We start from the raw sequence: 57,671 nt of genomic DNA, 5'->3' as shown, positions 1-57,671 counted from the left end.
CGAGCACGACGGCGGCGGCGATGACGACGAGCGCGGTTCGCGTGCGGTGGCGACGGGTCACGGTCGAAAGGCTACCCGCGAGCACGCTTGACGGTGGCGCTAGAGTTGGCACTCGGATCCTGAGAGTGCCAATGGCGGCCATCGACCCGTGCCGACCGGATGGTGCGCTCGGTGGACCGACGGCGGGTGGCGTCGAGGACGTCGGCCCGGCCGGGACGGGCGACACCGACCCCTGGCGGCTGCGGCACCCTCAGCGAGCTTCGAGGACTGCCGGGGACGCCCGGCGACGACGATCGGGAGTCACCTTGCCCACCTACGCCTACCGCTGCACCGCCTGCGAGCACTCGTTCGAGGTCCAGCAGTCGTTCACCGACGACGCCCTGTCCGTCTGCCCCGAGTGCGAGGGGCGCCTGCGCAAGGTCTTCTCGACCGTGGGCGTGGTGTTCAAGGGCTCGGGCTTCTACCGGAACGACGCCCGCACGGGCAGCTCGACGTCCGGGTCCGGGGGCAAGTCGGGCGCGTCGACGTCGTCGAGCACGTCGACGTCGTCGGACACGTCGGTGTCCACGTCGTCGGGCTCCACCACGTCGTCCAGCACGTCCGGCACCTCGTCCGCGGGGTCCACGGGCTCGTCGAGCCCCGCGACGACGTCACCGGCCGCCGCGTCCGCCTGACCGGACAGCTCGCCCGGCCCGTTACCTGACGAGCCGGGCCGCGCGCCCGGCCCGTCGCCTGACGATCAGGGCTGGGCCGCGCGCCCGACACGTCACCGGAATGCGCCGGGCCGGGGCCGAGGGTCGGGTCCGAGCCGACCACAGGCCCCGCCCCGTCGGCCTCCGTCCCCTGTGCGGGCCACCGCCGCCCTGGCCCGGTCGGCGGGCTCCTAACGTCGCGGCATGGTCGTCCTGACGCCGGCGAGCCCACCCCTGCGACGGGAGGGCGTCCGCGAGCCCCTGCCCCCGCCCCTGCCCGGCACCCGCGGCCCCGCGCGCGTGCGGGCACGGGCGGCGCTGTGGCGCTTCCGGTTCGCGCTCGCGGCGGTGTGCCTCGGCGCCGCGGCAGCCGTCACGCTCCAGACGCTGCGCCCGCCGCCTGCCCCGACCGTCCCGGTCGTCGTGCTGGCGCATGACGTGTCGGCGGGCACCGCCCTGGCGGCCGGCGACGTGGTCGTGGCCGACGTCCCCGCCGCGGCGGCACCCGCCGACGCGCTGCGGACGCCCTCCGACGCGCACGGTCACGTCGCGGCCGTCGACCTTCCCGCACGCCTGCCTGTGACGCCCACGCTGCTCACCGGCGCCGTCATGGCGGGCCCGGCGGGCACCGTCGTCGTGGCCGTCCGCCTCGACGACCCGGCCGTCGCGGGTCTCCTGAAGCCCGGCCTGCACCTCGACCTCGTCGCGGCGCGCCTCGAGGGCGGCCCCGGCGAGACCGTCGCACGGCGCGCACTCGTGAGGCCGGCACCCGACGGGGAGGCGGCCCCCGGCGGGCTGCTCGGGACCACGTCGCCCGACGACGGACCCCCCGTGCTCGTGGCCGTCACGCCCGACGAGGCGCTGCTCATCGCGCAGGCGTCCGTGTCGTCACGCCTGGTGGCGGTCGTCGTGCCATGATCGGTTGAGGACGCCCGACATCGACGCATGCCCAGGAGGTCCCATGTCCGGCAGCGGTCGCGAAGGTGCGCGTGGCGCGAGCCAGCGGATCAGGTCCGTGGGCGAGAACCCGCGGGTCAAGGGCCTCGCCAAGGTGGGCCAGGGCTTCAAGGACTTCATCTCACGCGGGAGCGCGATCGAGCTCGCCGTCGGCGTCATCGTCGGGGCCGCGTTCGCGCAGGTCGTCGAGGCCCTGCAGAACGCCTTCATCAGCCCGCTGATCGGTTGGGTCTTCGGCAAGCCGAACCTCGACAACCTCTGGAACATCGGGCCCTACACGTGGAACGAGGAGATCGCGGAGACGGCCCAGCCCATCGCCGTCGGCGTCATCCTCAACTCCCTGCTCCAGTTCCTCATCACCGCGGCCGCGATCTACTTCCTCATCGTGCTGCCCCTCAACGCCCTGGCCGCACGCCGCAAGAAGGGTCAGGAGGACGAGCCCGCGGCCCCGGCCGAGGACATCCTGCTGCTGCAGGAGATCCGCGACCTGCTCTCGCAGCGGCTCACCCCGGCGATCGTCAACGACACGACCGACTCCCCCGGAGGCCCCGGGACGACCCCACCACCGCCGGCCGCGCCGGCAGGGCCCCCCAGCATCCCGCCGGGTTCCTGAGCACCACGCTCCACGCACCCGCGGACAACGCACCCACGCTCCACGCACCCACGCTCCACGCACCCACGCTCCACGCACCCGCGGCCTGAGCGCGACGAGGCGAGCACGCCGCCTCAGCACCCCGGGATCCTCACCAGTGCGGGGGCTTCTCCCGCCGCAGCCGCTCGTCGTTCGACGACGACTCCTCACGCCCCCAGCCGCGGTCGGAGTCGTCGGCCGACCGCGTCGCACGCCAGAGGTCATCGACGTCGCCTAGTCTCCCCGATGCCGTCGAGACGTCGGGCACGCCTCCGGGACCCGGCCTCTCGGTGGCAGCACCGGGGACGGCACCCTCGGTGACAGCACCGAGGCCAGGACCGTCGGCGGCCTCACCGGAGACGGGACGCACGGTGGCGTCGCGGGCACCCGGGCCGACAACCGCTCCCCCGGCCGGGGCGGGCGGGAACGCCGGCAGCGTCGCGAGCAGCACCGAGTCGTCGGTGCCGACGGTCCCGGACTGCCGCACCGCCCGACGAGGGCGGCGAGATGCACTGCTCATGGTTCCGATCCTCGCACTCCCCGACCGGCCCCCCACGGGGCCGACGACCCGCGACCCGTCCCACGGGGTGGGACGACGACCGCGCGAGACCGGGCCGGGAGAGGTCCAGGCCGCTCGGACCGCCCCTCAGGCCGGTCTCGCGGCGTGCGCGTCCCGTCACGTGGGATGCGGCTGACGGAACCCAGCTGACGAGTCGCGGCTGACGAGTCGCGGCTGACGGAACGCGCCCGACGGGATGCCGTTGGCGGGGTGGCTGCGCACCCCGGTGGTGCCGGTGTCAGCTGAACGCGCGGAAGACCGCTGACCGGACGGCGGAGTCCACGCGGTGACTGCGACGCGTGACGCCGAGCTCCGCGCGCAGGGCGTCGGCCAGCTGGTCGCGCGTGCGCTGCGCCCCGTCGGACCTCAGCCAGCGCACGAGGTCGTCGAGCTGGTCGTCGCTGTACGCGTTGATCGGCAGACCCGCCCGCACGTCGGGACGCGGCATCGTCGGCACCGGCAGCGCGAGCTGCTCACCTGTCGACGGGGTGTCCATGAACGCCTCGGTCTGTGGCGCCTCGACGGGGGACGGTGCCTCGTGCGCACCGTCCGACGGCGTCCCGTCCGGCGCGACGGCGGCCGGCCCGCGCGACGCGGGCCCGGTGGACGCCGACCCGCTCGTCCCGCTCACCGCTGCCGCTGCGGCTGCCGCTGCGGCGGACGCGACGACCGGCATGACACCGGTGGGAGTCCGCACGACGGGCATCGCGCCCGTCCGGGTCCCCACCACCGGCGTCGCGCCGGTCGCCGGCGCCACCACCGGCGTCGCACCGGTCGCCGGCGCCACCACGGGCGTCGCACCGCTCGCCGGAGCCACCACCGGCAGCGCACCGGTCGCGGGGTGCGTCACGTACGGGCGGACGGGCCTGCTGTCCTGGTCGTCGATGGTGTGGGGCACCTGCGGGACGGGTGTCGACACTGGTGCGGCGGGCTCCGGGCGACGCTCGACGAGGGCCGCGTGCACGGCGCGCCGGATCCGGTCGGTCTCCGCCTGGGGGTCGAGGAAGGCGGCGGCCGACCACACGCGCACGACCGACCAGCCGAGGCGCGCGAGCCGGTCCCCGACGAGCCGGTCACGCACGCGGACGCTCGGTTCGCCGACGTACGTGTCGTCGTCGGTGAGGACGGCGACGAGCATCTCGTCGGGCAGGTCGGGGTGCCCCACGACGAGCGGGATGCGCGCGCCACCGGGGACCCCGTGGTCGACGTCGACCAGCAGGCCGTGCTGCCAGAGCCGCTCGGCCAGGTCGAGGACGAGCCGGTCCGGGTCCGGACCACCCGTCGGGCGGTCCTTCGTCCCGTGGCCGGCACCCTGGGCGCTGCGCTCGGCGGCGAACCGCAGGACGTCCGCCAGCAGGCGGGGACCCGGGCCACGGAGCCGGTCGGCGTCGAGGTCGTCGCCGCCGAAGCACGTGACGACGGTCAGGCGGTGCCGCGTCGAGCCGAGGGCGTCGAGCAGGAGCGCGTCCCCGCCGGCCCGGCTGACGGGTCCGAACGTGTGCAGGACCCGGCGGTGCGGGGTGCGCCCCAGGCCGAGGGAGAGGATGACGGCGTCGCGGCGCAGACCACCGACGTTGGTGACGTCGACGACGACGAACGGGTCGGCGCGCCCCGCGTCGAAGAACGTGGCCAGCGCCGGGTTGTCCCGCACCTCGGCCAGGACGGTGTCGCGCACGGCGTCCGCGTGCCGGTGGGTGAGGGTCACGACGGCCAGGGACTCGTCGGGGTGCTGCAGCACGTGCTCGACCACCAGCTCGAGGACGCGCTCGACCTCCGCGGACGTCGAGTCGACCATGCTGGTCGCGGGGTCCGGCATCCCCGTGCCGTCGACCGTCTCGAAGCACACCAGGGGCCGGGAGTCCGGCAGGGGCGTCGGCACCAGGACGCCCTCGTACCCGTGCTCCGCGAGGAACCGGGTGAGGTACGGGTCCCGGCGCGAGGTGTCCGCCTGCAGCGCGACCGACGGCAGGACCGCCGCGAGCTCGCGCACCGCGCTGCCCGACGCGCAGCGCGCGTCACCCACCACGACGACCTGCCGACCGCGGGCGATGGCCGGCAGCGCCGCCTCGACGGGCAGGTGCGCGGCGGCGTCGACCACCACGAGGTCGACGGTGCGGGTCGCGGGCAGGACCTGCGAGACGAGCATCGGGCCGGCGACGAGCACGGGGCGCAGCCGACGGGCCAGGTCCGGGTACCGCGCGACGGTGTCCCGCAACGAGGTGATCCGGTCCTCGACCAGCTCCGCGAAGAGCCCCTCGGCCTGGTCACGGTGCGCCCGCACGGCGTCCGCGATGCGACCGATCGCGGCGGCGAGCACGGGCGCCGTGCGGCTGACGACGTGCCGCCGGTCGAGCGTGGCGTACCGCGCCGACAGGTCACCGAGCGCCGCGCCGTCGTACCCGGCGAGCGCGGGGTCCGCCGCGAGGACGTGCTCGAAGACGGTGCTCCACCAGGCGAGGTCGAGCTCGGCGGGCGCCTGCGCGGGGTCCGCGCGCCGTGCCGCGAGGTCGTCGACCAGGTCCCCCAGACCCGCAGCCCGCAGCCCGTGCAAGAGCTGGGTGCGCTCGGGCAGGGTCTCGAGCGCCGCGGCGGCGGAGCGCAGCCTCACGAGCCGCTCGCGCAGCTCCTCGAAGGGCGTCGCGGACAGCTGCCCGCCCAGCGGCGTCGTCGCGAGGACCTCGGCCACGCCCTCGACGTCCTGGCGCACCGCGGCCTGCTCGTCCTCGATGACCTCGAGGCTCTCGGGGAGGCGCGGCCAGCCGCCCGCGGGGCAGTGCGCCTGCCACACGTCACGACGCTGCTGCACCTCGATGAGCGCACCGTGCAGGTCCGCGACGGGGCGTCCCGGACGGAGCATGTCCTTGGCCTGCTTGCGCAGGCGGCGGCGCACCCAGAAGCCCATGGGGATCCCGTGCTCCTCGCGCCACTCCTTGGTGGCGGTCGCGGCGACGAGGTCCGCGGCGGTGCGCTCGAAGACCATCGGCAGGAACACGTCGAGTGACGACCGCACGCCGTCGAGCATGTGCAGCTGCTCGGTCCACTGGTCGAGCGTGGTGGCCCGCGTGAGTCCCGTCTCGTCGGCGACCTGCGCGACGCGCTGCACGAGCAGCGGGAGCGTCACGTCGAGGAGCCGGTCGAGGCGGCGGCGCACGACCTGGGCGTCGGCGGACGTGCGCACGTCTGCGCCGTACCAGGGGGTGTCCTGCGGGCGCAGCGAGAACGCACCGAGCTCGCCGGCGCGCACCAGGTCCTGCGTGAGCCGCGCGCGGCGCTCCGGGTCCAGTGCGCGTGCGACGTCCGGGCTCAGCCGGACGGTGGTCGAGGGAGAGGGGCGGGTGGCGGTGAGACGCGCCAGCTCCTGGAGCGCGTCGTACGCGGACGCACCCCACGGCTCGCGCGGCTCGTGCAACGCGTCGACGTAGCCCCGCAGCCGCTCGCGGTGCTCGACGAGGGGCGTCCGCACGGCCTGCACGGCGTCCGTGTCGACGACGGGCGGCTCGAGGGTCATCGCGCCCAGGAGGCGGCGCGCGGCGGCGCTGCGCCAGCCGGCGTGCGGCTCGACGTCCAGCACGATCTCCCCGAGCCCGAGGCGTCGCAGCCGGTCGGCGAGCGACACGGCGGCGCGCCGGTGGCCCGGCACGTACAGGACGGTGCGGCCCTCGGCGGCGGCGTCGGCGACGATCGCCGCCAGCGTGCCGGTCACGTCCGAGCCGGTCGGGGCGTCGACGAAGACGTCGGTGCCCGTGGCCACGACGTCGAGGACGTGCTGCTGCGCGGGGTCGAGGTCACCGACGCCGCGCTCCAGCGCCGGGTCCCGGTCACCGACCACGGGCGTCGGCAGGGGGACCCGCAGTGCTTCCCGGGCGTCGTCGAGTCCCGCGAGCGCGCGCACGACGTCGTGCCGCTCGAGCGTCCCCGACATCTGGTCGAGGTCGTCGACGATGACCTGCCCGGGGTGGACGAACGTCCCGACGACGACGCGCTCGACGAGCGAGAAGTCCTCGAGCACGGCCTCGCCGAGGGAAGCCAGGCGCTGGAGCGCGCCGCGTGGGTCGAAACCCGCACCGGTGAACGTGCCCCGGGCGACCGCCGCCGGGTCGAGCAGGGCGCCGTGCCCGCGCAGGGCGCGCGCGAGGACGGGGTTCACCTCGATGGACGGCTCGAGCTCCAGCTCGTAGTCACCTTCGCCGGAGCCGCGGGCGCGCAGCCCCACGGGTCGCAGCAGGACCGGGGCGCGGACGGTCCGCACGGCGGCGTCCTGCCCGTCGGCACCGGGTGCGCGGCCGGCGGGCGTGCGCGGGTGGCGCGTGACGTGCGCGAGGGCGCCCACGTCGTCGGACGCGAGGTCGGCGCTCGACCGGTCGGTCCAGGTGGCGACACCGATCGCCAAGGACGTCGACGCGATGCCGTAGCGCTGGGTGTAGCCGGCGGCGCGGAGGCTGACGGCGCGCGCCCGACGGCGGGCGCTCGACAGTGCGCCGGGCTCCCGCACGAGGTTGGACAGGCGGGTCGACCGGCCGGCGAAGAGCTGCGCCATCCCGGACGGGTGCGCCGCCGACAGGTCGAGCGCCGCGTCACCGAGCTGGTCGACGTCGGCGAGGGTCGAGGCGCCTGCGGCCTCCACGAGCGCGGCGCGCCACGTCGCGATGGCGCCCTCGAGGACCTCGGCGGGCGAGGGCGGCTCGACGAGCGCCACGGGCGGGCCCTCGACGGCGTCGGTCCGCTCGGACGTGGCAGCGTCGCCGTCGGCAGGTGGCGTGGCGCCGGCCGGGTCGGTCCCCGTGAGGGGGGTGCGCGCAGGAGCGGTCATCTTGGCACGGTAACCGCGCAACAGGGCGATCCCCGGGTGGCCACGCCGTGCCCGTCCGGGTTGTGCCCGGACGGGTGGCGGCACGGGCCGGATCCGGCCCGTCGCGTCCGGTGGACGCGCTCGGAAACGACCGACGGGACGGGCCGCTGGGGCCCGTCCCGTCGGATCGGAAGCAGAGACGGTGCGCACCGCGCAGGGGGCAGGCGATACGCACCGTCGGGTTCAACTATGCGCCATCTCCGGCTGTTGGTCAACTGTCCAGGGCACCCGAGAAGGTGAAACTTCACGGACCCTTCGGACGCGTCGGCGCATCTCGGGCGCATCGCTCCCCGCAGCCCGGGACGCGCCGTCGAGCGCCTACGCTGTGCGAGGTCCAGGGACGGAGGAACGGGATGCGGGGGCGCAGTGCGGCCGCCATCTGGGGCGTCGCGGCCGTCACCTACCTCGTCGCCGTCGTGCATCGCACGGCGCTGGGCGTCGCGGGCGTCGAGGCGATCGACCGGTTCGCGCTCGGCGCGACGGGACTGGCGGCGTTCTCGGTCCTGCAGCTCGCCGTCTACGCGGCCCTGCAGATCCCCGCCGGGCAGCTCCTCGACAGGTTCGGCCCGCGGGCGCTCATCGTGACGGGCTCCGCCGTGATGGCTATCGGCCAGGGCCTGCTCGCCGTCGCCGACGACGTCCCGACCGCGCTGGCGGCCCGCGCCCTCATCGGGGGCGGCGACGCCGCCATCTTCATCAGCGCGTGCCGACTCATCGCGCAGTGGTTCCCGGCCCGGCGGGCCCCGGTGATGGTCCAGGTCACCGGGCTGGTGGGCCAGTCCGGTCAGATCGTGTCCGCGCTCGCCGTCGCGTGGGTGCTGCACCTGCGCGGCTGGGGCGTGACGTTCGGGCTGCTGGCCGTGGCCGGCGCCGTCGTGACCGTCGCCGCGGCGGTCGGCCTCGAGCGCCACCCCCCGAGCAACGTGGACGGCTCGGCGCGCGAGCGGTTCGTGCCCTCCGTGCGCGCGGCCGCATCACCCGCGGGCACACGCCTGGGCTTCTGGTCGCACTTCCTCACCCCGTTCTCGTTCAACGTGCTCGCGATGCTCTGGGGCGTGCCCTTCTTCGTCACCGCGCAGGACAGGACGCCCGCGGAGGCGAGCGTCCTGCTCACCGCGCTGACCCTGTCGGCCATGACGGCCGGCCCGCTGATCGGCCGGTGGACGTCGCGTCACCCGCTGCGGCGCTCCTGGGTCGTGCTCACCTCGGCCGTGGCCACCCTCGCGGCCTGGGTGTGGCTGCTGGCGCCGGCCACACCGCGGCCGTTCGCGCAGCTCGTGGTCTTCTGCGTCGTCATCGGCGCCGGCGGACCGGTGTCGCTCGTCGGCCTCGACTTCGCGCGCACCTTCTCGCCCCTCGACCGGCTCGGCACCGCCACGGGCTTCGTCAACACCGGGGGCTTCACGTCGACCATCGCCGGTGTGCTGGCCGTCGGGGTCGTGCTGGAGGCCGTCTCGCCCCCGGGCGCGACGATCTACTCGCTGGACGCGTACCGGATCGCGTTCGCGGTGCTGCTGGTGCCGTGGGTCGTCGGCGTCCTCGGGGTGCTGCACAGCCGGCGCAGGACGCGCGTCGCGCTGAGCGAGGCCGGCACCCCCGTGCCGCCCCTGCGCGAGGCGCTGCGCCGCCGACGGTCTCCCTGACGTCGTCCCGGCCCTTTCGCCACCGGTACGGGCGACGCGAGGCACGTGGCCGGCCGGATAGGTTCAGGCGATGGACCCGGTGGATCCCGCGCTCGCCGGTGTGCGCGCCTACCTCAGCCACCTCGACGGGTGCGAGGTCGCCGTGCGGACCCTGTCGGGCGGCGAGTACGTCGGACTGCTGTCGTGCCTGCTCTCGGGCAACGTGGTCTTCGTCGGGCCCTCCGGCGCGGCGCCGTGCATCCGGATCGACGCGGTCGAGTCCGTACTGCTCGTCCGCGGCGAGCCGGGCCGCTCGGGCTGAGGCCGTCGCGGCGACGCAAGCGGTCAGGCGTCGTGAGAACGCTCCCCCGTCACATCGCCTTGCAGCAGGGCGAGGCGACCACGACGGGCGCGGCCGACGCGGCGGACGCCCCGATCAGGCCGGAGAGGGCGACGACGACGGCGACGGCGGCAACGGTGAGCTTGTTCATGATGGGAACCCCTTCGAGACAGCGGTGCCGGGCTGTCCGGCACTCCCGGCATGGTCCCCACGGGAATGTCGTGATCGCAATGACTCGGCCCAAGTACGGGGTAGACACGCCCAGGTCCGGTGTCACCCGGGCGTGTCGCGCGGGGGTCCCGCTGCCTGCTCGCCTCCTAGGGCCGTGCGGTCCCCACGCCTGCGGCGTCGAGCGCCCGCCGGTACGCCTCGGCGACGGTGGCACGGTCGCCTCCCGCGGCGCGCAGCCGGTCCCCGAGGCGGCGCCACGCGACCGCGGCGGGGCGACCCGCCGGGACGAGGTCCAGGCCGTCCGCGACCTGCAGGTACGCCTTCACGGCGGCCGACCGCTCCCCGGACGCGAGCAGCGCGTCCCCCAGCGCCTCGTGCGCGGCGGCGGCGTCCCGCCGGTCGCCGACCGTGAGCATCTCCGCCGCGCGGGCGGCGTGCGTCAGCGCCGCACGGTTCTGCCCGAGCAGCAGCAGGGCGCGCGAGCGGATGGTGGCCGCCCGCGCCAGCTCGACCTGCGACTCGCCGACCTCGAGCGCGGTGGCTGCCGCGTCGAGCTCGGTCAGCGCCTCGCGCGGGCGCGCGGGGGTCGCCGCGAGCAGGAGGTGCGCGAGGTCGAGCCGCAGGCGCGGCACGTCGCGCTCGGCCTCGTCGCCGCCGGCGATGGCCAGCGCCGCCCGCAGGTGCCCGAGCGCGTCGTCCGCGTCCCCGAGCGCGTCGTCGACGAACGCGAGGTTCCAGTGCACGGACCACACCGCGCGCGCCGACCCGTGGACCAGGGCGCGGGCGAGCAGGTCGGTGCCGCGCACCCGGGCGTACGTCACGTCACCGCGGGCCACGTACGCCCAGACGAGGGTCGCCTCGAGACGGAACACCTCGTCGGTGCCCGCCGCGCCGGCGCCGAGCGCTGACAGGGAGAGCTCTCCTGCGCGGACGGCCCCGTGCAGGTCGCCCAGCTCCGTCAGCGTCATGACCAGGCGCGTCGCCGCGTACGCGGCCTGCCGGGGGCGGTGCCCGGCGGTGAGGCGCCGCGTGGTGTCGGCGAGGACCTCCGCCGACGCCTCCAGGTCACCCGCCACGTCGAGGGCCTCCGCATGGGCGAGGAGCACGCGGGCGCTCTGGTCCACGTCGAGCGACTCGTGCTCCACGGTCGCGAGCTCGGCGACGGCGTCGGTCGCGCGCCCCGCGCGCAGCAGCTGGCGCGCGCGCACCACCGATGCCTCGGACGCCAGGTACGCGGGCGAACGCTCACCCTGCTCCAGGTACGTCGTCGTGACCCCCAGGGCGCGCGCGAGCCGCTCGAGGGCGCTGTCGCCCGGGCCTCGCACACCTCGCTCCAGGTGGGAGACGTAGCTGGGGTGCATGGACGCCGCGCGGGCGAGCTCGGCCTGCGACAGGCCGGAGCGCTCACGGGCGTCGCGGATGCGTTCACTGACGGGATGCACGGACTCACGATAAGGACCTGCCCTGCGGCACGGAAGAGGGGTCACCTGAACTCCCGTCACGGCGACGGCGACACCCACCCCGTGACGTCGCGGGGCCGCTGAGGGCCGGGGAGGTGAGCCGGGGCACCTCCCGGCGTCACGGGCGCGTCCGGGACCGACGGCGGTGCGGGCGGGGTCACCACCCGCAGGTTGGCCACGCCCGTGCGTCGGACCAGCACCTCGACCAGGCCGACGTACACCAGCGTCGCCAGCGTCGACTCCGCGAGGACGTCCAGGGGGATGTCGACCAGGTCGAGGTCCGCAAGGTTCACCGCGCCCAGCCCGAAGACGAGGACGTTGTTCACCACGTGCGCCGCCGCGGCCGCCTCGAGACCACCCGTACGCCACACCAGCCAGCCCATCGCGAGCGCCCAGACCGCGGTGTCCACCATCGCGAGGTTGACGTACGTGTGGCCGAGCACGAACAGCGGTACGGGCAGCACGATCGCGAAGGCCGGGTGCCGCAGCCAGGTGCCGACCGTCTGGACGAGGTAGCCGCGGAACACGACCTCCTCGGCGATGCACTGCGCGGGCACGAGCAGCACGACGAGCACGAGGAGCGGCCACGTCGCCTCGTCGACGCGGGGCCGCCAGGGGGTGCCCTCCACCACGGCCCGCACGTACTCGATCACCTGGACGACGACGGTGAGGGCCACGGAGAGCGCCAGGCACCGCGCCGCCCAGCCCCAGCGGACGCGACCGACGACGGAGGCCAGCAGACCGACGGGCCGCGCACCCAGCAGCCACGTCGCCACGACCGACGCCGGGAGCAGGGCGATGATCGACAGCATCCCGAGCGTGAACGCGAGCGGGTCGCGCAGGTCCAGCACGTCGACGGTCGCCAGGGTCTGCAGGCCCTCGGGTCCCGACGCCACGGCCGCGACCATGGCCAGGACACCGCCGACCGCCACCAGGACGACGTAGAGCGCCAGCGCGACGACGCCGACGAGCAGGGGCCGCCACCACCGCGACCCCGGGCGCGTGCGTCCCAGCCGGTGGTAGGCGTAGGCGCCGGGCGCCTCGCGTGGGTCGACGACGACGTGCGTGCTGCTCACGGGCCCATCGTGACCGCAGCGCGTGCGACGCGCATCGGTCGCGCGACCGAGCGTGCCGAGAATGCGCTGCCCCGGCCGGGGCACGCGCCCCTACGATCGCCGGATGCTGGACGAGACGTGGGTGGAGCACCGTCGCAGCGGTGACCGTGAGGTGCTGGGCTGGGTGCGTCCGTCCGGCGACGGGTTCGTCGCCGTGGACCGGCTCGGCCGCGACGTCACCGGGCCCGTCGACTGGACCGACGCCGAGGACGCCCTGGACGAGCGGGGCCTGCACTGGCTGGCCGACCTGTGGCAGCTCACGCGCGAGGACGGCACCGTGCTGCGGGTCCGGATCGCCGAGGTGAGCCCGGAGCGGGTGGTCGTGTGCGTCGACGACAAGGGCGAAGCGGCCATCAGTGCCGTGGCACGGCACGAGCTGCCCTTCCCGGCGCCCGCGTCGCTCGTGCCGTTCGCCGGCGACCCGTTCACGATCGACCCGGACCCGGCCGGCTGACGCGCCGCCGTCCGGGAGCCGGGCGCGGCGTGACGGGTCGTCCGTACGACCGATCCGGCGAGCCCACCGGTCGCCCTAGCATCGCGTCGTGACCATGACACCCACCGCCGCCGAGCCGGCGCCGAGCCGGGCGCAGCGCGTGTGGACGCACACGTGGCGGCTGCTGGTCGCGGTCGGTGCCGGTGGCTCGTCGGGGCTCCTGGTCTACGGCCTGGGGCTGCAGGCGACGCCCGAGGCGGTCATCCGCCCCACGGCGGCGACCTGGTTCTTCGTCGACCTCCTGTGCCTGCTGGTGTGCGCACCGCTGTACGTGGTCCGTCGGCGTGCGCCCCTGGTGATCACGGGTGTCATCGTGGTGCTGGGCTCGTTCTCCCTGTTCTCCCAGGGTCTGGTGGTCGTCGCCGTCGTGTCGCTCGCGACGCGGCGCCGGTGGCCGGAGATCGGCGCGGTCTGCGTGCTGTGGTGCGGGGCCACCCTGGTCAGCGAACGCGCGTTCGCCCAGTGGGTCCTGCCGTCGGAGGCCATCCCCCCGCGGAGCGGGTGGACGGTCGCCGCCCAGCTCGTCTTCAGCGCGCTCGTGGTGGTGACGGGGATGTTCATCGGCGGCCGGCGCGCGCTCGTGGCCTCGCTGCGCGAGCAGGCCGCCATCGCCCGGCGCGAGGCCGACGCCCGCGACGACGGCGCCCGCGCAGCCGAACGCAACCGCATCGCCCGCGAGATGCACGACGTGCTGGCCCACCGCCTGTCCCTGGTCGCCCTGCACTCCGGCGCCCTGGAGTACCGCGCCGGACTGGACCCCGAGCAGGTCCGCGAGACCGCCGCCGTCGTGCGCGAGAACGCCCACGAGGCCCTCGGAGAGCTCCGCGAGGTCCTCGGCCTGCTGCGCGACACCACCGCCACCGACGAGCAGTCGCGCCCCCAACCCACCTTCGCGCAGGTCGACGAGCTCCTCGACGGCACCCGCGCCGCCGGGTCCCCCGTCACGTTCGTGCTCGACCGCGTCGGCGAGGACGACCTGGCCCGCCTGCCCGCCTCGACCAGCCGGCACCTGTACCGCGTCGTGCAGGAGACCCTGACCAACGCCCGCAAGCACGCCCCCGGCGCACCCGTGCACGTCCGCCTGCACGGCGCCCCCGGCGAACGCATCGCCCTCGAGGTCACCAACCCCGTCCCCACCACAGCACCCACCACCGCCCTGCCCACCTCCGGCTGGGGCCTGACGGGCCTGGCCGAACGGCTGCGGCTGACGGGCGGGGAGCTCGACACCGCGCGGCGTGCCGACGGGACGTTCATCGTGCAGGCATGGCTGCCCTGGGCGGCGGCCACGACGGAAGGACAGGCGTGACGACGACGGCGGAGCAGGTGGCGGACCAGGTGGTGCGGCCGACGGTGCGGGTGGTCCTGGTCGACGACGAGACCCTCGTGCGGGTCGGCCTGCGGCTCATCCTCGGGGCGGACCCGGCCATCGAGGTGGTCGGTGAGGCCGCCGACGGGTTGGAGGCGCTCGAGGTGGTCCGGTCGACGGCTCCCGACGTCGTCCTCATGGACATCCGCATGCCGCGGCTGGACGGCCTGGCCGCGACCGAGCGGCTGCTGGCTGGGCAGCCCGACGCGCGCGTGGTCATCCTGACGACGTTCGACACCGACGAGATGGTGCTGGGCGCGCTGCGCCTGGGGGCCGCGGGCTTCCTGCTGAAGGACACCCCGCCGGCGGAGATCGTCCGGCACGTCCTCGACGCGGGCGCCGGCCGCACGACCCTGTCGCCGTCGGTGACCGACCGCCTCATCGCGTCGGTCACGCAGCGGCCGCGCAACGAGCGCCGGACGGCCGCACGCGCGCGTCTCGACGACCTCACCGAGCGTGAGCGGGACGTGGCGCGGGCGATCGGCCGCGGCCTGTCGAACAGCGAGATCGCCTCGGAGCTGTTCATCACCGTGGCAACGGTGAAGACGCACATCAGCCGCATCCTGGAGAAGATGCCGGCCGACAACCGCACGCACATCGCGATCTGCGTCCATGAGGCGGGTGACGTGTGACGTCGTCCGCCCGAACGCTCCACGTGACCCGCGTCGCCGCCGGTCGGGCGGCGTGACCGGCCCCGCCGTCCTCCCCCGCCCGAGCCGGGGCCGGCGGGTGTGGGCGCACACGTGGCGGCTGGCCGTGGCCGTGCTCGTCGGCGTGGTGGTCGGCGTGGCCACGTACGGGGTCACGCTGGAGGAGCAGCCGGGCAGGGCGGACAGCCCGGGCCTGATGCTCTGGTTCCTTCTCGACCTCGTGTGCATGGTCGTGTGCGCGGTCCTGTACGTCGCGCGGCGTCAGGCTCCGCTCGCGGTGACGGGCGCCGTCATCACGGTCGGCACCTTCTCGACGTTCTCCGCCGGGATCACGACCCTCGCGGTCCTGTCCCTCGCGACCCGGCGACGCTGGGCGGAGATCGTGCCCGTGGGGCTGCTGTGGTGCGGCGCCACCCTCGTCGGCGAGCGCGCGATCAGCAACCACCTGACCGACCCGGGCCGGGAGATGGCCCACATGGACCTGACGGTGCTGGTGGTGCAGGCGGTGTACCTCGCGCTCGTGGTGGTGACGGGGATGTTCATCGGGGGCCGGCGCGCGCTCGTGGCCTCGCTGCGCGAGCAGGCCGCCATCGCCCGGCGCGAGGCCGACGCCCGCGACGACGGCGCCCGCGCAGCTGAACGCAACCGCATCGCCCGCGAGATGCACGACGTGCTGGCCCACCGCCTGTCCCTGGTCGCCCTGCACTCCGGCGCCCTGGAGTACCGCGCCGGACTGGACCCCGAGCAGGTCCGCGAGACCGCCGCCGTCGTGCGCGAGAACGCCCACGAGGCCCTCGGAGAGCTCCGCGAGGTCCTCGGCCTGCTGCGCGACACCACCGCCACCGACGAGCAGTCGCGCCCCCAACCCACCTTCGCGCAGGTCGACGAGCTCCTCGACGGCACCCGCGCCGCCGGGTCCCCCGTCACGTTCGTGCTCGACCGCGTCGGCGAGGACGACCTGGCCCGCCTGCCCGCCTCGACCAGCCGGCACCTGTACCGCGTCGTGCAGGAGACCCTGACCAACGCCCGCAAGCACGCCCCCGGCGCACCCGTGCACGTCCGCCTGCACGGCGCCCCCGGCGAACGCATCGCCCTCGAGGTCACCAACCCCGTCCCCACCACAGCACCCACCACCGCCCTGCCCACCTCCGGCTGGGGCCTGACCGGCCTGGCCGAACGGCTGGACCTCACCGGTGGGCGTCTCGAGGCGGGACGGCAGCCGGACGGGACGTTCGTCGTGCGGGCGTCGCTGCCCTGGGTGGTGCCCGCCGAGGAGCCGGTCACGGAGTCGTCGGGCGTGTGACGCAGCCGCGCCCGTCGAGGACGACGACGAGGAGGACGGGCGCGGCTGCGGTTCAGGACGCCGGACGCGGTCCCGTCTGGACGATCCCGACGACCGCCCACGGCGGCAGGTCGAGGTCGATCTCCAGGACGCCGTCGTCCGACGCGGTCAGGGTGCGACGCAGCAGGTCGTCGGCTGCGGCCCGCAGCTCGGCGGTCTGCGGGAGCGTCAGGTTGATCGGCTCGCCCATCGCGTGCCAGGCCTCGGCCACGTTGCCGTGCTCCCAGTCGAGCTGGGCGACGTCGAACGTCGCCCCTGCGGGGAGCCCGGCGACCGTGTGGCGGACACGACGGTTCGGGCCGATCCCGGCCAGACCGCGCGCTGCGGCGTAGGTGTGCTGCGACCGGACGGACCGGCCGCCCATCTCGTCGGGGTAGTGGTGCAGGACGCCTGCGACGCGACCCGTAGCGCTGTCGCGCGTGAGGACGCCGTGCGGCAGGTCCGCGAGCACCTCGTCCCCGAGCTGCCCGAGCATCGCGAACGCGTGGAACGTCGGCTTGTGCAGACCCTGCTCGTTGACGAGCCCGAAACCGCCGTGGAACGGGCCCAGGCCCGCGCCGCCCTCCTCGAAGACGTCCGTGAACGTCCAGTACGAGATGGAGTCGGCGAGCTCGGCGCAGCGCAGGTAGGCCCGCGTAATGTACGTCGCGGCGAACAGCGTGTCGTGGGAGCGGTCACGGCTCGACGGCGACGTCGACCACTCGGTGATGTGGACCTCGGCGTCGGGGTACGGGCTGCTCGCGATGATGCTGCGCAGGAGGGTGAGGTCGTCGTACGTCGCGTCGACGTAGCGGCTGATCTCCTTGGCGCCGCCGCTGGGCGTGGCGGCGTAGTCGGTCGGGTACAGGTGCGCCGTGACGAAGTCGACGGGCAGGTCGCGCTCGGCGCACCACGCGATGAACTCCTCGATCCACACCGGGCGCCAGTCCAGGGCGTCGGGATCGGCGGCCTCGCCGGTGGCGATCGACGCGGTGCGGTCCTCGGTCTCGCCGGCGTAGCGGGCGTCGGGGACGAACACGCTGGTGGAGGGGCCGCCGACGAGCAGGCGCTCGTCGATCGCCTTGATCGCCCGGACGCTGGCCTCGTACAGCTCGAAGTACTGGGTGCGGGTGCCGGTCCAGAACATCGGGACGAGGTTCGGCTCGTTCCACACCTCGAACCGCCACTGGAGCACCTCGTCGATGCCGTACCGCTCGATCCAGTGCCGCACGGTCGCGGAGACGAGGTCGGCCCAGCGGCTCATGTCGTTCGGCGGGCTGCAGTGCGCCTTCCACCAGAACAGCGTCTCGGTCTGCGTGGCCAGGGCGCGCGGCATGAAGCCGAGCTCGACGAAGGGCCGCGCCCCGGTCGAGAGGATGAAGTCGAAGACCTTGTCGACGTAGCTGAACGTGTGGACCGGATCGACCAGGGGCGTCGGCGGCCCGAAGCCGCCGCCACCGCCGTCGTCGCCGCGGTACACGAACATGTCGTCGTGGTAGAGCCCGTGGAAGCGCACGTAGCGGGCGCCGAGCAGGTCGACGGCCTCCTGGAAGTGCGCCTGCCAGTCCGCGCGCAGCGCCTCGTTGGCACGGCCCGCGCCGACGCACTCGTTCCACACGTGGTGGAGCGTGCGGCCGACGGACGGCGACCCGTCGACCGTCAGCGGGCCGGTGCTGCCGCGGGGCGCGGCGTCCATGACGTCTCCTCGTCGAGCGTCGAAACTGTTTCGCAACGATTGCGTTGCGGGCGAGACTGTACGGGTGCCGTTCGGAGCGGTCAAGCCGACATCTCACGGCGTTGCAGGGACCCTCGCCCTTCCTCTAGGCTCGAAACAGTTTCGAGCAGGAGGTGCCACCGGTGGCCGGTCGTCCGTCGTCCCGACACGTCACGCTGGAGGACGTCGCGCGCCGCGCAGGGGTGTCCCGTGCAGCCGTCTCCAAGGCGCTCAACGGCCGGGACGACGTCGCCGCGGACACGCGCGCCCGGATCCTGGCGGCGGTGCGCGAGCTGGGCTACCGCCCCACCACCGAGCGCCGCGGCACCCCCCGCGGGCCGACGCTCGTCGCGGCCCTCGACGTGCTCGAGTCGCCCTACATGACGCACGTGCTCGGCGGCATCCTCACCGCCGCGACCGCCGCGGGCACCGACCTCGTCATCCGGCTCGCGCCCGACCGTGACGTGCGCGTCACGCGCGCCGCCGCTCGCGACTGGGTCGACGAGCAGCGCGCGGCCGGCGCGGTCGGCGTCGTCGGCCTCACCCTCGCGCAGCCCGACGCCCTGCTGCTCGCGGCGCACGAGGTCGGCCTGCCGTTCGTCATGGTCGACCCCGTCGACACCCAGGAGGCCCGCGTCGTGAGCATCGGCGCGACCAACTGGGCCGGCGGCCGCACCGCCACCGAGCACCTGCTGGACCTGGGGCACCGCCGCATCGCCTGGATCGGCGGACCCGACGGCTCGGTCGCCGCGCGCGAGCGCCTGCACGGCTACCGGGCCGCGCTGAACTCCGCCGGACTGGAGCCCGACCCCGCGCTCGTCCGCAGCGACGAGTTCGCCGTCGAGACCGGGATCCTGCACGCCCGCGACCTGCTGCAGCTGCCCGACCCTCCGACCGCGGTCGTCGCCGGGGACGACGAGATCGCCGTCGGGGTACTCGCCGCTGCCCAGGAGCTGGGCGTCGCCGTCCCCGGCCGGCTCAGCGTCGTGGGCTTCGACGACACCCCGCAGGCGAGCTGGACCAGCCCACGCCTGACGTCGGTGCACCAGCCGCTGGACGGCATGGGCCGCATGGCGGTGGAGACCGTGCTGAGCATGGCGGCAGGTCACGAGCCCGCGTCCTGGCACGTCCAGCTCGCCACCACGCTCGTGGTCCGGGAGTCGACCGCGCCCGCACCCTGAGGCCGTGCGAGCGCGCGCCCGGGCAGGCATGCTGCTGACGTGCCCGCGCGCACGCCGAACGGGGGTCGGTGACCGCGTGCCTGGGGCTCGTCGCGGCCGCGGCCCACGCGTACGCGCACGCCGTCCTCGCCCGGCGCGGCACGTGGGCCACCAACGACAAGCGGCTGCTGGCCGCGGCCGGCCTCGACGGGCTCGACCACGTCGTCGCCGGCGCCGGGCACGACGCCGCTTCCCTGGTGGCGACCGTCGACGAGGTGCGCCGCCGCGCCCGGGCGGCGCTCGACGCCTGACTCCGGGGGACCTTCGCGACCGGCACCCGCGTCCGCTTGCGCGTCACGGACCGCGACGTAGCGTGAACGTCAGGTCACGGAACGGCCGCTCGGCCCGCCCGACGTCACCGGCGAGCCAGCCCGGGACGTGACCGCCGCGACGCGGCGGGCGGCCGACCCACGACTGCGCTCAGGGGGCGACATGGACGACACCCGCACCACCGGGGCAGGCGACGGCGCCGCGCCCGTCGGCCCCGGCGGCGACGACGAGGCGGGCGCCGCCGCGCGCAAGGCGGACGCGCCCGCACCCGACGACCCCCGCAAGCCGAGCTCCCCCACCGAGCTGCGCAAGCCCTCGTGGGGGTACGTGCTGCGCACCACCGTCCGGGAGTTCATGGACGACCAGTGCACCGACCTCGCCGCCGCCCTGACGTACTACGCGGTCCTCGCGCTCGCCCCCGCCCTGCTGGCCGTGGTCTCGCTGCTGGGGCTCGTGTCCGACCCGGACGAGGCCGTCACCCGGATCACCGACCTCGCGACCGACGCCGGGGCCGGCTCCGCGGTCGAGACGCTCGAGCCGATCCTGCAGAACCTCGCCGACGCCCCGTCCGCCGGGCTCGCGCTCGTCGTGGGCCTCGTGGTCGCGCTGTGGTCGGCCTCCGGGTACGTGACCGCCTTCGGGCGGGGCATGAACCGCATCTACGAGGTCGACGAGGGCCGGCCGATCTGGAAGCTGCGGCCCGTGCTGCTCGTGCTCACCACGGTGCTCGTGCTCATCGCGGTGCTGGTCGTGGCGTTCCTCGTGCTGTCGGGCCCGGTCGCCGAGAGCGTCGGCCGCGCCGTCGGGCTCAGCGACACCGTCGTCAGCGTGTGGCAGGTCGCGAAGTGGCCGCTCGTGCTCGTGCTCGTCGTGACGGCCGTGGCGCTGCTCTACCACGGCACGCCGAACGTGCGGCAGCCGCGGTTCCGGTGGGTGAGCGTCGGCGCGCTGATCGCGATCGTCGTGTGGCTGCTCGCCTCGGCCGCCCTCGGGCTGTACGTGTCGCAGTTCGCGGACTACGGCGCGACGTACGGGTCGCTCGCCGGGGTGATCGTGCTGCTGCTGTGGCTGTGGATCTCGAACCTCGCGCTGCTGTTCGGCGCCGAGCTCGACGCCGAGCTCGAGCGCGGCCGCGAGCTGCAGGCCGGCATGGCGGCCGAGCGCACCATCCAGCTGCCGCCGCGCGACACCCGCGCGAGCGACAAGCGCCGCGCCCGGCTCGAGAAGGACGTCGAGCGCGGCCGGGAGCTGCGGGAGCGGGCCGCGGCGCGCAGCGAGTGAGCGGCCGGGCGGTCAGGTCAGGCGCGGCAGCACCTGGTCGCCGTCCAGCACGCCCCGGAACAGGTCGCCGTGCTCGGCCACCCGGTCCAGCACGGTGCGGACCGTGAACGCGTCGGGCCGCAGCCAGTCCGCGTCGAGCTCGTCCCACGAGATGGGTGCCGAGACCGGCGCGCCGGCGGACGCGCGCGGGCTGTACGGCGCGACGAGGGTCTTGTTGACCGCGTTCTGCGTGTAGTCCAGGCGCGCCTGGCCGCCGCGCTCGCTGACCTCCCAGCGCCAGCTGACGAGGTCGGGCACCACCTTGCCGACGGTCCGCGACAGCCGCTCGACCCACGCGCGCGTCTCGTCGAAGGTCAAGCCGACCGCGACCGGTACCCAGATCTGGATGCCGCGACGCCCCGTGAGCTTGGGGAACGCGCGGACACCCAGGTGCTCGAAGGCGTCGCGGTGCAGGCGGGCCAGCAGCACGACGTCCTCCCACGCCGTCGCCGTGCCCGGGTCGAGGTCGATGAGCGCGTACGTCGGGAGGTCGGGCGCGGAGGTGCGGGACGTCCACGCGTGCCACTCCAGGGCCCCGAAGTTGGCGGCCCACACCAGGGCGGCGGGCTCGTCGACGACGAGGTAGGTGGTCGACTCGCCGGGGTCGGCGTCAGGGCGGTCCCAGCGCGGCACCCAGTCCGGCGCGTGGTCCGGCAGCTGCTTGTGCCAGAAGCCGCGCGTGGCGGCACCCTGCGGGAAACGGTGCATGTTGAGCGCCCGCCCTGCCAGGTACGGCAGCGCCACGGGCGCGACGCACGCGGTGTAGCGCAACAGGTCACGCTTGGTGACCGGCGCCTCCCCGTCGCGCGCGGGGAACAGCACCTTGTCGAGGTTGGTGACCCGCAGGCGCCGCCCGTGCACGTCCCACGTCCCGCTCGCGCCCAGGTCGTCGAGCGCCGCGAGCTCGTCGTCCGTGGGCGGGGGCACGTCGGGCACCGGTGGGTGCAGGTCCACCTCCGCCTGCGCCGCGGGGACGCCCGAGCGCCAGATGTGGTCCGGGTGGGCCGCGACCTCGTCGTTCGTCCGCCCGGACACCACGGACGTGGGGTGGTCCTCGGCGTCCCAGCCCTCGACCGCGTGCTCGTCACGCTTGTGGAACATCAGCCACTGGTCCTTGCCGTCACCGCTGTCGCGGCGCACCAGCAGGAACTTGCCGCGCAGCCGCTCGCCGTGCAGCTCGGCGTGCAGCTGCCCGCCCGCGACCTCGGCCGCCGGGTCGTCGGACTTGTACGGGTGCCACGTGCCGCGGTCCCACACGATGACGTCGCCCCCGCCGTACTGCCCGTGCGGGATCACACCCTCGAACGCCTCGTACTCCAGCGGGTGGTCCTCGACGTGCACGGCCATGCGTCGCGCCGTCGGGTCCAGCGTCGGGCCCTTCGGCACGGCCCAGCTGACCAGGACGCCGTCGATCTCGAAGCGCACGTCGTAGTGCAGGCGACGCGCGCGGTGCCGCTGCACCACGAAGCGCCGCTCGGGGCCGCCGGTCGGTTCCGGGACCGCACCGGCCGGCTCGGCCGTGCGCGTGAAGTCGCGCATCGAGCGGTACGTGCCGAGGGCGTCCCGCCCGGACTGCTCGTCGGGCGGGACGTCCTCGGTCGTGGCGTCACTCCGCGGTGGCGTCAGGGTCCTCCTCCGGCTCGAAGCTGCTCGGCTCGCCGGTGTCCGTGCCGCCGACGCCGTCGTCGGACAGCTCGTCCGCGTCGGTGCTGCTGCCGGTGCGGCCGTCGTCGGTCTCGCTCACGGGGTGCCTCCTGGTGCGTCGGTGTCCCGCCAGCGTGCGACGGGCGACGACGGGCCGCAACCGCTCATCCTCCGGGGACACGCCGTGCGGCACCACATCCGGGCGCGCGGTCCGTCCCCGGTCAGGTCGCGACCGTCGGGTCACCCCAGGCGACGTCGACGGGCGGCGCTCGCCAGCGCACCACCGATCGTCAGCAGCCCGAGCGCCGCGGCCCCCAGGCCCAGGTTCGTGGCACCGGTGGTGGCCAGCGCCCACCCCCCGGACGCACCCGCACCGGTCGGCGTCGTCGTGGGGCTCGGCGTCACGCCGGGAAGGGTCGGGGTCGGGTGCGTGGTCGTCCGGCAGATCTCGGCGGGGTCCACCTCCGCCAGGGTCGTGACGAGCCCGGCGTCGCTGACGGAATCCTCGGTGATGCAGGGATCGGCGCCCGGCGCGGTGACGACGTTGGTCAGCACGTCCCCGTCGACGTCGTCGTCCACCCGCACGCTATAGCTCAGCGTCTGCTCGCTGACGAGCGTGCCGACGCGCCAGATCAGCTCGTCCCCGACCAGATCGGGATCGCCTGTGCTGGCCTGGATGCTGCCCGGGACGAGGGTCGCGGAGTTGAGCACCTCGGACAGGTCGTCGGTGACGACCACTCCTTCCACGGAGGCGTTCCCCACCGCTGTCGCGACGACCGTGTAGGTGATCGTGTCCCCGGGGCCGACTTCCTCGCCGGACGGCGGGTCGCTGATCTTGAAGGCGGTCCAGCGGGCGCCCGCCTGGCGGTCGGTGTTGGTGACGGTGCACGTCGTGGCGTCGCCCGCTGCCAGGTCCACGACGTCGCCGTCGAGCGCGACCGGGCCGTCCGCGTCCTCGCACTCCCAACCCTCCGAGGTGTACCCCTCGGGGCCGTCCAGCTCGGACAGGGTGTACCGGCCGGGCTCCACGGGGACGTCCGTCACGGTCGCGCCGCGCGTGGCACCCGAGACCGTCTCGGGTCCGGCTGCGCGCAGCGTCCAGTCCTCGGGGACGGCGGTGCCGCCCTGCTCGTTGAGGACGACCTTGACCAGCGTCAGCCGCGGGGCGTCGAAGGTGTTGACGATCGTGCAGGTCACGTCCTCCCCGTTGGTCACGGTGACCGTGCTGCCGGACAGCGAGCCGCCCTCGCAGCTCCACGCGCCGGCGGTGTAGTCCGCCGGGCCGTCGGCCTCCGACAGCGCGTACGCGCCCGCGTTCACCTCGGCACCGGTGACGGCATCGCTGCCGCTGGTCCCCGTGACCGTGGTCGGTCCGGCTGCCGTCAGCGTCCAGTCGGCGGGCTCGGCGGTCCCGCCGTGGTCGTTCCCGACGTCCTTCGTCAGCGTGAGCGTCGCGGGCTGGTCCTCGTTGAGGACGGAGCACGCCACGTCCTGCCCGGTGCCGACGGACACCGTGCTGTTCTCGTCGACCGGGACCTCGCCCTGCTCGGTGGAGCAGGTCCAGTCACCGGCCGTGTACCCGGGCAGGTCGCCCTCCGACAGGACGTAGTCGCCGACCGTGACGGGCACCGTGGTGATCTCGTCGTCGCCCGTGAGGCCCGTGTGGGTCTCGGCGGGCCCCGTCGCGGTGAGCACCACGTCGCGCGGCTGTGCCGTGCCGCCGTCGTCGTTGTTGACGAGCTTGGCGAGCGTCAGCGTGGCCGGGAGGGCCGTGTTCGTGATCGAGCACGTCACGTCCGCGCCGTTGGCGAGGGTGACCGACCCCTGGTCGACGGTCACGGGGTCACCGTTGGCCGCCTCACAGGTCCAGGTCCCCGCGTCGAACCCGTCGACGAACGACTCCGACAGGGCGTACGTCCCGGCGAAGACCTCCACGGCCGTCACGCCGTCGGCGCCGTTGCCCTCGACGATCTGCTGACCCTCGATGCCCTCCGGCGCGGCCCGCACGGTCCAGTCGGCGGGTGTCTGCGTCGCACCGGTGGTCCCGGCGTCGACGACCTTGCGCAACGTCAGCAGCGCCGGCTGGTCCGTGTTGACGATCGTGCAGGTCACGTTCTGGCCGAGCTCGATCGTCACGGCACCGTCGGCCACCGGCACGGCAGCCTCGTCGGTCGCGCACGCCCAGTCACCGGCCGCGTAGCCGGCCGGTCCGGACTCCGACAGCGTGTAGCTGCCGATCGCCACGGTCGCGTCGGTGACCGCCGCGTCCCCGGTCACGCCGCTGAGCCCGGCAGTCGGGCCGGTCGCCGTCAGCGTCCAGTCGGCGACCGTCGCCGTGCCGCCCGCATCGTTCACGACCTGCTTGACCAGCGTCAACGTCGACGGCTGGGCGGTGTTCGTGATGGTGCAGGTGACGTCCGCACCGTTGTCGAGCGTCACCACGCCGTCGGCGACGCCGACCGCCGTGCCGTCGGCCGTCGCGCACACCCACGCGCCCGCACCGAACCCGGCGACGGTCGACTCCGACAGCGCGTACCCACCGGCGAAGACCGCCTCGGCCGTCACGCCGTCCTCGCCGTCCCCGGACACCGGGTTCTGCCCGGTGATCCCCTGCGGGGCGGCCGTCAGCGTCCAGTCGGCGGGCGTCTGCGTCGCCCCGGTCGTGCCGGCCTCGACGACCTTGCGCAGCGTCAGCAGCGCCGGCTGGTCCGTGTTGACGATCGTGCACGTCACGTTCTGGCCGACTCCGATCGTCACCGCACCGTCGGCCACCGGCACGGCAGCCTCGTCGGTCGCGCACGCCCAGTCACCGGCCGCGTACCCGGCCGGTCCGGACTCCGACAGCGTGTAGCTGCCGATCGCCACGGTCGCGTCGGTGACCGCCGCGTCCCCTGTCACGCCGCTGAGCCCGGCAGTCGGGCCGGTCGCCGTCAGCGTCCAGTCGGCGACCGTCGCCGTGCCGCCCGCGTCGTTCACGACCTGCTTGACCAGCGTCAACGTCGACGGCTGGGCGGTGTTCGCGATGGTGCACGTGACGTCCGCACCGTTGTCGAGCGTCACCACGCCGTCGGCGACGCCAACCGCCGTGCCGTCGGCGGTCGCGCACACCCACGCGCCCGCACCGAACCCGGCGACGGTCGACTCCGACAGCGCGTACCCACCGGCGAAGACGGCCACGGCCGTCACGCCGTCCTCGCCGTCCCCGGACACCGGGTCCTGCCCGGTGATCCCCTGCGGGGTGGCCGTCAGCGTCCAGTCAGCCGGGGTCTGCGTCGCCCCGGTCGTGCCGGCCTCGACGACCTTGCGCAACGTCAGGAGCGCCGGCTGGTCCGTGTTGACGATCGTGCACGTCACGTTCTGGCCGACTCCGATCGTCACCGCACCGTCGGTCACCGGCACGGCAGCCTCGTCGGTCGCGCACGCCCAGTCACCGGCCGCGTACCCGGCCGGTCCGGACTCCGACAGCGTGTAGCTGCCGATCGCCACGGTCGCGTCGGTGACCGCCGCGTCCCCTGTCACGCCGCTGAGCCCGGCGGTGGGGCCGGTCGCCGTCAGCGTCCAGTCGGCGACCGTCGCCGTGCCGCCCGCGTCGTTCACGACCTGCTTGACCAGCGTCAACGTCGACGGCTGGGCGGTGTTCGTGATGGTGCACGTGACGTCCGCACCGCCGACCAGGTCCACGACGTCATCGGTCACGGTGACGGCGGTCCCGTCGGCCGTCGCACAGGCCCACGTCCCCGCGGCGAAGCCCGCGACCGTGGACTCCGAGAGCTGGTACCCGCCCGGGAGCACCTGCACGGCGGTGACGCCGTCCGCACCGTTCCCGGAGACAGGGCCCTGCCCCGCGACGCCCTGCGGCGTCGCCGTCAGGGTCCAGTCGGCCGGGGTCTGCGTGGCCCCGGTGGCACCGGCCTCGACCACCTTGCGCAGCGTGAGGGTCGCCGGCTCGTCGTCGTTGACGAAGACGCAGACGGCGGTCTCCCCCGCCGGAACGGTGATCTCCGTGAGCACCTGCTCCGTGCCGCTGACGGTGCAGCGGATCTCGGTGAGCGTGTACCCGTCGGGGCCGGTCTCGCTCAGCGCGTACGGGTGCCCGGGCCGGATCTCGTTCACCTGGGCGTTCTCCGGCGTCGCCCCGGTGACCTCGACGTCCGTGAGTCCCGCGACCGCCGGCGTCGCGCTCGGCACTGCCCGCAGCGTGAAGTCCGACACCACGGCCGTGCCGCCGGAGTCGTTCACGACCTCCTTCTCCAGCACGATCTGCGCGGTGCGGTTGGTCGCCGCGCAGCTCACCCGCGTGGCCAGCGGCACGCTGACACCACCGTTGAGGCCGTCGTTGAAGCCGGGGACCGTGGTCCCGTCGGCGGCCACGCGCACGCAGTTCCACGAGCCGGTCGACAGCGGGTTCGACTCCAGGCTCGTCCGCTGGTCGTCCTGCAGGTACGTCGCGGGGCCGTTCGACTCCGCGAGCTGGTAGACGACGTCGGCGGTGACCACCTGGTCGGTCACGGGGGCGCTGCCGGCCTGACCGGTCGGGCCGGGCAGCTGCCCCGCAGGGGTGTCGGGCCCGGGCAGCGCGGACAGGGTCCACAGGCTCGCGTCGGCGGAGCCGACCACGTCCTTGGCGAGCGTCAGACGCGACTCGCAGACGATGGTGTTGCGGACCGTGTAGGAGTTGGCGCCCTCGTGCAGGGTCGCCTGGTAGCCGGCGGCAGGCACGTCCACCGGCGTCTGGGGCTGACCGTCGACCGCGACGAGCTCGGCGGCCTCGACCTGGCACAGGTCGGGGTCGACGTCCGGGGCGACGAGGATGATCTCCTCGGCGAACGTGACGGACTCGCCCTCCACGTACCCGGTGCGCGTCACGTGCCAGGACTGCGGCGTCGCGGCGGCGTCCTGCGGCCCGGTGAGCGTGAGCTGCGACGTGAGCCCCGACAGCTGGTTGCCCTCCGGGACCGGAGCCGCGCCGTTGACCACCCACTCCTTGTCGACGGTGACCGACGCGGACGCGGCCTCCTGGTTGTAGACCGTGCAGCTCACGGCTGCGGTGCTCGGCACGTCGACGCTGAACCCGGACGGCTCGGCGTTGGTGGCAGGTACCGGTTCCCCGGTGTCGAGGTTGGTGCAGACGGCGTTGACACCCTCGACGGGGAAGAGGGTCGTGCCGGCCCGCGGCTGCTCCTGGACCGCGATCGTCCCGGCCGTCACCCCACCCTCGTAGGTGACGGGGAAGCTGACCGCGCTGCTCGCGTCCGTCGTCGCGCTCGGCGTCGCCAGCGAGACGCCGGGGCTGGCGGTCGACGCGTCGAAGGTCCACCCGGCGCCGCCGGGTGTCGCACTCGCGATGTCACCGTCGGAACCGACCAGCTGCTTGACCACCGACAGGGACCCGGCGCAGTCGCCGAGCGCGAGCTGGCGCAGAGCCTGGCCCACGACCGTGTAGTCGGCGACCTGGTAGTAGTCGGCGACCGACGAGTTCGACCCGTCGTAGGCCGTGGGACCCGAGATCGCCGCGAGGTTGCGAGCCGTGGCGGCGTCACCCACGCCGGCGCCCACACCGACGGCCAGCACGCGGGTGCCCTCGTTCTTCACCTCGTTGGCCGAGAAGATCCCGTTCTCCATCTCGCGCAGGCGCGTGAAGTTGCCCGGCCCCTGCGACGGCTGCGAGTACAGCGTGGGGTCGCCGTCGGTGATGACGACCGCCAGGTCGTACGCCCCGGTGGCCTCGGCCACGGCGGCGAGCCCCCGGTCCCAGTTCGTGCCACCGCCTGCGGTCCACGAGGCGTAGCGGGACTTGAACTGATCCGCACCTGCCTGCGTCGAGACCTCGACCACGCCGGGGTAGTTCTGCGTCGCGCCCTCGGCAGGGGTCACCGTGGAGAAGGAGAACAGCGCCATCCCCGACGGTGTGCCGACGAGCGAGTCGACGAACGTGTCCGCCGCGGCCTTCAGGTCGACGAGCTGCGAGGACGTCACCGACCCCGACAGGTCGAGGACGAGCGCCACGTTGATCCCGCACTGCTGCAACGGGGCCGGGTTGACGCGGGACTGCTGCCACGTGCCGCCCGACGCGGTCCGGGTCGTGCTGCCCGTCCCCACCATGAAGTCGGACTGGGAGGTGTACGTGGTGCCGGCCCGCAGGTAGCGCCCGGTGCGGAACTGGTACGCGGTCACCTGCGACCCGCTGCCGTCGCCGTTGCCCGTGCGCAGGGCGTCGTTCGCGGTGAACCCCTCGGGCACTCCGGTCTGCACCACCCAGAACCGACGGTCGCAGTTGGCCCCGCTGGTCGCCGTGCAGCCCCGCGGGCCGGCCTGGGTGTCGGGCACGACGAAGCTGCAGTCCCCGTCGGCGTCGGAGACGCAGGTGGCCCAGTCGGCCGCGACCGGTGTGGTCGGCGCCGTGGTCCCGTCGTAGAGCTGCAGCGTGACGCCTGCGAGGCCGGTGACACCGGTCGTGCCCGCACGGTCCGCGCCGACGCGGACCGTGATGACGGCCTCGTTCCCGGTCGGGGTGGGGACCTCCAACGGCACAGCCGCCGGGCCGCTCCCCTGGGCCGTGGTCACGCCGGTGAGGCTGAGAAGCATCATCACCGACCCGAGCACGGCCCCGACTCGACGCAGGCGTCGCCAGCTGGTCCCCATTGCGTCCCCCCGGTCGCTCAGGCACGACGCCTTCGAGGGCGCGATTCCGACAGTACGCCCGGATCGGGAAAAGCGGCACCCGGAACGAACCGGGCACCCTCGGAACCCGCCCCGGATGCGTCCGGTCCGCCGGGCGCCCAGGATCGGGTGACGAGCAACCGAGGCGGAGGCGCGCGATGACGACGGTGGCGGACGGGATCGTGGAGCGCCTGCAGGAGTGGGGCGTCGAGCGGGTCTTCGGCTATGCCGGTGACGGCATCGACCCGCTCCTGGCGGCGCTGGCCAGGTCCGGCGGCGCCGTCGAGCTCGTCACCGCGCGGCACGAGGAGATGGCGGCGTTCATGGCCACGGGGCACGCCAAGTACTCCGGCGGCGTGGGCGTGTGCCTCGCGACCCAGGGCCCCGGCGCGGTGCACCTGCTCAACGGCCTGTACGACGCGAAGCTCGACCGCACGCCGGTCGTGGCGATCGTCGGCCAGGTGGCGACGACCGCGCTGGGCACCGGGTACCTGCAGGAGGTCGACCTGCCGGTGCTGCTCAAGGACGTGTGCGCGCAGTACGTGCAGACCGTCACGACGCCCGAGCAGCTGCCCGCCGTCCTCGACGCCGCGCTGCGCACCGCCCTGGCGACCTCGAGCCCCACGTGCGTGATCGTGCCGCACGACGTCCAGCAGGCCGACCAGCCCGAGCCGCAGCAGGCGCACGGCCTGGTGCACACGTCCCCCGCGGTCTCCCGCACCGTCGGCGTGCCGCCCGCCGAGGACCTCGACCACGCCGCTCGGCTGCTCGCCGCCGGCGAGCGCGTCGTCGTCCTCGCGGGACGCGGCGCACGCGGCGCCACCCGGCAGGTCCTGGAGGTCGTCGAGCGGCTGGGGGCCGGACTCGTCACGTCGCTGCTCGGCAAGCCGCTGTTCGACGAGGGCCTGCCCGTGCACGCCGGGGTCATGGGCCACCTCGGCACCACGGCGTCCGCCGACCTCCTGGCGCGCTGCGACACGCTGCTGATCGTCGGCAGCAGCGACCCGTGGACGGAGTTCTACCCGCCGCTCGGGCAGGCGACGGCCGTGCAGGTCGACGTCGCCGCGCGCAACCTCGGCGCCAAGTACCCGGTGCAGGCGCCGCTGGCCGGTGACGCCGCCGCGACGCTCGACGCACTCCTGCCCCGGCTGCCGCAGCGCTCGGGCCCGTGGCGTGCGGAGGTCACCCAGGCCGTCGCCTCGTGGCACCACATCGCGGCCGAGCGCATCGCCACCCCCGCCGAGCCGCTGAACCCCCAGCTCCTGCTGCACGAGCTGTCCGAGCACCTGCCCGCCGACGCGCAGGTCGCCGTCGACGTGGGTTCGGTGACGTACTGGTACGCGCGGTACCTACGGCTGCCGCCGGGCGTCCCGGCGCACCTGTCGAGCACCCTGGCCTCGATGGGCTCCGCGATGCCCTACGGGATCGCCGCCAAGCTGCTGCACCCCGACCGGCCCGTCGTCGCGCTGGCGGGTGACGGCGCGATGCTGATGAACGGCATCAACGAGCTCGTCACCGTCGCGCACCGCTGGCGCGACTGGGCGGACCCGCGGTTCGTCGTCCTCGTGCTCGACAACGGCGACCTCGCCGAGGTCACGTGGGAGCAGCGCGAGATGGAGGGCGACCCGCGGTTCGACGTCTCGCAGGACGTCCCGGCGTTCCCGTACGCGGACTACGCCGAGCTGCTGGGCCTGGCCGCCGTCCGCGTGTCACGCCCGCAGGACGTCACCGAGGCCTGGCGCACGGCCTGGGCCGCCCGGCGGCCGTGCGTCGTGCACGCCGTGGTGGACCGCGACACCCCCCTGCTGCCGCCACGGGCCCAGGCCTCGCAGATCGAGCAGATGCGCCGCGGCCTGGCGCAGGAGCCGCTCCCGGAGAACGCGCTGCGTCAGCTCGACGCACAGCGGGCGGGCGAGCGCGCGGACGACCCGACGGGTCTGTCCCGCGAGCACGACGCGTGAACGCGACGGACCCTCCGTCGCCGGATGAAGGAGGAACGATGAGCGAGAACCCCGGTCCCGCGTCCCCCGGGACGCCGACGCACGGCGACGGGCAGGAGCACGCGCCCACAGGCACCGGCCCCAACGAGGCCGATGTCAACCAGGACCCGGTCGACACGTCCGCCGAGGAGCCCGACGAGGAGGGACGCTCCGACGCGGGGTGACCGCGCCGCGTCGCTGACCCGCTCAGTCGTCGGCGACGACGCCCTGCCGCTCGAGCTCGGCCAGATGGTCCTGCATGTGCTGCAGGACCTCCGGGGCGTGCGGCGTCCACTCGACGACCTCGTCGACAACGCGCACGGGCTCGCGCGTGCGGTACGAGCGCGTCGGGTTGCCGGGGAACCGCTGGTCGGTGAGGTTCGGGTCGTCCTCGATCGGGCCCGTCGGCTCGACGCGGTAGATGCGCCCGGGTCCCTCGCCGGCCGCGAGCTCGGCACCCCACGTCGCGGCGTCGAGCGTCGCCGTGAGGTAGACGTGGTTCGCTGCGCGCTCGGCAAAGTTCGACCGGCGGCCGGGCACGAGCAGGTCCCCGACCGCGAGGTCCGCCTTCGTGCCGTGGAAGAACGGGCCGTCGTCGTCGACGGCTGACGGGCGGTGATCGGCCATCCGTGGGCTCCTCGGGGTGCGGGCGGGCTGGACGACGGCGTCCACGCTACTGCGGCGGGTCGGCGCGCTCCAGCACGAAGACGTACGGCTGCGGGTCGTCCCGCACGTCCATGACACCCAGGGCGGTGCGGTCGTCGACGCGGCGGAACACGTCGATCACCGGCAGCCGGTCGTAGACCATCGCGGCGCTCGTCACGCCGCGGTGCTCGACCTGGCGCAGCCGGGCCTGCGGCCGCGTCGTCGTGATGACGGGGCGGACGGCGCGGAAGGCCGCCGCCGCGAGCCCGTGCGGCACGGCGGGGGCGACCCGAAGGGCGGCCCCCATGGGCAACCACGCCGGCGTGATGCTCACGAGCCGACCCTGCGGCCCCTGGAACACCAGCGGGTGGACGTCCTCGGACGAGCGCATCACCTTGCCGTGCCAGCCGAGCCGCTCCAGCAGCCCGTCGAACGGGTGACCGGTCGGCAGCCCGCGGCCCGCCCAGCGGCCGAGCAGGTCACCGACGGTCAGCGGCGGCAGGTCGTCGAACAGCGCCAGAGCCGCCTCGGGCGTCGTCCCCCGCTCCAGGGTGCGCAGGCGGCGCACGGCGTCGGACGGCTCGATCGGCATGCTGCGGCACCTCCCCGGCGGTGCTGGCAACTTACGCCGTCCTGCGGTCCGCTGCGCGAGCAGGTAGAAGGGAAGCGTGAGCACTCCGCTCGAGGACTACGCGCTGCTGTCCAACCTGTCCACCGGGCCGTTGGTGTCGCGCGACGGCAGCGTGGACTGGCTCTGCCTGCCGCGTTACGACTCCCCCGCGGTCTTCTCGGCGTTGCTGGGCGGGCCCGACGACGGGCGCTGGCGCCTGTCGGCGGTGGACGGCGAGGTCGTCGAGTGGCGGTACCTGCCCCACACGTTCGTCCTGGAGACGACGTGGCGCACGCCGACCGGTCGAGCGCGGGTGACGGACTTCCTGCCGATCGTCACCGACCGCAGCGACCTCGTGCGCCGCGTCGAGTGCCTCGAGGGCACGGTCGAGATCGAGCACGACCTGCGCCTGCGATTCGACTACGCCCGCGCGATCCCGTGGGTGCGCGTCGTGGACCACGCGGGCGAACGGGCGCTGCTGTCCCTCGCCGGCCCGGAAGGACTGGTCCTCAACGGTCCGCTGCTGGCGTCGGCCAAGGGGCACGAAGCCGTGCGCCAGGAGGACCGCGCCCGAGGGACCGAGCGGCGCGACCCGAAGCACCGGGCGGCCCACGGCGGCGGTGCGCGCACGCCCCGGCTGACGGCCCGGTTCGGCATGACGGCGGGCCAGTCGCTGGCGTGGAGCCTGACGGCGGTCCCGTCGTACGAGGAGCCACCCGAGCCGCTGGACGCGGTCCAGTCGCTGGCCGAGACGATCGCCTTCTGGACGAGCTGGTCGTCACGCGTCACGGTGCGCACGGACTACGGCCCGCTGGTCGTGCGCTCGTTCCTGGTGCTGCGCGCGCTGACGCACAAGCGCACCGGGGGCGTCATCGCCGCCCCCACCACGTCGTTGCCCGAGGACCCGGGAGGCAGCCGCAACTGGGACTACCGGTACGTGTGGCTGCGGGACAACGCCCTGATGATCGAGGTCGTCGTGACCTACGGGCATGCGCAGCGCGCAGGCGTGTGGCGTGACTGGCTCCTGCGGGCGATCGCGGGCGACACCGACGACGTCCGGGTCCTCTACGGCCTCGCAGGCGAGCGCGAGCTCACGGAGAAGACCCTCGACCACCTGGCCGGCTACGAGGGCTCCCGGCCGGTGCGCATCGGCAACGACGCGGCCCAGCAGTACCAGGCCGACGTGGTGGGCGAGGTCATGATCGCGCTCGCGCTGCTCCGCGACCAGGGCGTCGCGGAGAACGAGTACTCGTGGGGTCTGCAGAGGGGCCTGCTGCGGTTCTGCGAGACCAACTTCGACCGCAAGGACTACGGCATCTGGGAGACCCGGGGCGAGCCCCGCCACTTCACCCACGGGCGCGTGATGATGTGGGCGGCGTTCGACCGTGGCGTCCGGGCGGTCGAGAACCACGGCCTGGCCGGCCCCGTCGACCGGTGGCGCCAGCTGCGGGACTGGCTCCGTCAGGAGATCGACGAGAACGGGTACGACCCGGCCCTCGGCAGCTTCACCCAGACCTACGGCCGGCCCGAGGTCGACGCGTCCCTGCTGCAGCTGCCGCACACGGGCTACCTCGCGCCCGACGACCCGCGCATGCTCGGCACCGTCGCGCGCATCGAGTCCGAGCTGCGCGACGAGCACGGGCTCGTGCACCGCTACCGCACGGACACCGGCATGGACGGTCTCGCCGGCGACGAGCACCCGTTCCTCATCTGCAACTTCTGGCTCGTCGAGCAGTACGCGCGCAGCGGCCGGCTCGACGACGCGCGGGCGCTCATGGACCAGCTCGTCGGTTACGCGAACGACCTGGGCCTGCTCAGCGAGGAGTACGACACGGGTGCCGGGCGGCTCATCGGCAACTTCCCGCAGGCGTTCAGCCACCTGGGCCTGATCCGTGCGGCGGACGCCATCGCGGCGGGGAACAGGCGCCGATGACGGGTGTCTGCCGGGCGGACGCGAGACCGTCATGAGGGTGTGCGGCCACCACGGCCCACCGTCGACCGGCACCGTGCCGGCGCGGGGCGACGACACGACCGTCCGAGGAGGACGCCATGCGCTACACGATCCTGCTGCACTACCCCGAGATGACGCCCGAGTCGATGGGCGAGGACGCGTGGGCCGAGGGTGAGCGCGAGTTCACCGCCTACGCCGCGACGTTGCAGGCCGCCGGCGCCCTGATCGGCGCCGAGGTGCTGCAGCCGTCGTCGAGCACGACCACGCTGCGCACGGTCGACGGCGTGCTGCAGGTGCAGGACGGGCCCTTCGCGGACACCAAGGAGCAGCTCGGCGGCACGTTCGTCGTCGACGTCCCCGACCTCGACGCGGCGATCGAGCTCGCCCGCCGGGCCCCGGGGGTCTCGTGGGGAGCCGTCGAGGTGCGTCCCGGCGCGCTGTACACCGTGGACGGCGTCTGGACACCCAACGCGTGAGCGCCGCACGGGCGCGGGCGGCCGCCGAGCGCGCCGCCCGCGACTCGTACGGCCGGCTCGTCGCGCTGCTCGCGGCGCAGTCCGGGGACCTCGCGCTGGCCGAGGACGCCCTCGCGGACGCGTTCGAGCAGGCACTGACGCGGTGGCCGGACGACGGCGTGCCGCGCACCCCCGACGCCTGGCTGCTGACCGTGGCCCGCAACCGCATCCGTGACGTGTGGCGCTCGGCGGCGCACCGCCGCACGGCCGCGCTCCCCGACGACGCCGCGAGCGCCGGCCTGCTCCACGAGGACCCGCTGGCGGACGTCGACCCGGCGGCCATCCCGGATCGTCGCCTCGCGCTGCTGTTCGTGTGCGCGCACCCCGCCATCGCGCCGGACGCCCGCACGCCGCTGATGCTGCAGACGGTGCTCGGGCTGGGCTCGGCGCAGGTCGCCACCGCGTTCGCGGTGTCACCGGCGGCGATGCAGCAGCGCCTCGTGCGGGCCAAGCGCAGGATCGCCCGGGCCCGGGTCCCGTTCACCGTCCCGGATCGCTCCGCCATGGCCGAGCGCCTGCCGCCCGTGCTGGAGGCGGTCTACGCCTGCGCCGCGGTGACCTGGCGGCAGGGCGCGCACGACCTCGCGGGTGAGGCCCGGCACCTGGCGCTGGTGCTCGCGGCTCTGCTGGGCGACGAGCCCGAGGCGTGGTCGCTCGCGGCGCTCGTGACCCTCTCGCTCGCCCGCCGCCAGCCACCGGGTGCGTTCGTGCCGCTCGACGAGCAGGACCCCGCGACGTGGGACGCGGACCTCCTCGCGGAGGGCGAGGCGCTGCTGCGGCGCGCGCAGCGGCCCGCAGTGCCCGGGCGGTTCCGCCTGGAGGCGGCGATCCAGGCGGTGCACGCCGACCGGCGTCGGACCGGCCGCACCGACTGGGCGGCGCGGCGCACCCTCTACGTCGCGCTCGACGCGGTCGCGCCGAGCCTGGGCGGGCGGGTCGCGCTGGCGGCGGTGGTCGGCCGGCTCCAGGGCGCGGACGCGGGCCTGGCCGCGCTGCCGCCCGAGCCGTCGCCCGCGTTCCAGCCGTGGTGGGCGACCCGCGCCGACCTGCTGGCCCGGGCCGGGCACGGGGTGCCGGCGGCCGCGGCCTTCCGACGGGCGGCGGAGCTGGCGGACGACCCCGACGTGCGCGCGTACCTCACCGCTCGGGCGGCGGCGCAGCGCGGCACGTGACGCGCGCGACGGCGCCTCAGGCCACTGTGAGCACCGTGCCGGGGGGCACCTTGTCCCACAGCAGGTCCAGCACCTCCTCGCTCACCCGGATGCACCCGTTGGAGATCGGCCCGGAGGCCGCGAACGGGCTCGTGTGGATCGCGGTGGCCGACGTCCCCGTCGCCCCGTCGTAGACGTCGATGGTCTCGCTCTGGCTGGACAGCAGCAGCACGCGCGGCGTGGGCGTGCCGGGCTGCTCCCACTGCGACCCGACGACGAACTGCGGCACGGCCGGCGTCGGGGTCCCCGGCGCCCCGACGGCCCTCACGGGGACCGTGCTGGTCGTGGTGCCGTCGTCGATCGTGAGGGTCAGCGCCGCGAGGTCCAGGTGCAGCCGCCAGTCCGTCCCCAGCGGCGCGGTGTCGTCCGCGCGGATCCACACGCTGCGCCCGTTCACCTGCGACACGTCCTGGCTGGGCAGCGCGCTGCGTGTCGCGACGAGCACCCGCAGCCATCCCCCGCGCTGGTCGATCACGGGCAGCACGGTCGCCACGTCGAGCGTCACGGCGGGCACGGTGGCGACCGGCGTGCCGTACGGCGCGTCGTACCCGGCGGTGTCACGCAGGACGGACGCGGTCTGCCAGGTGCCGAGCGCGGGGTCGTCGTTGCGGCGCTGCTCGAGGCCGTCCGTGCCGGGCAGCCCGGGGACGAGGTTGCGGGGCTCGGCGACCGGCAAGCTCGACAGGTCGACGGGCGCGAGCGTCGGGGGTGCGGGGACAGCCGCCTTGGGAGCGTCGACGGGCGCGCGGACGACGACGGTCTCGGGGGGCGTCGGCGTGCAGCCGGCGACCACGACCGCCCCCAGCACCGCAGCGACCGTCAACCGGGTCCATCTGCGCGTCCTCACGCCACCATGGTGGGGGATGCCGGTCGACACTGGAACGATGGGAACCCAGAGCAGCAGCGGGTGGCGCCCGCGGACCGCACCGCCGGGCGGCCGTACCGCGACCGTGCCCGGCCCGGGCCAGGAGTCCGTGTGGGACTACCCGCGCCCGCCGGCGGTGGTGCCGAGCGACGAGCACGTCCGGGTGGTCCTCGGCGCGACGGTCGTCGCCGACACCCGCCGGGCGGTGCGCGTCCTGGAGACCCTCGCACCCGCCGACGTACTACCTCCCGCTCGCCGACGTGGCCGAGGGCGCGCTGGTACCCGCCGAGGGGCCGACGACGTTCTGCGAGTTCAAGGGCCGCGCCGTCTACTACGACGTGGTCGGGACCGACGACATGGGCCGCCGCGTCGTCCGGCCACGGGCCGCCTGGGGCTACCCGCACCCCGCACCCGGGTACGAGGCCCTCGCGGACCACGTCGCCCTCTACCCCGACGGGCTGACCTGCACCGTCGACGGCGAGCGGGTCCAGCCCCAGGAGGGCGACTTCTACGGCGGGTGGCGCACCAGCCGGGTCGTCGGGCCGTTCAAGGGCGGCAGCGGCACGCGAGGCTGGTGACCTCAGACCACTGCGTCGCCCGCCAGCGCGTCGGTGAGCAGCCCCACCAGCGCGTCGAGCTGCACGTCCGACGACCCCTGCGAGTCCTCCTCGCTCGCACCGTCCAGCGCCCGGGCGGCCAGCCCGGACTTGCTGTCGATGAGCTCGGCGATCCGGGCGTCGATGGTCTGCGCCGCGATGATGCGCCACGCGGTGACCGGCTCGTCCTGGCCGATCCGGTGGATCCGGTCGATCGCCTGCGTCTGCTCGGCGTCGGTCCATGACAGCTCGGCCAGCACGAGGTTGGACGCGACCTGCAGGTTCAGCCCGACGCCGGCGGCCATGAGGGAGCACACCGCGATCGAGACCTCGGGGTCCTCGACGAACGCCTTGACGTTCTTGGCGCGCGTCCGCGGCGTCTGGTCGCCGCGGATCGAGGCGTAGCGGATGCCGCGTTCCGCGAACGTCTTCTCGGCGTGGTCCATGACGTCGATGTGCTTGGCGAAGAACACGACCTTGCCGACGTTGCGGGCGAGCTGTGCGGCGTAGTCCGCGGCCAGCCCGGCCTTGGCCTGGCCGATGCGGCGGACCATCGTGAAGACGTTCTCGCCACCCGCCTTCGAGCTGGAGTCCTTGAGCTCGGAGGCGGCGACGCGACGTGCGAGGTCCAGGTCGACGCCGTCGACGGCGGTGTCGCCCCCGCGTGCCTCGAGCGCGGCCCGGTAGCGGCTGACCAGCCGCTGGGCGAGCACGGCCTCGGCGGCGCGGATCGAGCGCCCGACGGCGCCGTCGAGCTCGACGGGCAGGTCCGCGACGCGGCGCGCCGGGATGTCGGCGACCACGTCGGCCTTGCGGCGACGCACGATGCCCATGTCGATGACCGCGGCGCGCGCCGCGGCGGAGAACCCGCGGTCGGCCGGGGTCAGGCCCGTGTCCTCGAGCGCCGTCATCAGCGCACCCAGCGGCTTGGTCTCGTCGATCCAGCCGAGGAACTGCCAGATGGCGCGGAAGTCCTCGATGTCGTTGATCAGCGGCGTGCCGGTCAGCGCCATCAGCAACGGCCGCGCCATGCGGGCGCGGATCCGCTCGGACAGCGCCAGGACGTGCTTGGAGCGCTGCGAGCTCGTGTTCTTGATGAAGTGCGCCTCGTCGACGACCATCCCGCGGAAGCCGTGGTCGCCGAGCCACCCGACGTGCCGGTCGAGGATGTCGTAGTTGACGATGACGACGTCCGCGAACGCGTCGACGTCGTCACCGTCGCCGTGGACGACCGTGGCCCGCCGCAGCGGGACCCACAGCCCGACCTCGTGCGCCCAGTTCGTCTTCACCACGTTGGGGACGACGACGAGGAGGGGGAACGCGTCGGCGGCCTGGGCGGCGAGCAGCGCCTGGGCCGTCTTGCCGAGCCCGGGCTCGTCGGCGAGCAGGAACGTGCGGTGGCCGCGGACGGCGGCCGCGACGACCTGCGCCTGGTGCGGCATGAGCTCGCGGCCGGGGGGCGTGGGCACGAAGCGCGGCTCGGGGAGTGCCATGCACGCGGGTGCGCCCGGGGTGGCGTCCTCGAAGGAGCTGAAGAGCGGTTCGAGCAGCTCCCAGCCGGCGAGCCGACGGGGCCGTGCGACCACCCGCTGGGCCGCCGCCTCGAAGTCGGGGGCGAGGAACGGGTTCGCCAGCCGACGCGAGATCACGGACTGCGGCACCACCCGCTTCTCCACGCCGGGGACGGGCGGCGGCGGCGGGGCGGGCTCGGGCTCCTCGGGCGGCTCCAGGCCCCCGGCGCGCATCACGGTGGCCTTGTACGCGCGTGCCGCGTCCGAGACGCGGGCCTCGTCCGTCAGCAGCTCGAGCAGCGAGGTGTCGCGGGCGGCGGTCCTCGCCAGCTGGGTCGCGACGCCGTCGAGCCGCTTGAGCTGCTCCGCGCGCCGCGCCTGCGAGAGGGTGGCGTCCGCCATGACCCGGGCGCGCTCCTCGCGCACGATCAGCGCGACGACCTGGAACTTCGTGCGCACGGCGGCACGGGTCGGAGGCCGCTGCACCGCACCGTCGACCTCACGGGCAAGCCCGGCGAGCACCGGGATGATCCCCTGCTCGCTGGGACGCGGAGCACGGCGGCGCTGCGCGCCGGCGTCGCTGCGTCCGCGGCCGGAGCCGCGCTGGCCTGCTCGTGCCACATCTCCTCCTTCGCGCCCGTCCGCACCGCGTCCGCGGTCCGGCACGCCATGCCCCACCCAGCCAGGACCGGTCGCGCCGGGGCGGTGCCCGGTACCGCCGGGCAGTGCGCCCGGGGCCGACGGGGCGTGAGCTCCTGCGGGTGAGCGCGCCGTGCGACCGCGCAGCTTCCCCCGTGCGCGCGCCTACGGGTCCGTGCTGACGCCGGTGGTGCCACTCGGCCGGACGCCTCCGTGAACGATCACGCGGCACGGTCCTGGCCCTGCTCCATCACCAGCTGAGCAAAAGCCTACCGCCGAGTACCTGGCAGCCGTGTCCGCCGTGCTGAATCGGTACCGAAAACCAGCCACGCGGCGCACTCCCCCGTCGCTACGCTGCTCGCGCTCGCCCGGGATCGACCCGGGCCACCTCCCCGGGAGTCCCCGTGTCTGACACCTCTGCCGACGTCCCGACGACCTCGGCCGTACCCGTTCGCGAGAACGTCCGCCGCGGGACGCTTGCCGCGCTGGTCACCGTGCCCGTGGGCGTGGCGGCCTGGGTCCTGATCTGGGGACTGGGTTACGTGACCGCCTTCGTCGGTGCCGTCGTCGCCTTCCTCGCGCTCCGCCTGTACGCGTGGGGAGCGGGTCGGATCAGCCGCGTCGGCGCCGCGATCGTGCTCGTGACGACGGCGGTCACGCTGCTCCTCGCCTTCTTCGCCGGCATCGTCTACGACGGCGCGACCGCGTTCGTCGAGGGCAGCGGCCTCAGCGCGTGGTCGGCGCTCACGCACGGCGAGTTCTGGCCCTTGTTCTTCGAGGTCCTGCCCGACGCCCTGCCCGACTACCTGCCCGACCTCGGCTGGGCCCTCGGGTTCGGTGCGCTCGGTTCCTTCGCGGTCCTGCGGTCGGCCTTCGCCGCGGCGAAGGCGCAGGACGAGGCGCCGGTGCCCGCCGCCGAGGCGTACGGCGTCGGTGCGTTCGGTGCCGGGGCGCCCGGCGCCGAGGCCGCTCCGGCTGCCGCGCCCGAGGCCGCGCCCGCCGTCACGCCCGCGCCGGCGAACGACCACCCGGGCATGGCCGGCCCGCTCTGACGCCTCGACGAGGGGCCGCCGAGCCGTCAGGTTCTCGGCGGCCCCTCGTCGTTCCCGCGCCGGAGTCGTTCAGGCACGCAGCGCCGCTCCGCCCTCCGCCGCGTGCCACTGCGCCAGCCGTCGCAGCCCTTCGTCGAGCGTCACCTCGGGCACCCACCGCAGGTCGGCACGCGTGCGGCGCTGGTCGAACCAGTGCGCGGTCGACAGCTGCTCCGCGAGGAACCGCGTCATGGGCGGCTCCCCGTCGGCGCTGCGCAGCGGGAGCCGACCCCAGAGCGTCTCGACCACGGCACCCGCACCGCGAGCCACTGCGGCGGGTACCCGGGCCGTGGGAGCGGGCGCACCGACGGCCGCACAGATCCCCGCGAGCAGCTCGGCGACCGTGCGCGGTTCGCCGTTGGTGACGACGTAGGCCCGGCCCCGCACGGCATCGTCGTCGTCGCCGAGCCGGTGCAGCGCCGCGACCAGGGCCGACACCGCGTTGTCGAGGTAGGTCGTGTCGATGAGCGCCGCGCCGTGGCCCAGCAGCGGGAGGCGTCCGGCGCGGGCCCGCTGCGCGACGCGCGCGACGAGCTGCTCGTCGCCCGGCCCCCACACGATGTGCGGCCGGACGGCGACGACCCGCAGGGCGCCGTCGGCGTCGAGCGCGAGGAGCTCGGCCTGCGCCTTGGTCCGCGCGTACTCGCCGTGCGCGCGCTGCGGGTCGGCGCGTGGCGCGTCGTCCCCGACGATCGCCGTCCCCGTGTGCGCGACCGACGGCGTCGACACGTGGACCACGTCGGCGACGCCGTGGCGTGCGGCCGCGGCGAGCAGAGTGCGCGTGCCGTCGACGTTGACGCGGCGGAAGTCGGCGGCGTCGCCCGCGAACGACACCTTCGCCGCCAGGTGCACGACCGCCTCGACGCCGCGGACGGCACGGTCGACGGCGTCGGGCTCCGTCACCGAGCCGAGGGAGTCCTGGACGCCGGCCACGCCGCTGGGTCGCCGCTGGAAGGTCCGCACCTCGTGACCGGCGTCGCGCAGCCGTGCGGCCGTGGTGCGCCCCAGCAGGCCGGAAGCCCCGGTGACCAGCACCTTCACGGTCGGCCCAGCCGTCCGCCGGCGAGCACGCCCTCGGCCCATGCCGCGACCCGCGTGCGGTCGACCTTGGAGTTGTGGCGGACGTCGGTCGGCAGGTCGGGCACGACGAGCACCGCCGCCACGGCCGGACCGACGGCGGCGCGCACGGCGGCCGTGAGCGCGGGCGTCGCGAGGGACGGCCGGCGCGCGCCCGGCTCGGTCTCCACCACGACGACGACCTGCTGCGTACCCCGCGGCCCCACCCCGACGACGCCCGCACGCCGCACCCCGGGGACGCACTGCGCGCGCTGCTCGGGTCCGACGGGGGTGACGGGCCCGTCGGCGGTGAGCAGGACGTGCGCGAGCCGCCCTTCGATCCACAGCCGGCCCTCGGCGTCGAGGTGCCCGACGTCACCGGTCCGGTGCCAGCGCGCGCCGGGCGCGACGCCGTCGAGCGCGTCGTGCCCGTCGCCGGGCCCACGAGGTCCGTCACCGTCCGGCGTCCCCCGTCGGCTCTCGCGGTCCGTCAGCCACAGCCGGTCGTAGTGGTCCTTCACGTGCGCCGCGGCGACGACGACCTCACCGGTCACGCCGGGCGTCGCGTCCAGGGGCCCGGTCGCGCGCCCGTCGGCATCGAGCGCGCTGATGCGCACGGTCACCCCGGCCGCGGGCCGTCCGACGCACACCCCGCCCGCCGCTCCGCCGGACCCGGCGGCGCGGATCTCCTCGAGCGTCACGTCCGTGAGCAGCAGGCCCTCGGTCATGCCGTACGGCGTGCGCGGCACGGCACCGGGCAGCAGGTCACCGACCGCCGCGAGCAGTGCCTCCCCCACGGGCGCACCCGCGGACAGCAGCAGCCCGACGCGGCCGAGCGCGCGCTCGTCGTCGCCCGTGAGGTCGCCCGCCGTCGCGACGACGTTCGCGACGGCGGCGGGCGACAGGAACACCGCGGTCGGGCCGGCGAGGTCGACGGCGGCCGCCTCGGCGGCGGCCGCGACCGCTCGCGCGGTGAGCGTGCGGGGGGCCGTGACGTCCATGTCGGGGGTGACCGAGCGGCAGCCGAGCGCGGGGCCGAGCAGCGCGAACGGTGCGAAGCCCGCGACCAGGCCCGTCCCGACGCCCAGGCCGTACTGCGCCGCGAGCGCGTCGCGCATCGCCGAGAGCTGCGCGTGCGTGTAGGCGACGCCCTTGGCAGGACCGGTGGACCCGGACGTGAACAGGATGGCCGCGACGTCGTCGGGCGCGGGCTCCGGCGGCAGGTCGGTCCCGACACCGAGGTCGCCCAGGTCGGGCAGGCTCAGCTCGACGCCGAGGAGGGCTGCCGTGGTGGAGGGCAGCGTCGTCGTCGACACGCGACGCCCCGGCCAGCCGAGCGCTCGCGCCGCGGCCAGGCCCTTGCGCTCCCCCACCACGACGGTCGGTCGCGCGCCACGGACGGCCCGCGTGAGCCCGCGCGCACCGAGCCCGGCGTCCGCGACCACGACGACGGCGCCGATCCGCAGGCACGCGTAGAGGGTCGCGGTCAGGTCGGCACCGGGCGGGACGAGGAGCGACACCCGGTCCCCGCGGCGCACACCGGCCGCGTGCAGGCCCGCCGCGAGCTCACGGACGCGCCGCGCGAGCAGCCGCCACGTGACGGTCCGAACGCCGTCGCCGGTGGGCGGCGCCATCTCGACGAGCGCCGTCGAGTCGTCGTCGGCGAGGTCGTCGAGCCGGCGCCACAGGGGCGCGCGCGCCTCGGCCGCGTCGGCGGTGCGGGTACCCGTCGCTGCGGTGGCGCGGTCGCGCATCACGGTGGCGAGGTCCGGGCCCGGCGGGCGGCGCTCCGCGAGCCACGTCGTGACGGCGCCCGCGACGTCGACGTCCTCGGCGACCAGGTGCCCCGCGCCCTCGAAGCGGTGCACCTGCGCCTGCGGCAGCCGCGCGAGCAGGTCCCCGAGGTGGGCCTCCCCGAAGACGGGGTCCCGCGGGCCCCACAGCACCAGCGCCGGGACGTCGAGGGAACGGACGCCCGCGGCGACGCGGTCGAGCTCGGCCGCGCTCGGGTGAGCGGCGCCGACGGGGATGTCGGCGACGAACGCGCCGATCCCCGCGCGGCGCTCGGGCGTGCGGTACGGCGCCCGGTAGGCGGCCTTGACGTCGTCGGGCAGCGGCGGGTGCGCGAGCGCGAGCGTCGTCTCGAGGAACGCGGGCGTCGCGACCGTCGACGGGGCGAGCGCGCCGAGCGCGAGGCGCAGCGGCAGCGGGATCGGCCGGTCCTGCGGCTGGTGCACCGCGGTGTCGAGCAGGACGACGCCCGCGAGCGCGTCGGCGTGGTCGACGGCCCAGCCGAGCGAGACGACGCCGCCCCAGTCGTGCCCCACCGTGACCACCCGGCCGTCCAGCCCGAGCGCGTCGGTGAGGTCACCGAGGTCCCGCACGCGGCGGCGCAGCGTCCGGTGCGTACCCGTCCTCTCGGAGAAGCCCATCTCCAGCTGGTCGACGGCGACGACGCGCCACGCGCCCGGGCCGTCGGCGGCGTCCGCCGCGGCAAGGGTGGCGGCGGCGAGGGTGGCGGCGGCGAGGGTGGCGGAGGCGAGGTCGCGCCACAGGTACGCCCACGTGGGGTTGCCGTGGACGCACAGCAGCGTCCCGACGGGCGTGACGCCCCGGGCGGCGAGGGCCGGTCCGGTGTCGAGCACGTGCCAGGTGCGCTCGAGCGGGGGTGTCCCGTCAGCGGCGGGCACCCCGTCGCCGCGGCCGGGCGTCGGCTGCAGGGCCGTCTCCGGGGCGGTCACGAGGCGCGACCACGCCGGGTCGAGCCCGGGCAGGCCGGCAGGCGGGAGCTGCGCGGGCGCGGTCGTCGGCGCGGGCAGCCGACCGGCCGGCCCCGTGGGGGGACGTGTCACCAGGCGAGCTCCAGCATCGCGGTGTTGATCCCGGAGCCCACGCCCATGAGCAGAACGCGGTCCCCCGGCGTCAGGCTCGACGCCTCGTGGGCGAGCGTGATCGGGATGGACGCCGGCCCGACGTTGCCGAACCGCGGGTACGTCAGCGGCACGCGCGCCCGGTCGAGCTTCGCCGCCTTGATGATGGCGTCGGTGTGGACGTCGGAGACCTGGTGCATCACGTAGCGGTCCATGTGGGACCACTCGAAGTGCTCGCGGGCCTCCTCCCACGCGGCCATGACGAGCTGCATGCCGCCGCGCAGCAGCGCCTTCGCGTCCGTGTACATGCCGTTGACCCCGCCGACGCACAGCTCGTTGAACTGCGTCGCGGCGCGGGTCACGCCGCCCAGCAGGCGGTGCCCGGAGGGGTGCGCGTCGGCGGGCCCGAGGACCGCGGCGGCGGCGCCCGAGCCGAGCGTGAGGGTGGGGAACTCGCGCATGAAGTCCGCGCGCGTCGTGCCCTCGCGGGACAGCCGCGCGACGGTGTTGTGCTGGACCTCGTCGGCGTCCTCGCCGTCGACGACCAGCGCGTACTCGATCTGCCCGGCGTCGATGAGCTGGGCCGCGAGGCTCATGCCGTTGACGAACCCGAGGCACGCGTTCGCGATGTCGAAGTTCACGGCCGACGACGGCAGGCCCAGGCCGTGGTGCATGCGCACCGCGACGGACGGCTCGAGGTGCGGCCGCGTGACCGACGTGTTGACGATCAGGCCGATCCGCCCGCGGTCGACGCCGGCCTCGGCGAGCGCCTTCGCGCCCGCCTCGATGGTCGCGGCGTCGAAGCTCTGCCCCTGCGCCCAGTTGCGGCGCTCGTGGACGCCGGCGATGCGCTCGAGCAGCCCTGTCGGCAGCCGCAGCCGCTCCAGGACGGGCCGCAGCCGGCCGTCGAGCTCCGCGGACGTGGTCACACGGTCGGGTGTGACGGCGGCCAGGGACAGCAGGGCCGCGTTGCGGAATGTCGTTGTCGCGTTGCCTGCCACTCACACGCCTCCAGGTCACGGAGACCCCATCCTCCCCTGACCGGCCGGAGCGTGCACGGCGGTGGCCAGTGCGTGGGCACGCGAAGGCCGAGGCCCCCGTGGGCGTCCGGAGCGTTCTCGCCCCGGAGCCCGCGAGGGCCTCGGCCTCGTCGCCCGCCGTCAGGACCGGGGGTGGCCGGGCTTCGGCGGCTTCGGCGGCTTGGTCGGCTTCGGCGGCTTGGTGGGCTTCGGCTCGAGCGCGGCGACCGCGTCGAGCAGCGCGGCGGTCGCCTCGTTCACCTTGGCCTGCGGGCCGCCGTGGGCGAGGACGGCCTTGGCGCGGGCCTCGGCCTTCTTCACCGCGGCGACGCTCTTGCCCGTGTAGGTGTGCCCCCGCAGGTCGAGCTCCGCGACGGTCGCGAGCGCCGCCTCGAGCGCGGAGGTGTCGGTCACCTGATGGCGCAGGCCCAGCCACTTCTCGGGGTCGGCGACGGCCACCGCCCCCAGCTTCTCGGAGAAGTCGCTGTTGAAGATCAACGGGTTGTGGGTGGACCGCCAGCTCAGCTGGTCCGTCAGGCCCCAGAACGTCACCCGGTTGATGTCGGTCGAGTACTTCTTGTAGACCGCGAAGTACTCAGCGAACCGCTGGGCCTGGATCTTCTCCAGCTCGGCCCGGTTGGTGATCTTGCCCTCCCAGTAGGTGAACCCCTCACGCGAGATGCGGTCCTTGACGGACGGGTCGGTCAGGTCGCGGTACGCCGCCCGGTCGTCACCCTCCGGCTGGCCGTTCCACGCCTCCCACACCTGCAGGTCGAGCTCGCTGATGCTCACCGAGAAGCCCGCCTCGGTGATCAGCTGGATCGAGCGCTCCACGGACGCCTCGTTCGAGCACGCCCCCGGCTGCCACTCCGCCGCGGCGTCGTCCACGAGCCGCGGCAGCCGCGTGAGGTCGGAGCACGCGAACGCGGGCGTCTGGTTGATGTAGTTGTGCGACTGCATGCCGATGGCCTCGACGAGCGGGCGCGGGTCCTCGGGGTGCTCGGCGGCGTACCGCTCGTTGAGGTCGGTGGCCATCGCGATGATGGCCTGCGCCTTGCCCTCGGACTGGAAGACGTTGAAGTCGTTGTACTCCAGGCGCGTCTCCGGCCCGTACGTGCGCGCGAAGACGAACGCGTCGTAGAGGAAGTCGGCCGGGTGCTCGCCCGCCGCGGTGTCGGCGCCGTTCGCGTAGGAGCTGTACCAGCGCGAGAAGCCGCCGTTGGGGCCGCCGCGCAGGAAGTCCCGCCAGTCCTGCGTCGCGGGGTCGAACTCCGCGAGCCCGTCGACGAACGCCTCGTTCACGACGTCCCAGGACACGGTGCGGCCCTGGAAGTGCGTGAGCACCTCCTCGATGTACCGCTCCATGTTGGCCTTGGCCTGGGCGCGGGTGCCGCCCGTGGTGCCGCTGTTGATGCGGGCCGGCGACTGGCCGTGCCAGACGAGCACGTGCCCGTGGACCTTCATCCCGCGTGCCAGCGTCTCGTCGACGAACGCGTCGGCCGCGTCGAAGGTGAAGGTGAACTCACCGGTCTCGGGGTCGATGTTGTCGTTCGGCAGCAGCTGGTCCGGCTTCATGTTGTTCTCGGCCGTCATGACGTTGTAGTGCCGGTCGATCGTCGCCGAGTTCGGAGACCCCTCGGCGTACGTGCCGGGATGGGAGTAGATGTTGCCGACGTCGAAGTAGTCGCGGTAGACGTCCTTGAGCGGCCTGATCGCCTTGCGGAACGACGTCTCGAGGACGACGTCGTGCTCCGGCATCGTGAAGGAGTCGACGCGCGCGCCGATCCACTCCAGGTCGGCCGACGTCCACCCGCCCCAGACGTGACCCTCGCGCGGGGTCGCCGTCAGCTGGACGGTCTCGCCTGCCTCGTAGCTGCCCGCGCCGGTGACGGTCCCGTGCTTGGCCGCGCGGATCTCGACCTCGTAGGTCTGCGCGACCACCGCCTGGGCCGGGGCGCCGAGGCCGACGCTCGCGACGACGATCGCGACCCCGGTCCCCAGCCACCGCGCCGCCCGCCGCCGGGCACCGCGCAGACCCGCCGTCGGCGCTCCGCCGCTTCCTTGTGTGGTCCCTCGATCGATCATCGATCCCCCTTCGAACCTGCACCGGAGCCGGCGCGGCGAGGGGCGACCCCCCGCCTGCTGGCATCTTCACCACCCGCCCGAGGGGTCCACCGGTCGCGAACGATCACCAGCAGCCACCCGGGACAGCCGTTGCGGTCCACGGGCAGGCGCCGACGTCGTCGTCGACGGAGAACGTTCACTAGGCCGAGTGGGTGACACGGTAAGGAGGGTCACGGGGGACGTCAAGGAACCACGCTCCCCGCATGCTGCGGCCTGCGGGGCGCAGACTCAGGCACTGCGTGCGGTGTGCGGTGTGCGGATGCTCCGACGTGGAGAGACTGCCCGGTCTGCTCGTGTGCGGGGCCGTCGCCTTCGCCGGCGGCGCTGCGCTCCCGGCGACTCCCGGTGGCGCCGAGGGGATGCTTCCGCTCGTCGTGGGGGCGGTCAACATCGCCGTCGGCACCCGCATCGCCGTGCGTCGACGACGGGGTGCGTGGACATGACGACCGAACCTCCGGGTACATGCGGGCGAGGACTCGTTCGCCGACCTGGCGTGACTACTCCCAGGTGAGCGTGCCGTCCTCACCCAGGACGCCCACGTCGCCGTCGCACACGGGCCGGTCGGCGAAGTCGTGCCGGACGATCACGTCGCCGTCGGCGTCGCGGATCTCGAGGTGCCCGTCCTCCTCGACGAGGCACTGAAGCTCGCGGTCGACCCACTGGGTGTCGAGGTAGGCGACCTCCTCCATGGTGCTCGTGAACGAGTCCAGCCCCTGCGCATCGACGACGACGGCCGTGAGCCCGTCCCTGCCCGACTCGTTGCGCACCTCCGCCTCGATGCTCGGCCCCTCGCACCCGACCGCCAGCACGACGGCGACGAGTGCGAGGGCCGTGCGGCTACTGACGCGCCACACCGTCATGCCTCGGGAGCTGCGGTGCGGACGGGGTGTCGGCAGGAGCATCGACGCTCCCTCCCATCATCCGGGCGGCCGTGACCGATCCGCCGAACCGTAGCGCGAGCACGACGGTGTTCGGCTGACCGGGCGCCACGCGCGTCACCGCATCGAGATCGCGACCTCCGCGGCCTCGGCGACGGCGTCGATCGCGCGCCGCGGGGAGCGTGCGTCGCCGATGATGTGGAACGGGATCTTCCTGGCCAGGCAGTGGTCGGTGAGCTCGGTGGTGTCCAGGGAGCGCGAGCCGACAGCGACGACGACGCCGGTGGCGGGGATCGTCGAGACCTCGCCGTCGTGCTCGACGACGACGCCCTCGGCGTTGATCCGCAGGCAGCGGGTGTCCACGACCGTCGTGACCTCGTGCAGGGCGAGGTGCTTGAGGACCTCCTGCTTGCGCAGCATGCCCAGGTCGCGGCCCACCTCGGAGCCCATCTCGACGACCGTGACGGACGTGACCCGCGGGTCGTTCTGGGCGAGGTACTCGGCGACCTCGAGGCCGACGAGCCCGCCTCCGATGACCACGACGTCGCCCGCGAGCTGGGAGTAGCCCGTCAGGACCGTCTCGGTGTCGATGACGGAGTTCTGGTCGGAGCCCTCGAGGTCCAGGGTGATGGGGGTCGAGCCGATCGCGATGATCACCTCGTCGGGGGCGACCTGGTCGATGAGCTCCGGCGTCACGGGCGTGCTCAGCCGCACGTCCACGCCGAAGTGCTCGAGCGTGCTGGCACGGCTGAGCGCCGCGTCGCTCATCTCCTGCTTCCGCGGGGCGAGCCCGGCCATGTAGAACTGCCCGCCGAGCCTCGCCGACGCCTCGCAGAGGATCGGCTTGTGCCCCAGCGCGTGCAGGCGCTCGGCGGCCTCCATGCCGCCGATGCCGCCGCCGGCGATGAGGACCGTGCGGGGGTTGTCGGTCTTGGGGATCCGGAACTCCGCCTCGCGTCCCACGGCCGGGTTCTGCAGGCAGGAGATGTGCGGGAAGGTCGCGGCGTTCGCGGACGCGATCCGGTCGAAGCAGCCCTGGTTGCAGCCGATGCAGCGGATGATCCGCCACTCCTCGCCCGCCATGGCCTTGTTGCAGAACTCGGCGTCGGCGATCTGGGCGCGGCCCATGACGACCATGTCCGCCTGCCCCGACGCGATGATGTCCTCGGCCTGCTGCGGGTCGTTGATCCGGCCGACGGCGACGGTGACCAGGCCGGTGCCCGCCTTGAACTTGGCGGCGTTGTGGACGTTGAACCCGCGGTCGTGGTCCATCGTCGGGACCTGCAGGTTCACGCTCATCGGCGTGCCGCGGGACACGTTGACCATGTCGACGCCGTGCTCACGCGCGACCTTGGTGAAGGCGATGACGTCGTCGACGGTGTTGCCGCCGGGGACCCCGTCGTCGCCCGCGGAGACGCGCATCATGAGCGGGACGTCGTCCGGGATGGCTGCGCGGATCGCGTCGATGCACTCCAGCGGGTAGCGCATGCGGTTCTCCGCGCTGCCGCCGTACTCGTCGGTGCGGTGGTTGAACCCGGGCGAGAGGAACATCTCCGGGGAGTAGTTGTGGCCGGCGTGGAACTCCAGGACGTCGAAGCCCGCCGCGACCGCGCGCGCGGCCGCCTCGCCCCACGCCTGCACGACCTCGGCGATCGTCTCCACGGTCGCTCCGGGCAGGACGACACCGGCCGCGACCGGCATGTCGCTGGGGATGACGGCGTAGGTGGCCGGGTCCTGCCCGGGCGTGATGATGCCGCCCTGCCACAGCTGGATGCACGTCTTGCCGCCGGCGGCGTGGACGGCCTCGTTGAAGCGGATCCAGCCCTCGAGGTAGGAGTCGTCGGCGATCGACATGAAGTTGCGCGGCGCCGTCGGCTTGTGCACGGAGGTCGCCTCGACCGTGAGCAGGCCGCAGCCGCCGCGGGCGCGGGCGACGTGGTAGTCGATGAGCGCGTCGGTCACGTACCCGCCGTCGGCGCCCATCTTGGTCGCCATGGCCGGGAAGTCGACCCGGTTCTTGAGCGTCACACCCCGGACGGTCAGCGGCGAGAACAGGTGGGGGTAGAGCATGACGCACTCCTTCGTACGGGCCGAAGTTTTCGGTACTGGAAACGTACTGGCGTCCCGAAACAGCGGCTCGGGTCCATCGTCCCGATAAGGTCGGCCTCACCTGCCAGGAGGAGAACCCGCCGTGACCGCCCCCGAGCCGCCCCCTCCTCCGGGCCCCGGCCGACCCCGTGCCACCACCCACCGCGCGATCCGCGACGCCGCGATGCGCGAGTTCGCCGCCCACGGCTACGCGGCGACGAGCGTCGAGCGCATCGCCCAGGCCGCCGGCATCGGGCGCAACACGTTCTTCCGCTACTTCCCCACCAAGCTCGACGTCCTCGGCGACGACTACACCGCCAACCAGGAGGTCGTCGCCCAGCACCTGCGCGACGCCCCGGCGGGCGGTGACGTGCTCGAGCAGGTCATCGAGGCCGTCCGCGCCTCGATCCGGTACGACGACGCCGACCGGGAGTTCTACCGGCTGCGCCTGCAGGTCCTCGCGCAGGACCCGACGGTCCCGCACGCGTGGGCGCGGCCGCTGGTCTCGGGCTGGGCCGAGCTGATCGCGTCGCACGTGCTGGCCTCCGCCACCGACACCGGCCCGCGCAACCGGGCGGTCGCGCAGGCGGTCGGCTACGGGATGCGCGGCGTCCTGGCCAGCGTCCTGGAGGCGTGGTCCGAGGACGAGCTCGGGCTCGGTGCTGCGCTCGACCTGCTCGCGGCGACCGTGCGCGAGATGTTCGGGCCGGCGGTGCGGACGCTGGCACGGTGAGTGGGCGCCGCCTTGAGTCGACAGACCTTCCGGTGAGACGCTCCAGGCATGAGCTTCGACGTATTCGTGCAGCGCATGGTGGACGGCGAGCTGGCGGTGACGGACAGCGACGCGCTCCGTGACCTCATCGCCCCCCACGTGAAGAGCACGGAGCCCGAGTCCGACTTCGCGCTCCTGCAGTTCGACGACGGGACCGCCGACCTGTACGGGATCGGCGATCCGGGCAACGGCTTCATGGTCAACCACATCAGCGGGCAGCAGGCCTGGGACCTCGTCGCCAAGCTCGCCGCGACCGGCGACATGACGCTCATGGCCCCGGGCGTGCCGCCGATGATCTGCAGCGAGGCGGCACGCGCCAACCTCCCCGAGGGCGTCGGTGAGTCGGCGGTCGTCGTCACCTCGGGTGCCGACATCCAGCGCACGATCGCCGAGGGCTGAGGCGGGTCGCTCGCTAGCCGTCAGCTGGCGACGCGAGCTGGAGCAGCAGGGCCTCGAGTGCGGGCAGGGCGTTCTCCGGCCGGGTGAAGTCTCCCGCGACGACGACCCGTCCGCCCGGACGCTCGAGGCCACGACGCGGGACGTCCCTGACGAGCGCCATCCGCACCCGGTCCTCCGCCTCCCACCGGACCTCGACGCGCTCGCTGAACGCATACCCCGTCTCGCCGGGGCGGGTGAACAGCAGCGTGAGCATGGAGGTGTCCGGGCGCACGGCGCCCGCCCACCGGGGGTGCAGGGCGTTGAGGAGCGCGAGGTTCAGGCGTGCTGCCGGGACGTCGAGGGCGCGGAAGCGGGCGGCTGCCACGTCCCACGCGTCCTCGACGTCGTCAGCCCCCACGGGCGGACGGCTCAGCCAGGTCGCCGCTCAACCACGTGCGGATCGCTGCGAGACGCGCGGACGGGAAGGGGTGCTCGACCCAGCGCTCCAGGTAACCGTCCTCGCCGTGCTCATCCAGGACCGCCTGCGCCCCCGTCGTGATCGCGAGTGCGACGTCGCGGAGCGGCTGGTGAGTCTCGAACACCACCGCGCCGGAGCCGTCGGGCTCCTCGGAGTACATGCCAGGGAATCTCAACACCCGAACTCACGTCGGAACCTGCGCGGTGGAAGACCCAGCGGAACTCGCCCGGCTCCTCGGTCCACGAGCACCGCGCCTCGTCGTCGCCTTCGAGGAGGACTCCGACCGCCTCCAGGAGATCCCCGAGCGCGTCGTCCAGGTAGGACGCGGTCACGGTCGCGTCGGACCGGTCGTCGCGGATCCGGGCTATGGCCCAGCCCACGCCCGTGAGGCGATAGTCGAACTCCACGCGGCCGAGGCTATCGGGAGGGGTGCACGGAGTCACCGCGCGTCATCGCCTCGTCGCCGCTCGCTGCCTTACCCACGTCTCGAAGCACGTCGCGTGGTCCCGCTGGGCGTCCAATGCAGCGGGACGTTGCGGCGCACGTGCTGCTCGTGACGCAGGAGTACGGCAGGGGGGTGCTGGTGTGGAACCCGCTCGCATCGGGCTGATTGTCGGTGCTCTCGGCTCGAAGACCAGCGAGCGCGCACGTTGGTCGTGCCGCTGGCACCCTTGTGCGCCTGGGCAGATTCGAACTGCCGACACACCCGCTCGAGGAGTGGGGTCCGGGGATGACCCAAACGCGCTCATCGTGTCGCGTCACGCGCGGCGCCCAGCACGGGCGGCAAACGCGTCCATCGCGGCAAGAACCTGCGGGGCCTGCCAGACCTTGTGCCGTAGCGCCGAGGTCGACGGTTGAAGGACGCCGGCCTTCTCGAGGACCTCGATGGCGTTGCGGGCACCACGGTCGGAGATGGCGAGCGTCGCTGCGACGTAGTCAGCGTTCACGACGGGCTGGGCGACGAGTGCGTCGATGAGGCGCCACGCTGCCGAGTCGGATCGGGCCTTGATCTGGTCCTGCCATGCAGCGCGAAGGGCCATGACGTCGTCGGCGAGGTGACGGCCGTTGATGGTGGCGGCCACTGCCGCGTAGGCGACCTGTTCGACGATGACGTCGGGGTCACCTTCCCGGTAGCTGGTGAGCGCGCGGAAGTAGCGGTCGGGATCGCGCAAGAGGCCGGCGGACACGGGCACGGTCGTGTGCCGGGTCAAGCCCCGGCGGCGCAGAACCTGCTGCAGCAGCACGCGGCCGGTGCGCCCGTTGCCGTCGACGAACGGGTGGATGGTCTCGAACTGGGCATGGACGAGCGCTGCGTGCGTGAGTGCGGGGATGTCGTCGCGCTCAGCGAACGTGACCATGTCGTCGATCGCGGCCTGCACGCGTTCATGGTGCGGGGGGATGAAGTCGGCGCCGTGCGGGCTGATCGCGGAGGCGCCCACCCACACCTGTTCGGCGCGCCATCGGCCGGCGACGTCGGGGTCTGACACGGCGAGCAAGGCGTGGTGAACGGCAAGGATCGTGTCGGGGGTGATGTCGTCGCCAACGGCGAGGGCTTCATTCATGGCGCGCACGTTCGCGGCCACGAGCTCGGCGTTCTGCTTGGATCCAACTCCGAGACTTGCCATGGCGAGGTTGCGGGCGTTGGTGGTCAGATGCTCGATCTGGGAGCTGGACGCCGACTCGGTGCGGAGCAGGACCGCGGGCATGGGGACAGGCATCGTTGCGACTTCGCTGTCGAACCGCGCGACATCGGAGGTCGCGTCGTTGACGAGGACTTGCACGTTGCTGCTGATGCGCGGGGTCCGGTGCGCGATCGATGGCAGGACTGACGCCTTGTAGGGGCGCGAGATCCGCTGGCGTTCCCAGACGCTGAGGCGCCCGTCATCGAGGTTCGATGTCCAGTCGCGGGGCTCGGCGGTGAGCGCGGGCCACGCTGCGTCGTCGCCCGCGCCGGGTTCGACGTCCGTCGGCTGGTCGCTCATCAGGCTTCAACAACCTTGGTCACTATTGAAGCCTAGTCGCTTAGCCTTCAGTGAGCGAGACCTATGTTGAAGGCTGCGAGTCGCAGCCATACCCCGATACGCCTGGCGGCCGTTGGCGATCGCGACCTTGGTGAGGAGTTCACGCTCGCACATCGAGCAAGGCATCCAGGCCGTCGGTCGGGCGCGGCGGCGCGGCGCCACGCTCGGCGCAGTGCAGGTGCACCATCTGCCCGCCGACCAGGGTCCAGCCGGTCGGGTGCCTCTCGTACAGGTCGAGGATCGCTGACCAGCCTTCGGTCTGCGCATCGGTCATGGGCGGCAGTGCGATGCTCACGACGCGAGCACCGCGCGGATGATCTGCTCTGCGCGGGCGAGCTCGCGCGGGCCGTCGTGGTCTGCGAGGTCGGCCGCGAGCACCAGCGGCGGCACCGGGTCAGGCGGCAGCTCGTCGACGACATGCAGGATCACGTTCCAGTTCGACCCGCCGGGACGCAACAGGTGGTGGCGCAGCACAACGGGCAAGTCTTCGTGGCTGACGTATCCCTCGGCGTCCGAAGGCAAGCGGCGCAACCCCCGACAGCCCCTTCGGTGATCGCAGCGCGAGAGCCGAGCGACCGCCACCATGACCGCAGAACGTTGGCGCCCAAGCCGTCGCAAGCGGTGGGTGCGAAGCGACTTACAAGCCCGCAATAATCGCCGGGTGCCGATCGAAGTTGGTGAATCCGAGAGCGCAGGTACCCGCGCCCTGGGCGAGCGCTGCCGACGCGGGGCGCTCGCAGCGCTCGCGAAGGACGACTGGCACGAGGTGTATCGCTGGACCAAGAGTTGGGTCACCTCCGGGGGCGGGGCGTGGCTGCCCGACACCTGGGTCTTGTACGCGGTCTCTGCGCTTCTCAAGGGTGAGCCGCGGACCGCCGTCCATGCGCTCGATCTCGGGCTAGCAACATGGATCACCGGCAGTCAGGACCGCGCTGTCCTCCGGTGGTGCAGAGGGGTGATCATCTGGACGCGGTTGAACGATCCCAAGACTGCGCTGACAGACCTCGACCCAGCGGACGCCCTTCCGGCCTGGCTCGCTGCCGATCAGTCCGATGCGATCGACCGTTGCGCGGAAGATGCCGCGAGGAGTCGCAAGCGGGTCCCCAGCGTGTCGCCCAGTCCGACTCTTGCGACCGCCCATGAAGTGCGCGGAACTGTCGCGCCCTCAGTGATCAACCGCCGCGATGGGGACGAGCCGAGTATCTGGGTCGCGGTTGCCCCCTACTTCGCAACGTGAGTGCGGAGTCGGCACCTGACTGCTGACCGCCCGGCGCTCCGGGAGAGTGCACGTACGCGCACCGGATAGGCCCTTCCTTGGGTCTAGGAGCGAAGGGCGCTTGCTCGCCTCACTCCGTCTGGCCTCCGCGGCCGGTCCGCGCTTGTCCGTCCAAGTTCCTTACAGCCCGTCCGCCAGATGAGGAACCTCGCTGACCACATGCTGACCACGATGCCCTCGCAGGCACCGCGGCGGACTCATCGGTCGCAGCCTGCGAGCCCCTGACCTGCACCAACACACTGTGCGCCTGGGCAGATTCGAACTGCCGACACCCGCTTTAGGAGAGCGGTGCTCTATCCCCTGAGCTACAGGCGCGTGGGACCTGCGAGAAACGTGGTCGAAAACCCGGCGGCAACGGTGACCGGCACGACCACGGGCACTCTCGTCGGTCCCGTGCGGCGCCGATCAGGCCTCGTGGGCCCGCCCGGCGCTGGTCAAGCGTACCGGGAGGCTGCTCCGGGACGTGCAAGTAGCCCCTCGAGAGGGCTGGTGCTGTTGGTGTGTGGTTCGGGGCTCAAGCCGCCGCTGCGGGCGCCCGGGTCCCCGTCGCGGCGGCGGTGGTACCAGTCCGCGACAGCGTTGTGCGTGACGGCGAAGCTCAGCATGCGAGGGCCTGGCGCTCGGCGGTCAGGGCGACGATGCGTCCGCGGTACAGCCAGTCGTCCAGCTGGGAGTGGGACGACTCCGCGTCGTTGCGCCAGGAGTAGGTCTCGTCATAGACGCGGCTGCCAGGCGGATGCATGCGCAGGTGCTCGGCGCGGTTGAAGCCGCTCCTAGGGAACATCGCGCGGAGGACGCCTTGATCCACAGGTTCGAGCAGTCAGGGGATGATCACCTGGCCGCAATGTTCGAGGGGCGAAAGTTCAATCACGCGCGCGAAGGAACGTACGAATACCACGAAGTAACGATCCGGCAGCCAGACGGATCGGTAAAGTACCTCGACGACTACACCCCCGGGGAGGCGGTCGTCTCACGCAAGACGACCCAGTTTGCTGACGTCACCGAAGATCGAGCGCGGGCGATCATTCGAGAATTTGCCCACAAGCACCCGACGCAGAACCCAGACTTCACAATTGCGGACACTCCTGCCAATCGGGCCGCATTCTCATCCGCGCCACACCTCGTGGGGACACCGCTGGATGGCTCGATGATCCTCGAAGTTCCGGTGCAGACTCGCGCCGTGCCACCCTCGGTGCGGGAGTACGCTGCAGCCCGAGGTGTCGTCATACACGACACCTCGGGGACAGTCCTCAATCAAGCTGAGCTCGACGCTCACGTCACAGATGTATTCGGGAGCGATTTCGAGTGATGGGGATGAAAGTCCGGTACGCGGACTACTGGGACGGCGCCATCGCGGCGGACGAAGTCACGTGGATCACTGAGGCCGAGGCGCGCCGTAGTTACGAGGAAGGCAAGGCCTTCTCCGCAGTAGGTTCATCAGTCGCGCGAAAGGAGTCACCGCTGCAGCGGTGGACCTTTACAGTTGGTGCGAGTGGAGACGTGCGGGTCGCGTTCTTCGACCGACACGGCACGCGTCGACGAACGATTGACTACCGCAGCGTGGATGGAAAGCTATGGCGCCACGCGATGATCGACCTCGAGTACCCCGATGCGGAACGGTCATACCACCGGTCACGTGCCGTACGCCGCCGCGAGGCACGTTTCGAACCTGACGGACACGTACGGGTGGAGATCACTGACAGAACTCAAGAGCCTACGACGAAAGACGTCTTCACCAGTGACGACCTGGTAGTCGCGTCGTTCTGGATGGCTCGCCCTGCCTTCGGCCGCTGGGAGGATCTCACTGACCCTGAGTTTGGTGCAGCGCCGGCCGCCTAGGCGTACTCGGCCAAGCCGTTCCGCGTCATGGCGTGGTTCGTAGGCAGAGCGCTGGGCTTGTCTAGAGCGGCTCTTCGTAGATGAACGTGGTGCGCGCGCCCGGCCGTGCGCAGCGGGTCGATGCAGGCCTTCGACACGCCCGACGGCACCCACGCGTGCCCGGACTTGACCAAGTCCACGCGCGTGAACGAGCACGGCCTGCGGG

At 73.8% G+C, this 57,671-nt stretch carries 49 protein-coding genes, 1 tRNA gene and 1 pseudogene (1 of these 51 cut by a window edge); 25 read left to right on the top strand and 26 right to left on the bottom strand.

What is annotated here, in order from left to right; translation table 11 throughout:
- A protein-coding gene (locus NP048_RS04350; RefSeq protein WP_227578273.1) for a penicillin acylase family protein crosses the window boundary here: on the bottom strand, positions 1–61 show its 5' end (the start). The gene continues 2,510 nt to the left of window position 1, outside the view; 61 of the gene's 2,571 nt are visible here — the first part of the coding sequence; it begins with the start codon at positions 59–61; the stop codon falls past the left edge of the window.
- Positions 62–305: 244 nt separating this feature from the next.
- On the opposite strand from NP048_RS04350, the gene NP048_RS04345 reads away from it, so the two are divergent.
- The 3 genes from NP048_RS04345 to mscL all read left to right on the top strand — a co-directional run bounded on the left by NP048_RS04345 (position 306) and on the right by mscL (position 2,262).
- Entirely contained in the window at positions 306–674 is a 369-nt protein-coding gene (locus tag NP048_RS04345) for an FmdB family zinc ribbon protein (RefSeq protein WP_227578272.1), read from the top strand.
- 222 nt (positions 675–896) lie between these two features.
- A complete protein-coding gene (locus NP048_RS04340) occupies positions 897–1,610 on the top strand; it encodes an SAF domain-containing protein (RefSeq protein ID WP_227578271.1) in 714 nt (237 codons plus the stop codon).
- 43 nt (positions 1,611–1,653) lie between these two features.
- Positions 1,654–2,262: a large conductance mechanosensitive channel protein MscL gene (gene mscL, locus NP048_RS04335; RefSeq protein ID WP_227578270.1), complete on the top strand. Its 609-nt coding sequence runs from the start codon at positions 1,654–1,656 to the stop codon at positions 2,260–2,262.
- Positions 2,263–2,392: 130 nt separating this feature from the next.
- Here the strand turns inward: mscL and NP048_RS04330 are convergent, their stop codons facing one another.
- Together NP048_RS04330 and NP048_RS04325 are read right to left on the bottom strand one after the other, a co-directional pair.
- On the bottom strand, positions 2,393–2,800 hold the full coding sequence (locus tag NP048_RS04330) for a hypothetical protein (RefSeq protein ID WP_227578269.1): 408 nt from the start codon (positions 2,798–2,800) through the stop codon (positions 2,393–2,395).
- Between the two features lie 277 nt (positions 2,801–3,077).
- On the bottom strand, positions 3,078–7,649 hold the full coding sequence (locus NP048_RS04325) for a hypothetical protein (RefSeq protein ID WP_227578268.1): 4,572 nt from the start codon (positions 7,647–7,649) through the stop codon (positions 3,078–3,080).
- Positions 7,650–8,041: 392 nt separating this feature from the next.
- Here NP048_RS04325 and NP048_RS04320 point away from each other — a divergent pair, with 392 nt between their 5' ends.
- Together NP048_RS04320 and NP048_RS04315 are read left to right on the top strand one after the other, a co-directional pair.
- Entirely contained in the window at positions 8,042–9,331 is a 1,290-nt protein-coding gene (locus NP048_RS04320) for an MFS transporter (RefSeq protein ID WP_227578267.1), read from the top strand.
- 70 nt (positions 9,332–9,401) lie between these two features.
- Positions 9,402–9,632: a hypothetical protein gene (locus NP048_RS04315; RefSeq protein WP_227578266.1), complete on the top strand. Its 231-nt coding sequence runs from the start codon at positions 9,402–9,404 to the stop codon at positions 9,630–9,632.
- A gap of 335 nt (positions 9,633–9,967) precedes the next feature.
- Here NP048_RS04315 and NP048_RS04310 read toward each other — a convergent pair whose 3' ends face one another.
- On the bottom strand, positions 9,968–11,263 hold the full coding sequence (locus NP048_RS04310) for a helix-turn-helix domain-containing protein (protein WP_227578265.1): 1,296 nt from the start codon (positions 11,261–11,263) through the stop codon (positions 9,968–9,970).
- A 56-nt stretch (positions 11,264–11,319) separates the two neighbouring features.
- Positions 11,320–12,357, bottom strand: coding sequence for a CPBP family intramembrane glutamic endopeptidase (locus NP048_RS04305; RefSeq protein ID WP_227578264.1), 1,038 nt, complete (start codon positions 12,355–12,357; stop codon positions 11,320–11,322).
- A gap of 103 nt (positions 12,358–12,460) precedes the next feature.
- Here NP048_RS04305 and NP048_RS04300 point away from each other — a divergent pair, with 103 nt between their 5' ends.
- From NP048_RS04300 to NP048_RS04285, 4 genes are all read left to right on the top strand, one after another.
- Complete coding sequence (locus NP048_RS04300) at positions 12,461–12,850, top strand: hypothetical protein (RefSeq protein ID WP_227578263.1); 390 nt, start codon at positions 12,461–12,463, stop codon at positions 12,848–12,850.
- Positions 12,851–12,944: 94 nt separating this feature from the next.
- Complete coding sequence (locus tag NP048_RS04295) at positions 12,945–14,195, top strand: sensor histidine kinase (protein ID WP_256769469.1); 1,251 nt, start codon at positions 12,945–12,947, stop codon at positions 14,193–14,195.
- Positions 14,192–14,887, top strand: a complete 696-nt coding sequence (locus NP048_RS04290; RefSeq protein ID WP_227581335.1) for a response regulator — start codon at positions 14,192–14,194, stop codon at positions 14,885–14,887. Before NP048_RS04295 ends, NP048_RS04290 begins: the two co-directional genes overlap by 4 nt.
- A 52-nt stretch (positions 14,888–14,939) precedes the next feature.
- A complete protein-coding gene (locus tag NP048_RS04285; protein ID WP_256769447.1) occupies positions 14,940–16,208 on the top strand; it encodes a sensor histidine kinase in 1,269 nt (422 codons plus the stop codon).
- Between the two features lie 52 nt (positions 16,209–16,260).
- On the opposite strand, the gene NP048_RS04280 is transcribed toward NP048_RS04285, so the two are convergent.
- A complete protein-coding gene (locus tag NP048_RS04280) occupies positions 16,261–17,922 on the bottom strand; it encodes a GH39 family glycosyl hydrolase (protein ID WP_256769446.1) in 1,662 nt (553 codons plus the stop codon).
- Positions 17,923–18,083: 161 nt separating this feature from the next.
- Here NP048_RS04280 and NP048_RS04275 point away from each other — a divergent pair, with 161 nt between their 5' ends.
- The 3 genes from NP048_RS04275 to NP048_RS04265 all read left to right on the top strand — a co-directional run bounded on the left by NP048_RS04275 (position 18,084) and on the right by NP048_RS04265 (position 20,711).
- Complete coding sequence (locus NP048_RS04275) at positions 18,084–19,121, top strand: LacI family DNA-binding transcriptional regulator (protein WP_256769445.1); 1,038 nt, start codon at positions 18,084–18,086, stop codon at positions 19,119–19,121.
- Between the two features lie 68 nt (positions 19,122–19,189).
- Positions 19,190–19,411, top strand: coding sequence for a hypothetical protein (locus NP048_RS04270; protein ID WP_227581339.1), 222 nt, complete (start codon positions 19,190–19,192; stop codon positions 19,409–19,411).
- A 181-nt stretch (positions 19,412–19,592) separates the two neighbouring features.
- Complete coding sequence (locus NP048_RS04265; protein WP_227581340.1) at positions 19,593–20,711, top strand: YihY/virulence factor BrkB family protein; 1,119 nt, start codon at positions 19,593–19,595, stop codon at positions 20,709–20,711.
- Between the two features lie 12 nt (positions 20,712–20,723).
- Here the strand turns inward: NP048_RS04265 and NP048_RS04260 are convergent, their stop codons facing one another.
- From NP048_RS04260 to NP048_RS04250, 3 genes are all read right to left on the bottom strand, one after another.
- Positions 20,724–22,376: a non-homologous end-joining DNA ligase LigD gene (locus NP048_RS04260; protein ID WP_256769468.1), complete on the bottom strand. Its 1,653-nt coding sequence runs from the start codon at positions 22,374–22,376 to the stop codon at positions 20,724–20,726.
- On the bottom strand, positions 22,357–22,494 hold the full coding sequence (locus NP048_RS04255) for a hypothetical protein (RefSeq protein ID WP_227581342.1): 138 nt from the start codon (positions 22,492–22,494) through the stop codon (positions 22,357–22,359). Before NP048_RS04255 ends, NP048_RS04260 begins: the two co-directional genes overlap by 20 nt.
- A gap of 140 nt (positions 22,495–22,634) precedes the next feature.
- Entirely contained in the window at positions 22,635–28,958 is a 6,324-nt protein-coding gene (locus tag NP048_RS04250) for a prealbumin-like fold domain-containing protein (protein ID WP_256769444.1), read from the bottom strand.
- A 254-nt stretch (positions 28,959–29,212) separates the two neighbouring features.
- Here NP048_RS04250 and NP048_RS04245 point away from each other — a divergent pair, with 254 nt between their 5' ends.
- Entirely contained in the window at positions 29,213–31,015 is a 1,803-nt protein-coding gene (locus tag NP048_RS04245; protein WP_227578235.1) for a thiamine pyrophosphate-requiring protein, read from the top strand.
- A 38-nt stretch (positions 31,016–31,053) separates the two neighbouring features.
- A complete protein-coding gene (locus NP048_RS04240) occupies positions 31,054–31,218 on the top strand; it encodes a hypothetical protein (RefSeq protein ID WP_227578234.1) in 165 nt (54 codons plus the stop codon).
- 22 nt (positions 31,219–31,240) lie between these two features.
- On the opposite strand, the gene arr is transcribed toward NP048_RS04240, so the two are convergent.
- Both arr and NP048_RS04230 read right to left on the bottom strand, forming a co-directional pair.
- The gene (arr, locus tag NP048_RS04235) at positions 31,241–31,660 is read right to left on the bottom strand and encodes an NAD(+)--rifampin ADP-ribosyltransferase (RefSeq protein WP_227578233.1); all 420 of its coding nucleotides are present in this window, start codon (positions 31,658–31,660) and stop codon (positions 31,241–31,243) included.
- Between the two features lie 46 nt (positions 31,661–31,706).
- Complete coding sequence (locus NP048_RS04230; RefSeq protein WP_227578232.1) at positions 31,707–32,270, bottom strand: DUF4334 domain-containing protein; 564 nt, start codon at positions 32,268–32,270, stop codon at positions 31,707–31,709.
- Between the two features lie 76 nt (positions 32,271–32,346).
- Here NP048_RS04230 and NP048_RS04225 point away from each other — a divergent pair, with 76 nt between their 5' ends.
- The 3 genes from NP048_RS04225 to NP048_RS04215 all read left to right on the top strand — a co-directional run bounded on the left by NP048_RS04225 (position 32,347) and on the right by NP048_RS04215 (position 35,926).
- On the top strand, positions 32,347–34,221 hold the full coding sequence (locus NP048_RS04225; RefSeq protein WP_227578231.1) for a glycoside hydrolase family 15 protein: 1,875 nt from the start codon (positions 32,347–32,349) through the stop codon (positions 34,219–34,221).
- A gap of 116 nt (positions 34,222–34,337) precedes the next feature.
- Positions 34,338–34,715, top strand: a complete 378-nt coding sequence (locus NP048_RS04220; RefSeq protein WP_227578230.1) for a YciI family protein — start codon at positions 34,338–34,340, stop codon at positions 34,713–34,715.
- Positions 34,712–35,926 carry an RNA polymerase sigma factor gene (locus NP048_RS04215; RefSeq protein ID WP_227578229.1) on the top strand — a complete coding sequence of 405 codons (1,215 nt, stop codon included), beginning with the start codon at positions 34,712–34,714 and terminating at the stop codon, positions 35,924–35,926. Before NP048_RS04220 ends, NP048_RS04215 begins: the two co-directional genes overlap by 4 nt.
- A 16-nt stretch (positions 35,927–35,942) precedes the next feature.
- On the opposite strand, the gene NP048_RS04210 is transcribed toward NP048_RS04215, so the two are convergent.
- Complete coding sequence (locus NP048_RS04210; RefSeq protein WP_227578228.1) at positions 35,943–36,812, bottom strand: L,D-transpeptidase; 870 nt, start codon at positions 36,810–36,812, stop codon at positions 35,943–35,945.
- Positions 36,813–36,849: 37 nt separating this feature from the next.
- Between NP048_RS04210 and NP048_RS04205 the strand changes: the two are divergent.
- Positions 36,850–37,408, top strand: a pseudogene (locus NP048_RS04205) (DUF427 domain-containing protein).
- 2 nt (positions 37,409–37,410) lie between these two features.
- On the opposite strand, the gene NP048_RS04200 reads toward NP048_RS04205, so the two are convergent.
- Positions 37,411–39,558 (bottom strand): DEAD/DEAH box helicase, encoded by a 2,148-nt coding sequence (locus NP048_RS04200; RefSeq protein WP_227578227.1) that lies wholly within the window; start codon positions 39,556–39,558, stop codon positions 37,411–37,413.
- 422 nt (positions 39,559–39,980) lie between these two features.
- Between NP048_RS04200 and NP048_RS04195 the strand changes: the two genes are divergently transcribed.
- Positions 39,981–40,628 (top strand): hypothetical protein, encoded by a 648-nt coding sequence (locus NP048_RS04195; RefSeq protein ID WP_227578226.1) that lies wholly within the window; start codon positions 39,981–39,983, stop codon positions 40,626–40,628.
- Positions 40,629–40,697: 69 nt separating this feature from the next.
- Here the strand turns inward: NP048_RS04195 and NP048_RS04190 are convergent, their stop codons facing one another.
- From NP048_RS04190 to NP048_RS04175, 4 genes are all read right to left on the bottom strand, one after another.
- On the bottom strand, positions 40,698–41,708 hold the full coding sequence (locus tag NP048_RS04190; RefSeq protein ID WP_227578225.1) for an NAD-dependent epimerase/dehydratase family protein: 1,011 nt from the start codon (positions 41,706–41,708) through the stop codon (positions 40,698–40,700).
- Positions 41,705–44,575, bottom strand: coding sequence for an alpha/beta fold hydrolase (locus tag NP048_RS04185; protein WP_372456840.1), 2,871 nt, complete (start codon positions 44,573–44,575; stop codon positions 41,705–41,707). The genes NP048_RS04190 and NP048_RS04185 overlap by 4 nt, the downstream gene beginning before the upstream one ends.
- Positions 44,572–45,594 (bottom strand): 3-oxoacyl-ACP synthase III, encoded by a 1,023-nt coding sequence (locus NP048_RS04180; RefSeq protein WP_227578224.1) that lies wholly within the window; start codon positions 45,592–45,594, stop codon positions 44,572–44,574. Before NP048_RS04180 ends, NP048_RS04185 begins: the two co-directional genes overlap by 4 nt.
- A 159-nt stretch (positions 45,595–45,753) precedes the next feature.
- Positions 45,754–47,697 (bottom strand): endo-1,4-beta-xylanase, encoded by a 1,944-nt coding sequence (locus tag NP048_RS04175; protein WP_227578223.1) that lies wholly within the window; start codon positions 47,695–47,697, stop codon positions 45,754–45,756.
- 308 nt (positions 47,698–48,005) lie between these two features.
- Here NP048_RS04175 and NP048_RS04170 point away from each other — a divergent pair, with 308 nt between their 5' ends.
- Entirely contained in the window at positions 48,006–48,179 is a 174-nt protein-coding gene (locus tag NP048_RS04170) for a hypothetical protein (RefSeq protein WP_227578222.1), read from the top strand.
- A gap of 54 nt (positions 48,180–48,233) precedes the next feature.
- Here NP048_RS04170 and NP048_RS04165 read toward each other — a convergent pair whose 3' ends face one another.
- Complete coding sequence (locus NP048_RS04165) at positions 48,234–48,638, bottom strand: hypothetical protein (RefSeq protein WP_227578221.1); 405 nt, start codon at positions 48,636–48,638, stop codon at positions 48,234–48,236.
- Between the two features lie 93 nt (positions 48,639–48,731).
- On the bottom strand, positions 48,732–50,684 hold the full coding sequence (baiCD, locus tag NP048_RS04160) for a bile acid Fe-S flavoenzyme BaiCD (RefSeq protein ID WP_227578220.1): 1,953 nt from the start codon (positions 50,682–50,684) through the stop codon (positions 48,732–48,734).
- 121 nt (positions 50,685–50,805) lie between these two features.
- Between baiCD and NP048_RS04155 the strand changes: the two genes are divergently transcribed.
- Both NP048_RS04155 and NP048_RS04150 read left to right on the top strand, forming a co-directional pair.
- A complete protein-coding gene (locus NP048_RS04155; RefSeq protein WP_227578219.1) occupies positions 50,806–51,435 on the top strand; it encodes a TetR family transcriptional regulator in 630 nt (209 codons plus the stop codon).
- A gap of 48 nt (positions 51,436–51,483) precedes the next feature.
- On the top strand, positions 51,484–51,873 hold the full coding sequence (locus NP048_RS04150) for a hypothetical protein (protein WP_227578218.1): 390 nt from the start codon (positions 51,484–51,486) through the stop codon (positions 51,871–51,873).
- 13 nt (positions 51,874–51,886) lie between these two features.
- Here the strand turns inward: NP048_RS04150 and NP048_RS04145 are convergent, their stop codons facing one another.
- From NP048_RS04145 to NP048_RS04125, 5 genes are all read right to left on the bottom strand, one after another.
- Entirely contained in the window at positions 51,887–52,270 is a 384-nt protein-coding gene (locus tag NP048_RS04145) for a hypothetical protein (protein WP_227578217.1), read from the bottom strand.
- Positions 52,260–52,490: a hypothetical protein gene (locus NP048_RS04140; RefSeq protein ID WP_227578216.1), complete on the bottom strand. Its 231-nt coding sequence runs from the start codon at positions 52,488–52,490 to the stop codon at positions 52,260–52,262. Before NP048_RS04140 ends, NP048_RS04145 begins: the two co-directional genes overlap by 11 nt.
- A 598-nt stretch (positions 52,491–53,088) precedes the next feature.
- Complete coding sequence (locus tag NP048_RS04135) at positions 53,089–54,312, bottom strand: Fic family protein (RefSeq protein WP_227578215.1); 1,224 nt, start codon at positions 54,310–54,312, stop codon at positions 53,089–53,091.
- A gap of 139 nt (positions 54,313–54,451) precedes the next feature.
- On the bottom strand, positions 54,452–54,646 hold the full coding sequence (locus NP048_RS04130) for a hypothetical protein (protein ID WP_227578214.1): 195 nt from the start codon (positions 54,644–54,646) through the stop codon (positions 54,452–54,454).
- The gene (locus tag NP048_RS04125) at positions 54,643–54,873 is read right to left on the bottom strand and encodes a hypothetical protein (protein WP_227578213.1); all 231 of its coding nucleotides are present in this window, start codon (positions 54,871–54,873) and stop codon (positions 54,643–54,645) included. Before NP048_RS04125 ends, NP048_RS04130 begins: the two co-directional genes overlap by 4 nt.
- A gap of 139 nt (positions 54,874–55,012) precedes the next feature.
- Between NP048_RS04125 and NP048_RS04120 the strand changes: the two genes are divergently transcribed.
- Entirely contained in the window at positions 55,013–55,588 is a 576-nt protein-coding gene (locus NP048_RS04120) for a hypothetical protein (protein WP_227578212.1), read from the top strand.
- 281 nt (positions 55,589–55,869) lie between these two features.
- Here the strand turns inward: NP048_RS04120 and NP048_RS04115 are convergent.
- Both NP048_RS04115 and NP048_RS04110 read right to left on the bottom strand, forming a co-directional pair.
- Positions 55,870–55,942: transfer RNA gene (locus NP048_RS04115), tRNA-Arg, on the bottom strand.
- Positions 55,943–56,225: 283 nt separating this feature from the next.
- Positions 56,226–56,411: a hypothetical protein gene (locus NP048_RS04110; RefSeq protein ID WP_227578211.1), complete on the bottom strand. Its 186-nt coding sequence runs from the start codon at positions 56,409–56,411 to the stop codon at positions 56,226–56,228.
- A gap of 15 nt (positions 56,412–56,426) precedes the next feature.
- On the opposite strand from NP048_RS04110, the gene NP048_RS04105 reads away from it, so the two are divergent.
- Both NP048_RS04105 and NP048_RS04100 read left to right on the top strand, forming a co-directional pair.
- Entirely contained in the window at positions 56,427–56,936 is a 510-nt protein-coding gene (locus NP048_RS04105) for a hypothetical protein (protein ID WP_227578210.1), read from the top strand.
- A 5-nt stretch (positions 56,937–56,941) separates the two neighbouring features.
- A complete protein-coding gene (locus NP048_RS04100) occupies positions 56,942–57,466 on the top strand; it encodes a hypothetical protein (protein WP_227578209.1) in 525 nt (174 codons plus the stop codon).
- Positions 57,467–57,671 lie beyond the last annotated feature (205 nt).

Source organism: Cellulomonas xiejunii, from assembly GCF_024508315.1.
Taxonomy (GTDB): domain Bacteria; phylum Actinomycetota; class Actinomycetes; order Actinomycetales; family Cellulomonadaceae; genus Cellulomonas; species Cellulomonas xiejunii.
The sequence above is the reverse complement of the archived record's forward strand: the minus strand, read 5'-3'. Positions and strand labels throughout refer to the sequence as shown.

Excerpts from the sequence above, each read along its gene's own strand:
- baiCD (WP_227578220.1), bottom strand. The coding sequence starts at position 50,684 with ATGCTCTACCCCCACCTGTTCTCGCCGCTGACCGTCCGGGGTGTGACG.
- NP048_RS04265 (WP_227581340.1), top strand. The coding sequence starts at position 19,593 with ATGGACGACACCCGCACCACCGGGGCAGGCGACGGCGCCGCGCCCGTC.
- NP048_RS04300 (WP_227578263.1), top strand. The coding sequence starts at position 12,461 with ATGCTGGACGAGACGTGGGTGGAGCACCGTCGCAGCGGTGACCGTGAG.
- NP048_RS04240 (WP_227578234.1), top strand. The coding sequence starts at position 31,054 with ATGAGCGAGAACCCCGGTCCCGCGTCCCCCGGGACGCCGACGCACGGC.
- NP048_RS04220 (WP_227578230.1), top strand. The coding sequence starts at position 34,338 with ATGCGCTACACGATCCTGCTGCACTACCCCGAGATGACGCCCGAGTCG.
- mscL (WP_227578270.1), top strand. The coding sequence starts at position 1,654 with ATGTCCGGCAGCGGTCGCGAAGGTGCGCGTGGCGCGAGCCAGCGGATC.
- NP048_RS04340 (WP_227578271.1), top strand. The coding sequence starts at position 897 with ATGGTCGTCCTGACGCCGGCGAGCCCACCCCTGCGACGGGAGGGCGTC.
- arr (WP_227578233.1), bottom strand. The coding sequence starts at position 31,660 with ATGGCCGATCACCGCCCGTCAGCCGTCGACGACGACGGCCCGTTCTTC.
- NP048_RS04330 (WP_227578269.1), bottom strand. The coding sequence starts at position 2,800 with ATGAGCAGTGCATCTCGCCGCCCTCGTCGGGCGGTGCGGCAGTCCGGG.
- NP048_RS04295 (WP_256769469.1), top strand. The coding sequence starts at position 12,945 with ATGACACCCACCGCCGCCGAGCCGGCGCCGAGCCGGGCGCAGCGCGTG.
- NP048_RS04175 (WP_227578223.1), bottom strand. The coding sequence starts at position 47,697 with ATGATCGATCGAGGGACCACACAAGGAAGCGGCGGAGCGCCGACGGCG.
- NP048_RS04165 (WP_227578221.1), bottom strand. The coding sequence starts at position 48,638 with ATGCTCCTGCCGACACCCCGTCCGCACCGCAGCTCCCGAGGCATGACG.
- NP048_RS04150 (WP_227578218.1), top strand. The coding sequence starts at position 51,484 with ATGAGCTTCGACGTATTCGTGCAGCGCATGGTGGACGGCGAGCTGGCG.
- NP048_RS04100 (WP_227578209.1), top strand. The coding sequence starts at position 56,942 with ATGAAAGTCCGGTACGCGGACTACTGGGACGGCGCCATCGCGGCGGAC.
- NP048_RS04140 (WP_227578216.1), bottom strand. The coding sequence starts at position 52,490 with ATGTACTCCGAGGAGCCCGACGGCTCCGGCGCGGTGGTGTTCGAGACT.
- NP048_RS04320 (WP_227578267.1), top strand. The coding sequence starts at position 8,042 with ATGCGGGGGCGCAGTGCGGCCGCCATCTGGGGCGTCGCGGCCGTCACC.
- NP048_RS04315 (WP_227578266.1), top strand. The coding sequence starts at position 9,402 with ATGGACCCGGTGGATCCCGCGCTCGCCGGTGTGCGCGCCTACCTCAGC.
- NP048_RS04135 (WP_227578215.1), bottom strand. The coding sequence starts at position 54,312 with ATGAGCGACCAGCCGACGGACGTCGAACCCGGCGCGGGCGACGACGCA.
- NP048_RS04280 (WP_256769446.1), bottom strand. The coding sequence starts at position 17,922 with ATGGACGCCGCGCCCCGCGGCAGCACCGGCCCGCTGACGGTCGACGGG.
- NP048_RS04245 (WP_227578235.1), top strand. The coding sequence starts at position 29,213 with ATGACGACGGTGGCGGACGGGATCGTGGAGCGCCTGCAGGAGTGGGGC.
- NP048_RS04325 (WP_227578268.1), bottom strand. The coding sequence starts at position 7,649 with ATGACCGCTCCTGCGCGCACCCCCCTCACGGGGACCGACCCGGCCGGC.
- NP048_RS04110 (WP_227578211.1), bottom strand. The coding sequence starts at position 56,411 with ATGTTCCCTAGGAGCGGCTTCAACCGCGCCGAGCACCTGCGCATGCAT.
- NP048_RS04230 (WP_227578232.1), bottom strand. The coding sequence starts at position 32,270 with ATGCCGATCGAGCCGTCCGACGCCGTGCGCCGCCTGCGCACCCTGGAG.